Origin of the sequence: Rhodoplanes sp. SY1, assembly GCF_046000175.1 — a bacterium.
Taxonomy (GTDB): domain Bacteria; phylum Pseudomonadota; class Alphaproteobacteria; order Rhizobiales; family Xanthobacteraceae; genus Rhodoplanes.
In genome coordinates this window covers 56,376-98,318 of record NZ_JBEOMB010000053.1, presented here as the reverse complement: position 1 = coordinate 98,318, position 41,943 = coordinate 56,376, and the positions used below count along the sequence as shown (strand labels likewise).

Genomic DNA, 41,943 nt, shown 5'->3' with positions numbered 1-41,943 from the left:
CCCTCACCCGTCTCGCCGCTGCGCGGCGAGCCACCCTCTCCCCGCACGCGGGGAGAGGGAGAACTGGCGCCGTGCCCCATCATGATCCGTTCGTCCACCCTCGGTCAGTTCATCCGCTCAGTTCTTCGGCCGCAGGTCGATGCCGACCCGCTTGTTGACGAACTGCAGCGTGTAGGAGCGGCGGAAGTCGACGGTGGGCTTGGTGACGCCGGCCTTCACCATGGCGGCGAAGAAGCCCGCCATGCGGGCGTCCGTCATGGCGCCGATGCCGAGCGACAGCGCATCGCCCGAATCGACGATGCCGCGGTCGCGCAGCTGGCGGCGCGCGTAGTCGAGCAGGTCGTCGCTCATGTCCGGGTTCTGCTTGCGGATCAGCGCATTGCCGGCGCTCGGGTCGCCGTACAGATAGGTGTACCAGCCGACGATCGAGGCATCGACGAAGCGCTGCACCAGCCCGGGCTTGCCCTCGATCAGGTCGCGCCGCGTCTCGATCAGGGTCGAGTAGCTGGTGAAGCCCTGGTCGGCGAGCAGGAACACCAATGGGCGGATGCGGCTCTGCCTCTCGATCACGAACGGCTCGGAGGTGACGTAGCCCTGCATGGCACTGCGCGTGTCGGCCAGAAACGGCTGGGCGTTCGACGTGTAGGGCTTCACCTGCGCGTCGCTGAAGCCGTAGTCGGCCTTGAGCCACTGGAAGTAGCTCGCCATGCCCTCCTTGGAGACGAACAGGTTGAGCCGCTTGAGGTCGGCGAAGCGCTGGACCGCGCCCGGATGGGCGATCAGCACCTGGGGATCCTTCTGGAAGATCGCCGCGACCGCGACGGTCGGGATGCCCTGCTCGACCGCGTCGAACGACTGCAGCGTGTTGGCGCTCATGTAGAAGTCGAGCTTGCCGACCGGCAGCAGCATGCGGTTGTTGGCGTTGGGACCGCCCGGCACGATGGTGACGTCGAGCCCGTAGCGCCGATAGGTGCCGTCGGCGAGCGCCTGGTAGAAGCCGCCGTGCTCGGCCTGGGCGACCCAGTTGGTGCCGAACGCCACCTTGTCGAGCGCGCCGCCGGCGCCCTGGGCGTTCGCCGGCGCGGCGAGCGGGCCGGCGAGCAGCGCCAGCGCGGCGAGCGCCGCGACCAGCCGGGCGAGCGTGCCGGACCAGCGCCGGAATGGACTTGCGAACCGCATCGTTTCGTCCTCTGTAGGGGCGATCGTCTGCCCCCGTCACCACGGGCCGCCACCGTGACCGGCCGGCCGTCTCTGTCGCGCCGCACGTTGTCGCGCCGAAATCCTACCGTCACGTCGAGAGTTCTACGACAATGCTGCCGAAACGACACTGGGGCGACATGACCTGGGAGGATTTCGCCTCCGGGGACACGGCGCGCTGGATCGCCGTCCTGCCGGTCGCCGCCACAGAGCAGCACGGACCGCATCTGCCGGTAGCGACCGACACCCTGATCGCGCAAGCGCATCTCGATCGCGTCGCGGCCCTGGTCCCGGACGACCTGCCGGCGACCCTGCTGCCCGTCCAGGCGATCGGCCACTCGTCCGAGCACCTCGCCTTCCCGGGCACGCTGACGCTCTCCCCCGAGACGGCGATCCGGGCCTGGACCGAGATCGGCGAGAGCGTGTTTCGCGCCGGCGTGCGGAAGCTCGTGATCGTCACCAGCCACGGCGGCAACGTGCAGGCGATCGACATCGTCGCCCGCGAGCTGCGCGCGAGCCTCGGCATGCTGGTCGTCACCACCCACTGGCATCGCTTCGGCTATCCGGACGGGCTGTTCACGCCGCACGAGCAGCACCACGGCATCCACGCGGGCGACATCGAGACCTCGCTCGTGCTGGCGCACCGGCCGCAGGCGGTGCGGATGGAGAAGGCCGAGAACGCCGAGTCGGTCTCGGTCGCCATGGAGCGCGAGTTCCGCTGGCTGCACCCCTATACGCCGGCGCCGTTCGGCTGGATGACCCAGGACCTCCACGAGTCCGGCGCGGTCGGCGACCCCCGCCCCGCCTCGGCCGAGAAGGGCTCCGCCGCGCTCGACCACGCGGCCCGCGGCTTCGTCGCGCTCTTGCACGAGGTCGACCGGTTCGACGTGTCGCGGTTGAAGGACGGCCCACTGGGGTGATCGGCGGCACGGCCGCGCTACTTCCAGCCAGTAGGGTGGGCAAAGCCGCGCAGCGGCGTGCCCACGCCGTCCGGTCCCGATGAGCGCGCGACCGCGTGGGCACGGCGCGTTCCGCGCCTTTGCCCACCCTACGAATCCACTGCGCCATTCCACTGCGCCATGTCCAGGGCACGCGGAGCCGAGCGGCACTACCCCTCCATCCTGGCCATGAACCACTTCAAGAGCCGCACCCAGATCTCGTCCTTGCCGACCGCGTCCTCGATGCCGTGCTCGAGATTGGGGTTGTCGTTGACCTCCATGACGACGACACCGTCCGGCGTCTCCTTCAGATCCACCCCGTAGAAGCCGTCGCCGATCGGGCGGGCGGCGCGCACCGCCGTCTCGATGACGGCGGGTGGCGCCTGGTCGAGGTCGAAGGTCTTGAAGCCGCCCTCGCGCGACGTGCCGTCGGACTTGTACTTGACGATCTGCCAGTGGCCGCGCGCCATCCGGTACTGGCAGACGAACAAGGGCTCGCCGGCCAGCACGCCGACCCGCCAGTCGAACTCGGTCGGCATGAATTTTTGCGCGAGCAGCAGGTCGGTCTCTTCCAGCAGCTCGTCGGCGACGCGCTTGAACTCCTGCGCCGTCGTCACCTTGTGGACGCCGCGGGAGAACGAGCCGTCCGGGATCTTCACCACCAGCGGCAGGCCGAGCTCGTCGATCGCCCGCTCGAGGTCGGCCGGCTCGGAGACGATCCGGGTCGGCGGCATCGCCACCCGGTTCTGGCCGAGCAGCTCCATGAGAAAGACCTTGTTGGTGCAGCGGATCATCGAGATCGGGTCGTCGATGACCGGCATCCCCTCCTGCACGGCGCGGCGGGCGAACCGGTAGGTGTGATTGTCGATCGAGGTGGTCTCGCGGATGAACAGCCCGTCGTACTCGGCGAGCTCGGCGAGCTGGCGCCGGCCGATCGGCTCGACGTCGACCGAGTGGCGCTCGGCGATGCGGGCGAAGTGCCGGATCGTCGAGGCCGACGAGGGCGGCATCTTCTCGTTGGGATCGTACAGCACCGCGAGATCGAACTTCGCGGTGGTGCGCGCCTTCGGGCTGCGCCAATCGCGCCTGGTGTGCTGATGGAGGGCGTCGCGGAAGAACGCCGCCTCGCCATTGGCGAGCCGCGTCGCGTTGCGCATGCGGATGCGGTCGATCGACAGCCAGACGGCGCCGGTGTCGACCGTCACCTCGAGGGCCGGGCAGCGGAACCAGTCGAACAGCAGCCGGCCGAACGCCTCGAAGCGCGCGTCGCGCACGATGCCGTCCCGCACGGCGTTGCCGCGCACCAGCCCGAAGCAGACGAACAGCTTCAGCTCGCCCTCCGGCTGGAACTCGGCCTTTCGGGCACACCGGTTGAGGGAGTCCTCCAGCTCGGGGAGCGCGTGCTCGTAGAGCTTCGCCTCGCGCAGCTCCAGCATGGTCTCGACGGTCGGCACCACCCGGTGGCCGCGCGCCTCGGCGAGCAGCGAGGCGTAGTAGCCCTTCGACTGGTACGCATACGAGCGCGACAGGTTGATCAGCTTCGGTCGCGCCGCCGCGAACAGCCGCGGGCGCGCCAGGTACTCGCTCGTGGTGATCACCTTGTGCGGCGTGTCGGCATTGGGAAAGTCGCGGGGCTGGTCGACCAGGATGACCCAGCCGGTCATGTGAGAGGCCCTTTCCGAGCGATGATCGTGCGTCCCGAGAACGCCGCGCGCCGGCTTCGTACCGATCCGCTTCGTACCGATCCGCTCCGTGTCGATCCGCTCCGTGTCGATCCGCTTCGTGTCGATCCGCTTCGTGTCGTCCGGATGACGCCATCGAGCTTGTCGGGGCGAATCATGGTGACGCGAAAGCCCACCGTGGTCCGATCACGAAGTTGTCAGAGGAGAGCGCCCCGCTCTCTCGGGCCTCAGGCGCCCAGCGCCTTCTCGAAGCGCAGCGCGTCGCCCTGGTCCTCGTAATAGGCGACGTGGCGGCCGAACTGCGTGAAGCCGGCCCGGCGATACCTCTCGATCGCCCGCGCGTTGGTCTCGTGCACCTCGAGCCGGATCGCCCGGCAGCCACGGGCGCGGGCCTCCGCCTCGGCGGCGGCGAGCAGCGCCGGGCCGAGCCCGTGCCCGCGTGCCGCCGGATCGACGGCGAGCGAGTAGAGCCGGCCGACCGTGCATCTCCTGCGGGTCAGCACCACGGTGGCGCCGGCGACGCGGCCCTGGTGCTCGGCGATCAGAACGGCGGCGCTCGGCGAGGCGAGCAGGCTGCGGATGCTCCGCCGCGACATGCAGTCGGTGACGAACACGGCCTCCTCCAGCGCGGTCAGCGCATCGAGGTCGGCCGCGACGGCGCGGCGCACGCGCGGCGCCGTCGCCGCAGGATCACCCGCCGACGATGCGGTCGCGGATGGCGCGTTCGGCATCACGGACGCCTCGAACGGCGCGCGGGGCGGCGCCGCACGATTGCGGGAACCGGAATATGTCGCCATGGTGCTCGGGATGCAGGTGCTCGGGATGCAGGTGCTCGAGATGCAGGTGCTCGGGGGTACGGGGGTCCAGTGGCTCGCTCTTAGCCGGCTCGCGGAACTGACGCCTGCCGCACGTGTGCGGCGAAACTCGCACCGCAGGTCGCGCATGCGGGGCTCGCACGCAGACCTGCCCGCCGCGCCCGTGGCGTTGCCGGAACCGCCGGCCGTCGCCATCTTGGGCGAGAACAGGAACGCATGCTGATGTCACTGGCGCTCGAAAGCAAGACCTCGCCGACCACTCCGGCCGGTCCCGGTGCCGCACCGGGTATGGCACCCGGGGCCGCTCCCGTCCACGTCGTGCTCGACATCACCGGCATGACCTGCGCGGCCTGCGCCGGCCGCGTCGAGAACGCCTTGAAGCGCGTGCCCGGCGTCGCGAGCGCGACCGTCAACCTCGCGCTGGAGCGCGCCGACGTCGACGCCACGCAGGGTATCACCGCGGCGCAGCTCGCCGCCGCGGTGGAACGCACCGGCTTCGGCGCGCATCCGCGTCCGCCCTCCGCGGCCGAGCGCCGCCGCGAGGAGGATCTCCGCGAAGCGGAGCGGGTCGCGGCGGAGCGCCGTCAGCTTCTGCTGCTCGTCTTCTCGGCGGCGCTGACGCTGCCGCTGGTGCTGCCGATGGTGGCGGCGCCGTTCGGCTGGCATCTGCATCTCGATCCGTGGATCGAGCTCATGCTCGCGACGCCCGTGCAGGTGCTGGTCGGCGCGCGCTTCTACGTCGCCGCCTGGAAGGCGGTGCGGGCCTTCTCGGGCAACATGGATCTCCTGGTCGCGCTCGGCACCACGGCGGCCTATGCGTTCAGCCTCTACATGGTGCTCGACCGCGGCGCGGCCGCGAGCGGCCATCTCTATTTCGAGGGCGCCGCCGCCGTGATCACGCTCGTCGTCTTCGGCAAGTGGCTGGAGGCGCGCGCCAAGCGCGGCACGACGGCCGCCATCCGGGCCCTGATGACGCTGCGGCCCGAGCGCGCCCATGTGCTGCGCGACGGCGCCGAGATCGATATCGGCGTCGACGACCTGCGCCCCGGCGAGCACGTCGTGGTGCGACCCGGCGAGCGCATCCCGGTCGACGGCACCATCGTCGACGGCGAGAGCGAGGCCGACGAATCGCTGATCACGGGCGAGAGCGTGCCGGTGGTGAAGCGACAGGGCGACAAGGTGACGGCCGGCGCGCTCAACGGCGCCGGCCGGCTGATCGTGTCGGCGGTCGCGGTCGGCGAGGACACGACGCTCGCCCGCATCATCCGCATGGTGGAGAACGCCCAGTCCGGCAAGGCGCCGGTGCAGCGCCTCGTCGACCAGGTCTCGGCCGTGTTCGTGCCGACCGTGATCGTGATCGCGATTCTCGCCTTCGCCGGCTGGCTCGTCACCGGGCACGACGTCGAGGCGGCGCTGGTCGCCGCCGTGTCGGTGCTGGTGATCGCCTGCCCGTGCGCGCTCGGGCTCGCGACGCCGGCCGCCCTGGTCGCCGGCACGGGCGCCGCCGCGAAGGCGGGGATTCTGGTCAAGGACATCGAGGCGCTGGAGCGCGCCGCCGTGGTCGACACCGTGGTGTTCGACAAGACCGGGACGCTCACCGAAGGCCGCCCGGCCCTCACCGACGTGGTGCCGATCGCCGACTCCGGCCTCGACCGGGACGCGCTGCTGCGCCTGGCCGCCGCCGTGCAGGCCGGCAGCGAGCACCCGCTGGCGAAAGCGGTGATGGCGGCCGTGCCGGGCCTGACCTTGCCGCCCGTGGAGAAATTCAAGGCGCTGGTCGGGCGCGGCGTGATCGGCACGGTGGAGGGCCGGTCGATCGCGATCGGCAATCGCGATCTGATGACGGAGCTGGCGATCGATATCGGTCCGGCCGCCGCGGCTCTGGGCAAGATCGAGGGCGAGGCCCGCACCGCCGTCGTGGTGGCGGCGGACGGCCGCGCCGTCGGCGTGCTCGGCATTGCCGACCCGGTGCGGCGCGAGGCGGCCGAGGCGGTGGCGCTGCTCGCCGCCCGCGGCATCGCGTCCCAGATGCTGACCGGCGATTCGCAGGCCGTCGCGGCCAAGGTGGCCGGCGACCTGAAGCTCGCCGCCTTCAGGGCCGGCGTGAAGCCGGCCGACAAGTCGGCGGCGCTCGACGCCCTGAAGGCCGACGGCAAGCGCGCCGCCATGGTCGGCGACGGCATCAACGACGCCCCGGCGCTTGCCGCCGCGGAGGTCGGCATCGCGCTCGGCACCGGCACCGACGTCGCCGTGGAGGCGGCGCCCGTCACGCTGATGCGGCCGGACCCGCGGCTGGTGCCGGCCGCCCTCGACATCGCCCGCCGGACGGTCCGAAAAATCCGGCAGAACCTGTTCTGGGCGTTCGTCTACAACGTGATCGGCATCCCGCTCGCCGCGGCGGGCTTCCTCACCCCGGCGCTCGCCGGCGCCGCCATGGCGATGTCATCGGTCTCGGTGGTGACCAACTCGCTGTGGCTGAAACGCTGGCGACCGGAGTTTTCGCCGCCGGCCCGTCCCGACTGACGCAGCCGTCGATTCCCTCTCCCCGCGCGCGGGGAGAGGGAACAGACGCACCGGTTGGCACCGCGCCTGTGATACTATAACGGTATCGAACCTCCGAGGCGCCATGACGCATCATCACCACGATCCCGGCCACGCCCATCCCTCGCCCCGCCTGCCGCCGTCGCTGCTGCGCGTCTCGCTCGCGGCCCGGCTCGGCGTCGTCGCCGGGGTGGCGGTCGCCGTGTGGGGGCTGGTGCTGTGGGCGATGACGTGAGGCGGCCGACGACGCCATGATCCCGCAGCTCGCCTTCCGCGACCTCACCCTCGGCTACGAGCGGCACCCCGCGATCCACCATCTCGACGGAACGGTCGAGCGCGGCGCCCTGCTCGCTGTGGTCGGGCCGAACGGCGCCGGCAAGTCGACGCTGTTCAAGGGGATCGTCGGCCTGCTGCGGCCGCTCGCCGGCAAGGTCGACCTGTGCGGCCTCGATCGCCGCGAGGTCGCCTATCTGCCGCAGGTCGCCGACATCGACCGCACCTTCCCGATCAGTGTCTACGATCTCGTCGCCATGGGCCTGTGGCGGACCTCCGGGCTGTTCGCCGGCATCGGCGCCGCGGCCCGCCACCGCATCCATCACGCGCTGGAAGCCGTCGGGCTCACCGGCTTCGAGCGGCGGCCGATCGGCAACCTCTCCGGCGGCCAGCTCCAGCGCGTGCTGTTCGCGAGGCTGCTGCTGCAGGACGCGCGGCTGATCGTGCTCGACGAGCCGTTCAACGCCATCGATGCCAAGACGTCCGCCGACCTGTTCGGCCTGGTGCGGCGCTGGCACGGCGAGGGCCGCACCATCCTGGCCGCGCTGCACGACCTCGAGATGGTCCGCACGAGCTTCCCCGAGGTGCTGCTGCTGGCGCGCGAGAAGGTCGCCTGGGGCGCCGCCGACGACGTGCTCACGCCCGCCAACCTGACGAGGGCGCGCCGCATGTGCGAGGCCTTCGACGAGGACGCCGCCGAATGCCGGGTGGCCGCGGAGTGAGGCCATGGGCGTAAGCACTCTCGGCCCGACCGCTTTTCAGTGCGGGACTGACATTCGCCCCGAATCGCTGCTGCGTGCCCCGGACAAGGCGCGTCGGGCTGCAGGCCCGATGCGCCGCAGAGCCGGGGTCCAGGGGCGGCACGACGGGCGGAGCAGGCGCTTCGCCGGATCGCCCTGGGTCCCGGTTCGCGGCGCGTCGCGCCGCGCCCGGGACACGCGGCTGGAGCGCGCCCGAGCCACCGCGACTCTCACGAAGTCGAGCGCATGTACGACCTGCTGATCGGTCCCTTTCAAGAATTCGAGTTCATGCGCCGGGCGCTGGCCGGGACGGTGGCGCTGTCGTTCGGGGCCGGGCCGGTCGGCGTCATCCTGATGCTGCGGCGCATGAGCCTGGTCGGCGACACGATGGCGCACGCGATCCTGCCCGGCGCCGCGCTCGGCTTCATGGTGGCGGGGCTCGACCTGTTCGCCATGACGCTCGGCGGCCTCGTCGCCGGCCTCACGGTGGCGCTGCTCGCCGGTGCGGTCGCGCGGGCGACCGAGCTCAAGGAGGACGCCTCGCTCGCCGCCTTCTTCCTGATGTCGCTCGCGCTCGGCGTGATCATCGTGTCGGTGCGCGGCAACAACGTCGACTTGCTCAACTTCCTGTTCGGCAGCGTGCTGGCGCTCGACGACCCGACCTTGCTCCTGATGGCGTCGATCGCGACGCTGTCGCTCGTCGTGCTGGCGATCATCTGGCGGCCGCTGGTGCTCGACTGCGTCGACCCTGGCTTCCTGCGCTCGGTCAGCCGGGCCGGCACGCCGGCCTACATCGCGTTCCTGACGCTGCTGGTGCTAAATCTGGTCGGCGGCTTCCACGCGCTCGGCACGCTCCTGTCGGTCGGCATCGTGATCATTCCGGCGACGGTCGGTCGCTTCTGGGCGCGCGACATCACCGGCATGATCGCGGTCGCGGTCGCGACCGGCGTGATGTCGGGCTATGTCGGGCTCCTGGTGTCGTTCCACAGCGGCGCGCCTGCCGGCCCGTCCATCATCCTGGTGGCGGCGGCCGTCTACGTGGCCTCGGTGCTGTTCGGCCCGGTCGGCGGCGTGCTGACCCGCCTGCTGCCGCGCCGCCATCTCGAGGCCTGAGGGGACAGCTGCGGCGCCGGCGGCACGTCTTCGGCATGGTCAAGCCGCAGTCACTCCTATACCGTGCAGACCGTGGCCGATCCGGCCGGAATCCGCAGGAGGTCGCGCGATGCTGTCCCACGAGGAACTGCGGGTGCGCGCCGTCGCGACGCTCGCGACCGAGCGCGGCGGGGTCGAGGCCGACGTGCTCGACAGCTTCGTCGACGTCTATGTGGCCCGCGTCGTGCCGCGGTCGGGCGGCGCCCCGCTGCCGGCCGACGAGGCCGGGATCACCGAGGCGGCGCTCGGCGCCAAGGCGATGACGGCGATCCCGCGCGACGCCGAAGGGCCGCTGTTCGCCGACCGCTGGGAGGCGCTCGCCTTCGTCCTGACGATGCTGATGGAGCAGCGCGGCGTCTTCACCTGGCTCGATTGGGCGCAGGCGCTCGGCACCGAGATCCGCAGCACCCGCACGGCCGGGCGCACCGACGGCTATTTCGAGAGCTGGCTCGCCGCGCTGGAGCGGGTGATCGGTGACAAGGGCATCGCCGACCGCGGGACGCTCGACCAGTATCGGCAGGCCTGGAATCGCGCCGCGGCGCGCACGCCGGCCGGGACCGAGGTGTCGCTGCGGCCCGAGGACTTCGCCTGATGCGGATCGGCCTCGTCGCCCTGGTCGTCGCGGCCTGCGGCATCGGCACGGCCCTGGCGGAGGCGCCGGCGCGGCGAAGCGATGCGGGCTCGCCGGTGTGGCCGTGGTGTGCCGAGTACAGCATGGACGGCGCGGTGACGAACTGCGGCTTCGCCACCCGGGCGCAGTGCATGGCGGCCGTCTCGGGAAACGGCGGCGGATGCTATCGCAACCCGTTCGCGCCATCGCCGCGGACCGATACGCCGCCGCCGCGCAGCACCGTCAGATCATCCGCTCGGTGACCATGTAGCCGGCCAGCAGCGCGACCCCGAACAGCAGCACGCCACACGCCGCCGCCACCTCGACTCCACGCAGGAAAAGCGCGCCGCGGCCCTCGCGATGGGCGGCGAAGCGCGTCGCCAACGCCTTGGCGCCGACCGCGATCGTGGCGATCACGGCCACCGTGATGGCGGTGCCGAGGCCCATCGCGAAGGTGGCGCCGACGCCGGCCCAGAACAGGCCCTGGGCGAGCGCGAAGACCAGCACCAGGATGGCGCCCGAGCACGGCCGCAGCCCGACCGCGACGATGGCGGCGAGCCCGCGCGACCAGCCGCCCGGACCGGCGAGGTCCTTTGGATCGGGCCCGTGCGAGCAGCCACAGTCCGGCCCGTGCACGTGGTCGGCATGCGCGTGGTCGTGATGAGAATGGTCGTGCGCGTGATCCTGGTGCGCATGGTCGTGCGCCCCGGCGCTCTTCACCGCCGCGTCGTGACGATGCGCCGCCGCGGCCGGAGCACGGGCGTGATCATGGTCATGGCCATGGTGATGATGATCATGGTGATGATCGTGGCCGCAGCCGCAGGCCGCGCCATGCTCGTGATCATGTCCGTGAGGCACATGCTCGTGATCATGATGAGCATGGTCGTGACGCCCGCGCGCGTGGTCGTGATGCGCATGGCCGGCATGGACGAGGCCGGCCAGCGCCGGCTCGCGCGTCGAAGCCGTCGCCGGCACCGAACTGGCCGGGACCGGACCGGCCGGCGCCAGGGCCGGGCTCGCCACCGGCGCGACGGCTCGCTCGGCCCGCAGCGCGGCGAGCGCAGCCAGAAAACCGCGGCCCTTGACCCACACCAGCCGGGCGCCGACCAGCGCGATCAGCGCGTAGCTGACGATCTCGATCCAGCGCACCGCCTCGTTCATGGTCTTGGCCGTGGCGTTGAGGGCGATCGCGGCGATCGCCACCACGGCGACCGCGACCACGGCCTGCAGGAACGCCGAGGCGAAGGAGAGGATCACGCCGCGCGTCCAGGTCTCCTCGTTGGCGATCATGTAGGAGGAGATCACCGCCTTGCCGTGGCCGGGGCCGGCGGCATGGAAGATGCCGTAGAGGAACGATACGCCGAGGAGGCTCCAGACCGCGGTGCCGTCCTGCTTGGCGGCGCGCACCAGCCCGGAGAGCGAGCGGTAGAAGCGCGCCTGCTCGGCGAGGATCCAGCCGACGATGCCGTCGGCGGCCGGCGCCGGCGGCGGCGAGGGCGGCCGCGGCACGCCGAACGGCGAGGCGCCCTGCGCCAGCGCCGGATCGGCTCCGGCGGACAGCGCGATCATCAGTCCGGACAGGCCGGCGAGGACGAGCCCCGCGGTCAGCAGCGTGCGCGGGCGCATCGTCGACCTCGACATGAGCTTCGACACGATCATGGGCAGCGGACCGAGACCGTGTTGGCGAAGAGCTGGCCGAACTTGGCGTTCTCTTGGGTGAAGTCGGCCTCGCCGAGCCTCTTCAGCTTGGCCTCCGTCTCGGCGTCGTTCGGCTTCTTGATCGCCACCTTGCAGGTGCCGGGCGAGTTCTTCAGCACGAACGGGTCGGCGCCGTCGGCGAACGAGAAGTCGACGAAGTAGGCCGGGTCGTAGACCTCGAGATCGATGCCCTTGGCCTTCGCGGGCGCCTTCAGGGGCAGCGTGAAGTGCAGGGTCAGCATCTCGTTCTTGTATTCGAGCCAGTAGTCGGTCGGGTCGGTGAAGGGCGAGGTCTTGCCGTCGAGCTTGGCGTAGGTGAAGAAGTCGTACTCCTTCAGCGACGTGACGTTCACCTCGGCGAGGTCCTTCAGCTCCTCGCGGGTGAACACGCCCTTCTGCTTCGACTCGAGCCCCTGCACCGCATAGGTCGAGAACATGTCGTCGAACGTCCAGGCGTGCCGGATGCCCGTGATGGTGCCGTCCGGGGCGTAGACCAGCTCGCTCTTCATCACCACCCACACATGCGGGTGGGCGTGGGCGGCGCCGGGCACGATCAGGCAGACGGCCAGCGCGAGCAGCACGGCGAGGCCGCGCAGCCTTGCGGTCGAAAGATGGGTCATGCGGGGGCCCTCGGCGTCCGCGGCGACGGCGGAATCGTCGCGCGACGTGATGAGACCATAGTGGCGAGTGGGGCGGAAGGAAGGCTTAACGGGGCCTTACGGGGCGGCGTGCTTGCCCCGACCTCGTGCCCCGGACGGGCCGGCCCGGCTCGCCGGGGCGGTCCGAGCCGGGGCCCAGTGACGTTCGCTTCGGTTCCGAGCCCTGGGTCCCGGGTCACGACGCATCGCTGCGCGCTGCGCCGGCCCGGGACACGAGGCCGGCGACGCAGCCCGGCTCACACCCCGGCCGCGCCGCCGTCCGCGCGCGGGTCGTGGGCGCCCTCGATCGTGCCGTCGGGATGCATCACGACGGCGCCGGCATGGCCCATCGTCACCGAATATGGCTCGGGCACCAGCTCCACCTCGTGGCCGGCGGAGAGGAGCTGGTCGACCAGGCGATCGGGGAAGCGCGGCTCGAGCCGGAGGTTGTCGCGGGCCGCCCCCCAGGTGCGGCCGAGCAGCCAGCGCGGCGCGTCGAGCGCCTCGGCGAGGCCCTGGCGGAACAGCACGTGGCGGCTGAACACGGCGGCCTGGGTCTGCGGCTGGCCGTCGCCCCCCATGGTGCCGTAGGCCATCACCCGGCCGTCCTTCAGCACCGCCAGCGCGGGGTTGAGGGTGTGGAACGGCTTTCGCCCGGGCGCGAGGGCACGCAGGGCCTTAGGGTCGAGCGAGAAGCTGGCGCCGCGGTTCTGCATCAGCACGCCGGTCCGCGGCAGCACGCAGCCGGAGCCGAACTCCCAGTAGATCGACTGGATGTAGGAGACGACCAGGCCGCTGGCGTCCGCCGCGCCCATCCAGACGGTGTCGCCCTTGTCGCCCTTGTGCGGCCACGGCGCCGCGCGCCGCATGTCGATCTTCGCCGCCTCGGCGTCGAGCCGCTTCGGGTCGAGCAGCGTGTCGAGCGGCACCGGCAGCCGGTCGGGGTCGGTGACGACGCGGTCGCGGATGACGAAGGCCCGCTTGGTCGCCTCGACCAGGCCGTGGACGTGGTCGAAGCCTTCGGCCTCGGCCACCCGCAGCCGGTCGAACAGCGCCATGATGATCAGCGACGCCAAACCTTGCGTCGGCGGCGGCGCGTTGTGGACGGTGCCGACCGAGATCCTGGTCGACAGCGGCGCCGCCGCGTAGGCGCGCTGCGCCGCCAGATCGGCGCGCGTCACCGGGCTGCCGATGCGGTCGAGATCGGCGGCGATCTCGCGGCCGACGTCGCCGCGATAGAAGTCGTCGAGCCCGGCCTGGGCGAGATGGTCGAGCGTCGCGGCGAGCGCCGTCTGCCGCATCGTCGCGCCCGGCTCCGGCGGCTTGCCGTCGGCCAAAAACACCTCGGCGAAGCCGGGGGATTTTGTGAGGTCGGCCAGATGCGTCGTCGTAAGGGCGTGCTGGCTGGCGCTGACGACGTAGCCGTCGCGGGCCGCCTTGACGGCGGGGGCGAGCAGCACGGCGAGCGGCACCTTGCCGCCCAGCGGCGTGCGGCCGCCGAGCGCCTTGGCGGCCTCCAGCGCCAGCGCCCAGCCCGACACGGCACCCGGCACGGTCAGGGCCGCGAGTGGCCCGCGGGTCGGGATCGCCTCGTGCTCACGATAGAGTTCGATGCGGGCGTCGGCGCCGGCCGGCCCGGGCGCCATCAGGGCGCGAACCTTCCCGCCCGGCTCGTGGACGAGCCAGAACCCGTCGCCGCCCACATGGGTCATGTGCGGATAGACGGCGGCGATCATGGCCGCCATGGCGACCATGGCTTCGAGCGCGTTGCCGCCCTCGGCCAGCACGGCGCGTCCCGCCTCGGCGGCGGCATGATGGGGAGCGGCGGCGACGCCGCGGCGATGTCCGGCGGTGTGGAGGGTCATGAAGGCTCGGGCGAACGGTCGGCGCGGCACCGACGACGAGTGAGGACGGAGATCGAGATTAAGCACGGCATCCCGCGCCCGCTCGTCCCCGCGCAGGCGGGGACCCAGGGGCGACGAGGCAGAGCAATACTGGATTCCCGCTTTCGCGGGAATGAGCGGAGTCTTGGTCGGCGACTAAGCCGCCGCGACCAGCCCGCGCTTCTTCAGGAGGGCGTCGGCTTCGGGCAGGCGGCCCCGGAAGGCGACGTAGGCGTCGGCCGGGTCGCGGGCGCCGCCGGCGGCGTAGACGAAGTCCTTCAGCTTCTTCGCGACGGCGGGGTCGAACACGTCGCCGGTCTCCTCGAAGGCCGCGAAGGCGTCGGCGTCGAGCACCTCCGACCACATGTAGCTGTAATAGGCCGCCGCGTAGCCGCCGCCCGAGAACACATGGGTGAAATGCGGGGTGCGGTGCCGCATGACGATCTCGTCGGGCATGCCGATCCGCGCCAGCGCGTCGCGCTCGAAGGCCTTCGGGTCGACGTCGGCGGCCGCTTCCGGCGACAGCACGTGCAGGTCGAGATCGACCAGCGCCGAGGCCACGTACTCCACCGTGGCAAACCCCTGCCCGAACGTGCGGGCGCGGGCGAGCCGCGCGATCAACGCGTCCGGCATCGGCTCGCCCGTCACGGCGTGGCGGGCGAAGCGCTTCAGCACCGTCTCGTGCTGCATCCAGTGCTCGTAGAGCTGCGACGGCAGCTCGACGAAGTCGGTGGCGACGCTGGTGCCCGAGATGGTCGGATAGGTCACGTCGGAGAGCAGGCCGTGCAGGGCGTGGCCGAACTCGTGGAACAGCGTGCGGGCGTCGTCGAAGGAGAGGAGCGCCGGCTCGCCGGGGGCCGGCTTGGCGAAGTTCATCACGTTGACGATCAGCGGCAGCACCGCCCCGTCGAGCTTCTCCTGCTTGCGCAGCGACGTCATCCAGGCGCCCGACCGCTTGCTGCTGCGGGCGAAATAGTCGCCGAAGAACAGGCCGACCGTCGCCCCGCCCGGCCCCGTCACCTCCCACACCCGCACGTCGGGGTGCCACACCGGCACGTCCTTGCGCTCGGCGAAGCCGAGCCCGAACAGCCTGCCGGCGGTGTCGAAGGCGGCGGTGATCATCTGCTCCAGCGGCAGATAGGGGCGCACCTCCTCCTCGTCGATGCCGTAGCGCGCCTTGCGCAGCTTCTCCGCATAGAAGCGCCAGTCCCAGGCGGCGAGCGGGGCGTTGCCGCCCTCGGCCCGAATCATCTCCTGCATGGCGTCGCGGTCGGCGAGGGCGCGCGCCCGCGCCGGCGTCCACACGCGGTCGAGCAGCGCCCGCACCGCGTCCGGCGTCTTCGCCATCGCGTCCTCCAGGCGGAACGCCGCGAAGCTGTCGTAGCCGAGCAGCCGCGCGCGCTCGGCGCGCAGCCGCACCGTCTCGGCGATCACGGCGGAGTTGTCGGTCGGCCCGCCCGATTCGCCGCGCGCCGCCCAGGCCTTGAAGGCCTGCTCGCGCAAGTCCCGCCGCTCGGCCGACCGCAAAAAGCCCTCGACGCTGGAGCGGGCGAGCGTGATGGCGTACTTGCCCGGGTGGCCGCGCTCGGCCGCCGCCGCCTTCGCCTCCTCGCGGGCCGAGGCGGAGAGGCCGGCGAGATCCGCCTCGCTGTCCAGCACCATCACGAAGGACTGCTCGTCGGCCAGCACGTTCTGGCTGAACGTGGTGCCGAGCGTCGCCAGCCGCGTCGTGATCTCGGCGAGCCGTGCCTTGGCGGCGGCGTCGAGCCCGGCGCCCGAGCGGCGGAACGTGATGCGGTAGCGCTCCAGCACCCGGGCGTCCTCGGGCGCCAGGCCTGTGCCGTCGCCGAGCGCGACGATGCGGGCCCACAGCCGGCCGTCGGTGCGGATCGCGTTGGCATGGGCGGCGAGCCGCGGCGACAGGCTGCGCTCGAGCTTCAGAAGCGCGTCGTTGGTGTGCGCCCCGGCGAGCACGTGGAACACCGCCGAGACCTTGCTCAGCGCCCGGCCGCTGCGCTCCAGCGCCGCGATCGTGTTGGCGAAGGTCGGGGACGCGGGATCGGTCGCGACCGCCTCGATCTCGGCCCGGTGGGCGGCGAGCGCCGCGTCGAAGGCCGGCTCGAAATGCTCCGGCCGGATTGTCTCGAAGGGCGGCGTCTCGAACGGGGTGGTCCAGGCGGTGTCGAAGGGATTGCTGCCGGGGGCGCTCGCGGACGATTGAACAGCCATGGATTACCGCCTGGTTTAGGATTTGCGGACCGGGAGACGGTCGGCACGCGCCGGCCGCCGTGGAGGGCAGACCCGCCGACGGCGATCCCGACGCCGCGGCCGACCATCGAGGACCACATGCGCAATATAGTGCTGGGCAGCCTCGCCGCCATCGCTCTCGGATTGCTGATCGTCCCGTCCGCCACGGCGGCGCCCGCCGACGCGGCGGCCGTCCGGTCCGCCGCCAGGTCGGCCTCGATCGTGCACGAGGTGCCGTGCGCGATGCGCCGCGTCTGCAACCGGCGCGGTTGCTGGACCCGCCGCGTCTGCTGGTGACCTGCGGCCGGCGGCCGACTTGACCCGGGCAGGCTTTCGTGGAGAGTCCGCCCGGCCAAGCTCTCGAGGATCCGCCCGTGCTCGACACCGTCTCCAAGCCCGTCTCCCGCCGCATCGCCTGGTCGAACGTGACGACCGTGCTCGGCGCCGCGCTGCTGATCGGGGCCGAGGTGTTCGGCGCCGCCTTCGCGGGCGGCTGGGCGGTGGCAAACCTGCTCGGGCTCGGCGACTACGGCGCCTGGGGCCTTCAGGGCCTGCTGATGCTCGCCGGCGTCGCCGTGATGGTGCAGTTCGTGCGCAGCGCCGCCAAGGTCGAGCCGTTCACGACCCGCGGCTGAGCGCCGCGAAGCCGGCCGCACGTCGCGAAGCGGGCCGCCCGCCCCATCGAGACGGCGGCGAATCGGGCCTGTTGCGGCCCGGACACGCTTCGTTAAATCTCGACGAACTTTCCTGAAAAAATTGTCGGCCGAGAAGGCCTTCCGGGTGCGGATACGTCTTGCACCCCCGGGTCAAATCACTTAAGTGACCCTTGCCCAATTTCGCACGTGCCTGTGGCCGTGTGTCGATCGGTGGGCATCCGGACAAGAGGCCGGACAGCCGCCCGGAGCGAGATCGGTACGATCGCAAGATCGCCGGTTGTTGAAGCTCCGAACACTTGATCGACAGCCGGAGGCGAAACCGGCGCACCCCGTCCTCAGCGGGGGACGCGGCTTAAAGCAACGACGGAGCGGGCTTTTTTGGTCCTGTCGGCCTTCCACAGCCGATCAGGGCGCCGAAGAGGCTTGTTCATCATTGCCGGGCGTGCGGATCGGGGCCTCCCCTTTCCAATCCAAGGCAGCACGGACGGTCGAAGAGCCGTTCACGATTCACGCGTCCCCATCGCGCGTGGTCGTGGAGGCATCTCCGCCCGCACCCACCATAACGATGGCCTTCGCCGGCCGTCGCGTAGCCTGCTGGGGAGAGCGCCATGACCGAGCGCATCCGCGAGTTTCTGCGCCGTCGCCGCGAGGACGGTCCGTGCCTCGTCGTCGACCTCGACGTCGTGCGCGAGAACTATCTCGCCTTCGCCCATGCCCTTCCGGACACCCGGGTGTTCTACGCCGTGAAGGCGAACCCGGCCCCGGAGGTGCTGTCGCTCCTGGCCTCGCTCGGCTCGTGCTTCGACACCGCGTCGGTGCCGGAGATCGAGATGGCGCTCGCCGCCGGCGCGTCGCCGGACCGGGTGTCGTTCGGCAACACGATCAAGAAGGAGCGTGACATCGCGCGCGCCTATGCGCTCGGCGTCCGCATGTTCGCGGTCGACTGCAAGGCCGAGGTCGAGAAGATCGCCCGCGTCGCGCCCGGCGCCCGCGTCTACTGCCGGTTCCTGTACGACTGCGCCGGCGCCGAGTGGCCGCTGTCGCGGAAGTTCGGTTGCGATCCGGAGATGGCCGTGGACGTGCTCGAGCACGCCCACCGGCTCGGGCTCGAGGCCTATGGCGTGTCGTTCCATGTCGGCTCGCAGCAGCGCAACGTCCGCTCGTGGGACCGCGCGCTGAAGTCGGCCGGGGCGATCTTCCGGGGCTGCGCCGAGCGCGGCATCACGCTCTCGATGGTCAACATGGGCGGCGGCTTCCCCACCAAGTACCTGAAGAAGGTGCCCGTGGTGGAGAGCTACGGCCGGGCGATTTTCCGGGCGCTGTGCAAGCACTTCGGCAACGCGATTCCGGAGACGATCATCGAGCCGGGCCGCGGCATGGTCGGCAATGCCGGCGTGATCGAGGCCGAGGTCGTGCTGGTCTCGACCAAGAGCGAGAAGGACGAGCTGCGCTGGGTCTATCTGGACATCGGCAAGTTCGGCGGCCTCGCCGAGACCATGGACGAGGCGATCCGCTACCCGATCCGCACGCCGCGCGACGGCGACCGCGTGTCGGACTGCGTGCTCGCCGGCCCGACCTGCGATTCGGCCGACGTGATGTACGAGAAGAACCCGTACCCGCTGCCGGTGAGCCTGGAGATCGGCGACAAGCTGCTGATCGAAGGGACCGGGGCGTACACGTCGACCTACTCGGCGGTGGCGTTCAACGGCTTCGAGCCGCTGAAGACCTACCACATCTGAGGGCCCCACCCTCCGAGTCGTCATGCCCGGGCTCGTCCCGGGCATCCACGCGCAACGTCCGTCTCACCCGAAAACGTGGATGGCCGGGACAAGCCCGGCCATGACGGTCTGCGTTTTGCCGATCCCTGCCCGGAACCTTGGCCGGGCGCGCTTTCAGTGGCGGGGGATACTGCCATGATCACGATTCGTCCCGAGCGGCCGGCCGACGTGCCGGCCCGCGAGGCGCTGCTCGACCGGGCGATGGGCCCGTGCCGCTTCACCAAGGGCTCCGAGCGGCTGCGCGCCGGCAACGCGCCGGCCGCGGGCCTCGCCTTGGTCGCAGTCGACACCGGCGCGGATGGGCGCGAGCGGCTCGTCGGCACGGTGCGGCTGTGGCCCGTGGCGGCCGGTGGCCGCGACGCGCTGCTGCTCGGCCCGCTCGCCGTCGATCCGGCCCGCCAGAGCGAAGGCATCGGCGCCGCGCTGATGCGCCGGGCGCTCGCCGTCGCGGCGCAGCGCGGCCACGCCGCCGTGCTGCTGGTCGGCGACGCGCCGTATTACGCGCGCTTCGGCTTCTCGGCGGCGGCGACCGGCGGCCTGACCATGCCGAACGGTCGCGAGCCGCGGCTGCTCGCCCGCGAGCTCGCACACGGGGCGCTCGACGGCGCTGCCGGTCCGGTGACTCAGCGGCCGCTGTCCGGGGCCGCGAGGAGGGCGGTTCGCCGCCTCGGCATGACCCCGGCCCTGACCGGCCCGGCCGAGGCCGGTGCAGCCCTGCCCCGCGCGGCTTGATCTTTGCCGTCGTTTGTCGTTCACGAGGGCGCGTCATTTTGCGGCGCGCACCTCACCTCCCCCCGGTCGGGCGGGTGACGCCCGCGCCGCCGTCCCCTCTTCCATCCACGTCTGCTTCGGAGCACCCGCAATGAAAGATTGGCCCGTGCACGCCCGAATCGACGGACCGATCGTCATGATCGGGTTCGGCTCGATCGGGAAGGGAACCCTGCCGCTGATCGAGCGGCACTTCCAGTTCGACAAGTCGCGCTTCGTGGTGATCGACCCGAGCGACGCCGACCGCCGGCTGCTCGACGAGCGCGGCATCCGCTTCGTCCACGAGGCGATCACCAAGGACAACTATCGTGAGCTGCTGCCGCCGCTGCTGACCAAGGGCGAAGGCCGCGGCTTCTGCGTGAACCTGTCGGTCGACACCTCGTCGGTCGCCATCATGGAGCTGGCCCGCGAGCTCGGCTGCTTCTACATCGACACGGTCGCCGAGCCGTGGCCCGGCTTCTACTTCGACAAGTCGGCCAGCACCGCGGCGCGCTCCAACTACATGCTGCGCGAGGCCGTGCTGGAGGCGCGTCGCAAGAAGCCCGGCGGCATCACGGCGGTGTCGTGCTGCGGCGCCAATCCCGGCATGGTGTCGTGGTTCGTCAAGCAGGCGCTGCTCGACATCGCCCGCGACACCGGCGTCGAGACGGTCGAACCGAAATCGCGCGAGGCGTGGGGCAAGCTCGCCCAGAAGCTCGGCGTGAAGGGCATCCACATCGCCGAGCGCGACACGCAGCGCGCCAAGCATCCCAAGCCCCAGAACGTGTTCGTCAACACCTGGTCGGTCGAGGGCTTCCTGTCCGAGGGCATGCAGCCGGCCGAGCTGGGCTTCGGGACTCACGAGACGTGGATGCCGGCGAACGGCCGCACCCACGAGGTCGGCTGCGGCGCCGCCATCTATCTGCTGCAGCCCGGCGCCAACACCCGGGTGCGCTCGTGGACCCCGACCGCGCAGGCCCAGTACGGCTTCCTGGTGACGCACAACGAGGCGATCTCGATCGCCGACTATCTGACGGTGCGGGACGGCGGCACCGTCGTCTACCGGCCGACCTGCCACTACGCCTATCACCCGGCGAACGACGCCGTGCTGTCGCTGCACGAATTGTTCGGCGCCGCCGGCAAGCGCCAGGACAAGATCCACATTCTCGACGAGAACGAGATCGTCGACGGGATCGACGAGCTCGGCGTGCTGATCTACGGCCACGCCAAGAACGCCTACTGGTACGGCTCGCAGCTCTCGATCGACGAGACCCGCGAGCTGGCGCCCTATCAGAACGCCACCGGCCTGCAGGTGACGTCCGCCGTGCTCGCCGGCATGGTGTGGGCGCTGGAGAATCCGGAGGCCGGCATCGTCGAGGCCGACGACATGGACTTCCGCCGCTGCCTCGAGGTGCAGCGGCCCTATCTCGGCCCGGTGATCGGCACCTACACGGACTGGACGCCGCTGACCGGCCGCCCCGGCCTGTTCCCGGAGGACATCGACGAGTCCGATCCCTGGCAGTTCCGGAATGTGCTGGTGGGGTGAGGAACGGCGGCCTTTCCGTCGTCATGGCCGGGCTCGTCCCGGCCATCCACGGTGAGGCGGTTGTTTGATCCGCTCGTCCCCGCGAAGGCGGGGACCCAGGGGCGACACGGCGAGCGGCCCCTGGATTCCCGCCTTCGCGGGAATGAGCGGAGCAAGTGGCGGCGCCTTCGCGCCCCTCCGCCCCCTACCCCTGCAGCCCCTGGACGATCGGCATGCGGGCGGCACGGATCGCCGGCAGCAGGCCGCCGATCAGGCCGACGATCAGGGCGAGCGCGACGCCCTGCCCGATCAGCGCGGGCGTCAGCTGGAAGCTGAACACGATCTGGGTGAAGCTCGCGCCCAGCGTCGCCGCCGAGAAGCCGTCGAAGATCAGGAAGGTCGCGACCGCGCCGATCACGCCGCCCACGCCGGCGAGCAAGAGCGACTCGACCAGCGTGCCGACGAAGGCCGGGAAGCCGCCGAACCCGATGGCACGCAGCGTCGCGATCTCGACCGAGCGCGAGGCGACCGACGAGTACATGGTGTTGAGCGCGCCGGCGAGCGCCCCGAACGCCATCGCGATGGCGAGCGGCCAGCCGAGCTTCTGGATCAGATCGGAGGTCTGCGAGGACTGCTCCGAGAAGTAGTCCTTCTCGGACTTCACGTCGAGCTTCAGGCGCGGATCGCCGTCGTTATAAGCTTTCAGCGCCGCGAGCGCCCCAGGGTCGGTGAGCCGGGCGCGAAGAATCTGGAACGTGTTGGGGCGGTTGAACAGGCTCTGCACGACCGGCAGGTCGGCCCAGATCTCCGACTCGAAGACGCTGCCCTCGGCCTCGAACACGCCGACCACGGTCCACTGGCTGGTGCCGAACTTCACGGTGCGGCCGAGCTCGAAGCCGGAGAACTCGCGCAGCAGGCTCTTGCCCACCACGACCTCGTTGCGGCCGGGCTCGAACATCCGTCCCTCGACCAGGCGGATGCCTTTGCGGATCGCCGCGCCGCTCTCGCCGATGCCGCGCAGCGGCAGGTTCGCCTTGGTGCCGGTGGTGCGCTTGATGCCGTCGACGACGAGATACAGCTCGGCCGAGGTGAGCGGCTTGCCCTGCGGATCGCGGGCGATGCCGGGCGCGTCCTCGAGCAGCCGCACCTGATCGCGGGCGATCACGCTGTTCAGCTCGGCGCGGGCGCCGGCGCGCAGCACGATGGCGATGTCGTCGGCGCCGGAGCTGGCGAGCGTGCGGCGGAAGCCGGCCGACATGGCGAGGAACGACAAGAGCACCATCACGACCAGCGCGACCGCGACCACGGTCGACAGCGACAGCCAGAAGCGCTGCGGGATGCTCCTCAGATTGATGGCCGTGACGGCGGCGATCTGCTTCAGCATGTCAGCCGCGCCCCATCGCTTCGACGATCTTCAGCTTGAAGGCGTTGAGGGCCGGCACCAGGCCGGTGGCGAGCCCGAGCAGGATCATGAATCCGAAGGCGGTCAGCACGATGCCGGGACTCATCGAGAGGCCGGGCACGAACATGGCGAGCGTGTTGCGCATGAAGTAGGTGAAGACGGTGGCGAGCGCGAGGCCCAGCGTTCCGCCGATCAGCGCGAGCAGCAGCGTCTCGCCGAGCACCAGGCGCAGCACGCGGGCGCCGGAGAAGCCGAGCGTCTTGAGCACGGCGATCTCGCGGGTGCGCTCGCGCACCGCCATCACCATGGTGTTGCCGACGATCATCAGGATCGTCACGAAGGCGGCCCCGACGACGAGCGTGACGATCAGGGCGACGTTGCCGAGCTGCGCCACGAAGGCCTTGTTGAAGGCCTTCTCGGTGTCGGTCGCGGTCTCCCAGGAGGAGTTGGCGAACATCGCGTCGATGGTCTTGATCACCCGGTCGTTGATGGCCGACGACTCGGTCTTGAGGATCAGCCAGCCGATCGTGTCCTTGGCGAACGAGCGGGTCTCGTCGAAATACGGGTACTGGATGAACATCAGGTTGGTGTCGGCCTGCGGCTTCGCCTTGTCGAAGATGCCGACGATGGTGACGTCCCAGGTTTGCGAGCCGTTCTTCTGCGAGAAGATGCTGGACGAGATCGGGATGCGGTCGCCGACCTTCCAGCCCCACTTGTCGGCGAGGGCGCGGCCGACCAGCGCGCCGGTGCGGTTTCGCACGAAAGCCTGCGTCATCTCCGGCGTGATCACGAAGTCACTGGAGCTGATCCGCAGATAGCTCTCGGGCTCGACCGCCATCACGATCACGAAGTTCTTCGGATCCTGATAGTAGCCGCCGAACCAGTTGGCGAAGGTGACGTCCTTGACGCCCTCCACGGCGGCGATGCGGTTGAAGTAGGCGATCGGCAGCGGCTGGGTGAAGTTGATCTTGTTGACCACCACCAGCCGGTCGGCCTCGGAGACGTCCTCGCCGGCGTTGAAGGCCCGCTCGAACGCCGCCAGCACGCCGAAGATCGCGAAGGCGATCAGGATCGAGACGATCATCAGGATCGCCCGCAGTTTCTTGCGGAACAGGTTCTTGCGGATCAGCACGAGGTCGTTCACGCCGCCAGCTCCTTCTCCTCGAAATGCCCCTTGTCGAGGTGGAGGGTGCGCTTGGCGAAGCGCGCCGCGGCGGGATCGTGCGTCACCATCACGATGGTCTTGCCGAGATCGCGGTTGAGGATCTTCAGCATGTTCAGGATCTCGTCGGCCGAGCCGCGGTCGAGGTCGCCGGTGGGCTCGTCGCAGAGCAGGAGCTTGGGGTCCGACACGATGGCGCGGGCGATGGCGACGCGCTGCTGCTGGCCACCCGACATCTCGCGCGGGTAATGCTTGGCGCGATCGGCGAGGTTGACGATCGTCAGCGCCGTCTCGACGTGGGTCCTGCGCTCCGCCTTGCCCAGCTTGGTGAGCAGGAGCGGCAGCTCGACGTTCTGGGCGGCCGAGAGCATCGGCATCAGGTTGTAGAACTGGAACACGAAGCCGATCGTCGCGGCGCGCCAGCGCGAGAGCTGGCCTTCCGACAGCGTGTCGATGCGGGAGCCGGCGACGTTCACCTCGCCCGCGTCCGGCCGGTCGATGCCGCCGACCAGGTTGAGCAACGTCGACTTGCCGGAGCCCGACGGCCCCATCACGGCGACGAAGTCGCCCTCGGGGATCGTCAGGTCGAGCCGGTCGAAGATCGTGATCGCGTCACGGCCCTTGACGAATCCCTTGCTGACACCGGCGAGACGGACGAGAGGCATGTCGGACATCGACGCAGTCGCTCCGCTGGGGAATGGATGAGGGGTCACCGCGCCGCCGCGGCACGCTCCGGGGCGGCCGCGCCGCCGGTGGCGCCGCTCGCCGCCGTGTCGTCGAGGAACGTCACCTTGACGGCCATGTCGGGCAGGATCCGCGGATCCTTCTCGCGGAAGCCGACCCGCACCTTGACGGTCGCCTTCTCGCGGTTGGCGGTCGGCACGATGGCGATCACATAGGCCGGGATCATCCAGTCCGGATAGGCATCGAGCACGGCCTGCACCGGGCCGCCCTTGTGGACGCGGCCGATGAAGGCCTCGTTGACGTCGACCTCGACCTCGAGCGAGTCCATGTCGACGATGGTGCAGATGCCCGTGCGCGTGAAGCTGCCGCCGGCCGACATCGGCGAGATCATCTCGCCCGGCTGGGCGCTGCGATCGACGACGACGCCGCCGAACGGCGCCTTGATGGTGTGCTTGTCGAGCACCTCGCCGTAGCGCCGCGCCTCCAGCCGGGCGGCGTCGAGCTGGGCCTTCGACTGGGTGAGCTGGGCGCGCAGCACGTTGACGCGCGCCTCGGTGCGGGTGAGGTCGGCCTCGGTGGCGAAGTCGCGCTTCGACAGGCTCTGGACGCGGCCGAAGATGCGCTCGGCGTCGCGCAGGTCGGCCGTGATGGCGCCGACCGCCGCCTCGGCCGCCTCGACCTTGGAGCGGGCGAGCGCCAGGTCGGTCTCGGCCAGCGTCGAGTCGATGCGAGCGACCGGCTGGCCGGCCTCCACCACCATGCCCTCCTCGACCAGCGTCTCGGTCACCTTGCCGGTGATCTCGGCCGCCACGGTCGCCTTGCGGCGCGCCACCACGTAGCCGGAGGCGGCGAGGCCGCCGGCCCGCGGCCGCGCGGCGGGAGCCGTTGACGGCGCCTGGCCGACGGTCGCCGGAGCGCCCGGCGCGGGCGTGCCGGAGGCGGGCGAGGCGGTCGTGGACGGCGCGGCCGGAGGCGCCGCACCCGTGGCGGCGGGTGTGGCCGCGGTCGACATGGCGGGCGGGCGCGCCGGCGAAGCGTCGTGCCCGAGATAGGCCACGACGCCGGCCGCCGCCGCGAGGCCGACCACGACGCCGCCAACCAGCACGGGCCACAGCCGGCGCCGCGGCGCCTCGGCCGCCGGGCTGCGGTCGATCGACAGCGACTTCAGGAGCTTCGTGCGGTCGTCCATCACCCGCTCCGAGAACCGCGCGACGCGGTCCGGCAACATCGATTTGTCAGCGAATACGTCCGGCCGGCGGCGCCGGACCTCCGATCTTAACAGTGGCCCTGAGATACGGCCGCAACCGCCCTAGCGCAACATCGTGACCCGCGGATGGTCGACTTTCGCGCGACATCCTGAATGTCGCGGGCCAAGTTGGCGGACGCAACGCCGCCGCCTCGAACGAGGCCGGCGCGAACCCGTTGTCGGAGGCACGGCGCAACCATCGTCTGGAGACCGGAATGGCTTACGAGCTCTACTACTGGCCGACCATCCAGGGGCGCGGCGAGTTCGTCCGCCTCGCCCTGGAGGAGGCCGACGCCCCCTACGACGACGTCGCTCGCGCGCCCGAGCCCGACGGCGGCGTGCCGGCCATGCTGGCCCTCATCGACGGCGACAGCGTGCCGCATCCGCCCTTCGCCCCGCCGGTCCTGCGCGCCGGGCGGCTGCTGATCGGCCAGACCGCCGCCATTCTCCTGTTCCTCGGCGACCGTCACGGACTCGCCCCGAAGACCGAGTCCGGCCGGCTGTGGGTCCACCAGATCCAGCTCACGCTGGCCGATCTCGTCGTGGAGGCGCACGACAGCCACCATCCGATCGCCTCCAGCCTCTACTACGAGGACCAGAAGAAAGAGGCGGCGCGCCGCGCCGAGAGCTTTCGAACAGAACGGATCCCGAAGTTTCTGGGCTGGTGCGAGACCGTGCTGGAGCGCAGCGGCGGCCCGTGGCTGACGGGCCGCCGGCTCACCTATGCGGACCTGTCGCTGTTCCAGGTGGTCGAAGGCCTGCGTTTCGCCTTCCCGAGAACGATGAAGCGCCAGGAGCGCAAGGCTCCACACGTCGTCGCGCTGCGCGCCGCGGTCGCGGCGCGGCCCCGCATCGCCGCCTACCTCGCCTCCGAGCGCCGCATCCCGTTCAACCAGATGGGCATCTTCCGGCGCTACCCGGAGCTCGATCCTTAGCGGGCGTCCGACGCCCACGGCACCCGCGCCACGGCGCCGGGCATCGGCTCCAGCGCCGGCTCCAGGCTCGGCACCAGGCGGCGCTTCTCGCGGCGGACCGCGGCCGCGCGGTAGACCTGCTTGGTCGCCTCGACGATGTGGACGCCGGCGAACGGCAGCGCCAGCGTCGCGCCGGTGCGCTCCCAGGCGAGGGCCGAGCGCAGGAACCAGCGCTTGCCGATCGGCGGCATGTAGAGGGCCTCGCCCCACGAGGTCGGCGTGAACGAGGATTCACGCAGCAGATGGACAATCTGGGTGCGCGAATAAGGGCGGCCGTAGCCGAACGGCGTCGTGTCCATGCGGGCCCACAGGCCGCGCCGGTTGGGGATCACCACCAGGATGCGCCCGCTCGGCGCCAGCACGCGCCACACCTCGCGCAGGAGCGACAGGCCGTCCTCGGCCATCTCCAGCGCGTGGACGAGCAGCACCCGGTCGACCGCCGCGTCGGTCAGCGGCAGGTCGTACTCCTCGACCAGGGCCGCGAGCGTCGGCCGCGCCGACGGCCAGCGCACCACGCCCTGCTGGGCCGGCATGAAGGCGAGGCAGCGCTCGGCGTGCTCGCGGAACAGGCCGAGATAGGGGGTCGGATAGCCGATCCCCAGCACCCGCTGGCCGCGGGTGTCGGCCCAGCGCGACCGGATGCCCCGGCCGACGAACCGGCGCGCCACCGTCCCGAGATGCTGGGCGTAGAAGTTTCGCAGGTCGACGACGTCGAGCGACATGGGACGGGTGACTGACTCTCGGATGACCGACTCTCGGATGACCGACTCTCGGCGGCGGACGACCGGCTTTCGCCGCGGTCCGGCGATACCGGGCCGCAGCGGGGGCGATCAAAACGCGGCGCGGGCCCGAACGCAAATCGAGATCGCCGAAACGGTGACCGATTTGCGCCGGGCCCGCCCGGAGAAGACGGGAGCGGCGCGCCGCCCCCGAGGGGTCGTCAGGTGTCGCGCCTTTAGCGCTCGATGCACATGGCGATGCCCATGCCGCCGCCGATGCACAGCGTGGCGAGGCCCTTCTTGGCGTCGCGCTTGGCCATCTCGTGCAGCAGCGTCACCAGCACGCGGGTGCCCGACGCGCCGATCGGATGGCCGAGCGCGATGGCGCCGCCGTTGACGTTGACCTTCGAGGTGTCCCAGCCGAGCTCCTTGTTGACGGCGAGCGCCTGCGCCGCGAAGGCCTCGTTGGCCTCGACCAGATCGAGGTCCTCGTGCTTCCAGCCGGCCTTCGCCAGGGCCGCGCGGGTGGCCGGGATCGGGCCCGTGCCCATGATGGCCGGGTCGACGCCGGCATGCGCCCAGGAGGCGATGCGGCCGAGGATCTTGTGGCCGCCCTTCTCGGCGTCGCTGCGGCGCATCAGCACCACCATGGCGGCGCCGTCGTTGATGCCGGACGCGTTGGCCGCCGTCACCGAGCCTTCCTTGTCGAAGGCGGGGCGCACCTTGGCCATCTGGTCGATGGTGGCGCCGTGGCGCGGGAACTCGTCGGTGTCGACGACCGTGTCACCCTTCTTGGACTTGATCGTCACCGGGACGATCTCGTCCTTGAACTTGCCGGCCTTCTGGGCCGCCTCGGCCTTGTTCTGCGAGCCGACCGCGAACTCGTCCTGCTCGGCCTTGGTGATCTGCCACTTCTTGGCGACGTTCTCGGCCGTGACGCCCATGTGGTAGCCGTGGAAGGCGTCGAACAGGCCGTCGCGCAGCATGGTGTCGACGAGCTCGAGGCCGCCCATCTTCACGCCGTTCCGCAGATAGGCGAAGTGCGGCGACAGGGTCATCGACTCCTGGCCGCCCGCCACCACGATGCCGGAGCTGCCGTCGAGGAGCTGCTGGGCGCCGAGCGCCACCGAGCGCAGGCCCGAGCCGCAGAGCTGGTTGATGCCCCAGGCCGGCGCCTCGACCGGGATGCCGGCGCCGATCGACGCTTGGCGGGCCGGGTTCTGGCCCTGACCGGCGACCAGGATCTGGCCGATGATCACCTCGGAGACGTCCTTCGCCTCGACCCCGGCGCGCTCCAGCGCGGCCTTGATGGCGATCTTGCCCAGCTCGTGGGCCGGGAGGGTGCTGAACGCACCGTTGAAGTTGCCGACCGCCGTGCGCGCCGCACCGACGATGACGATGTCGTCTGCCATGTTCGAAAGCTCCCTGGTTTCCAGAAGGACGGCCGCAGCGGCGACTCCCCGCCGTGCGCGCCGCGTGGTCTCGCGGGCCCCGTTCTCTCGCGACCTCGATTATCGGTTGTCTGCGACAGCCTCCGGACACCCCGGTACGGCCGGCGGAGAGCTTGGCACAGCGGCGCTCACCTCGACAATCGTTGATACCACCCGAACGGGTGACACCCGAACGCCGCGGCGTCGCGGCTGTCCGACCGCCCGTCGGCGGACCCTCCCCGCCGCCTGGGACGCGGGCGCACGGCGGTGCGGTGGGGCGGAGCCGGCCTCCGAGCTTTTTGCGGATGCTCACACAAAACGGTAGCCGACGCCGAAGATTTCGCCTATTTTTTGGACCCCGAGCTCAAATTGGAGCACGCGCAGAAGATCTTCCGCACCGAGATCTACAGGACGATCCTACAGGACGCGCCTACAGACATCCCAGTTGCAGAGCGACAGCGCCATGGCCAAGTCGGAAGCCCCGGTTATCATCAAGAAATACGCCAATCGGCGCCTCTACAACACCGGTACGAGCACGTACGTCACGCTCGAGGATCTCGCCGCGATGTTGAAGTCGGGCGAGGACTTCGTCGTCTACGACGCCAAGACGGGCGAGGACATCACGCGCTCCGTGCTCACCCAGATCATCTTTGAGCAGGAGGGCAAGCAGGGCCAGAACCTGCTGCCGATCGCGTTCCTGCGGCAGCTCATCCGCTTCTACGGCGACAGCATGCAGATGCTGGTGCCGCGCTATCTCGAGTCCTCGCTCGACATGTTCTCACGCGAGCAGTCGAAGTTCCGCGACCAGATGACACAGACCTGGGGCGTCGGCGGTTTCGGCACCGTGGAGGAGCAGGTGCGGCGGAACATGGAGATGTTCCAGCGCGCCTTCACGATGTTCACGCCCTTCGCGCGGCGCAGCGAGGGCGGCGAGGCGGAGCCGGCGACCGAGCGGAGCGACAAGGCCGAGGCGCAGCCCGGTGAGATCGAGGCACTGCGCCGTCAGCTCGAGGACATGCAGAAGCGGCTCGAGCGCCTCAGCGAGTCCGAGAAGGACAAGGGCGCGACGAGCTGACGCGGCCGGCGGGTCACCACTTCGCGGCCACTCTCGAACAGATCGTAGGATGGGCAAAGCTGCGCCGAAGGCGCGCCGTGCCCACGCGGTCGACTCCGGCGACAACGAGCGGAGTCCCGCGGCGTCGGTCGCATCGTCGAGCCGACACGGCGAACCGCGTGGGCACGGCGCGTTCCGCGCCTTTGCCCACCCTACTGTCCATTCTACTCGCCACTCGCTATTCGCCACTCGCTCGTCGCGACGTGATCAGCTCGCGGCGGCGCCGCAGTCCGTCACGCTCGGCCACGGCGGCTCGGCCGTGGCGAGTCCGGTCAGGCGGCCCTGCAGATACTCGCAGCCCCACGACGCGAGCAGCGCCGCCGACTCCTCGTCCTGCACCCATTCGGCGACCGTCTCCAGGCCGAGCCGGTGGGCCAGATCCAGGAACGTCTGCACGAAGGCGCGGTCGTCCTCCGAGCGCGTGATGTGCTGCACGAAGGCGCCGTCGATCTTGACGATGTCGACCCCGAGCTTGCGCAGGTTGCGGAACGACGTGTAGCCGGCGCCGAAGTCGTCGATCGCCACCCGGCAGCCGAGATCCTTCGCGCGCGCGACGAAGCCGCGGGTCTCGTCGAGATCGTGGATCGCCGCCGTCTCGGTGATCTCGATGATCAGCCGCCGCGCGAGGGCGGGCCGGCCGCGCAGGCCGGCGGCGAGCGCCTCCCACCAGTCGGGATCGCTGGTCGAGGCCGGCGACACGTTGACGCTGGCGACGAGCTGCGGCATCCGGCGCAGCGCATCGAGCACCAGCTCGAGCACGCGATGGTCGAGCAGCCGCATCAGGCCGAGCCGCTCGGCGATCGGCACGATCTCGCCGGCCGGGATCAGCGCGCCGTCGGAGCGGCGGATGCGCATCAGGCACTCGTGGAAGGCCGGCACCCGCGCCCCGGTGTGCACCACCGGCTCGAAGGCGATGTCGATGCGGCGGTCGTTGAGCGCCGTGATGATCTCGTCGGAGGTGCGCACGCTGGCGCGGCGCAGCGCGTCGCGCTCGACGTTCGGCTGGTAGCCGTGGAACGAGCCGCTGCGCTTCGCCTGGGCGGCCTCCAGCGCCTCCTTGGCGCGGGCCAGCACGTCGCGCACCGAGCGGGCGTGGCGCGGCACCGTGACGCCGCCCACCGAGGCCGTGACGGCGACCGGCCCGGCCTTGGTCTGGACGACGCCGTCGCGCACCCCGGCGAGCAGGCGCTCGGCCGCGACCTTGATGTCGTCGGGCGTGCATTGCTTGAGGATGATGCCGAACTTGTTGCCGGAGAAGCGGCCGAGATGGTCGCCGCCCCGCATGCGGGCGCGAAGCCGCTTGGCGACGGCGGCGACCACCTCGTCGGCGACCTCGTAGCCATAGGCCTCGTTGATGCGGCCGACATTGTCGATGGCGAGCAGCAGGAAGCCGCAGGAGGCGCGATACCGCACCGTCTCCTCGACGGTCGCGGCCAGCACCTCGGTCATGTGCCAACGGTTCATCTCGCCGGTGAGGTCGTCGAAGCGCGACAGATAGGCGAGCCGCTCCTCGCGGGCGCGCCGCTCGGTGATCACCCGGACGATGCCGTGGACGCGCGCCGGCTCGCCGCGCGAGCCGGCGAACCAGCGGCCGACATCCTCGACCCACAGGGGCTCGTCCGGCCGGCCGGGCAGCACCAGCGCGTACTGCACCGAGAACGGGACGCCGGGGCCGCCGTCGGCCGCGCCGGAGCGCATCACCGCGTCGAACCGGGTCTCGGCGTTGTCGGGCGCCAGCAGCCGCGCGAAGTCGCGGCCGGTCGCGATCGTGGCCGCATCGGTGAGGCCGAGCACGTCGGCGGCGTTGCCGCCCCAGCGCAGCCGGTCGGTAGCGAGGTCCCACACATATGGCACGTCGCCGATCGACATCAGGATACCGCAGGCGTCGAGGGCGCGCGGACAGTCCATCGGCGCGGTGGCGGGCAGCGACACCGGTTCGTCCGCAGTCGGATGTCCCGGTTGCGGGCAGGCGAGCGTCTCGTTTCGGGTCACGTCGGAATCGCTTCTCGGAGTGTCACTGGCCAAAAGACGGACGAGCGGCGTGGGCGTCAGCCTATCGGGAAATGGTTAAGCAAGTGCTAACATGAGCTCCGGCCGGTGAACGGGGGCGGAGGCCGTCACCGCGGTCGCGGCGCCGAACCCGCCGCCGGCACGGGCGTTGCGCTGTCGAAGGGAGCGACAGTCCCCTGTCCCGTTTCGCGACAGGACCGTTTCGCGGCAGGACCGTTTCGCAACAGGACCATGACGATGCGGCCGATCGAGAGCGTCTCGCATTTCTCCGCCGTGCTGCGCGACAACCGCCGGCGCGACGGCGACGCGCCGGCCGCGACGCCGGAGCTGCCGAGCCGCGCCCTCGTCCCGGTGACGCGCGATCCGCCGCCCCGGCCGGCCGGCCGCAGCCTCGCCGGCTTCGTCGCCCAGCTCATCGCCACCAATCGCGGCCTGCCGCAGACCCGCGAGCTGCGCCGTGCCGCCCCCGACGAGGCGCAGGCCGCCTACGGGGCGACCGGCCGCGCCGCCGTGCCCGCGTCGCCGCGCCGCCTCGCCGTCACGGCCTGACCACGGGCGCCCCCGGCCCGTCTGCCGGCGGCCTGCTTCGACCGAGTCGGAAACGGAAAAGGCCCGCCGGCGGGGGCACCGGGCGGGCCTTCGAGATCGGCCGGACACGCGGGGGCGTGGGCGGCACGCGCAAATCCCTGGCCGATCCCACCAGTCTGTCGCGGGCCGCCACCGGTCCCGGTGCGGTCCCGGGGGCGGCCGACGACGTATCTGATCACCAGCAGACCCGCTTCGAGCCGACGAACTGGCCGTAGTAGTTGTGCACCGGCACCCAGCGGCAGCCGCCCGGGCCGTAATAGCCGTAGGCGCCGTAGGGGCGGGCATAGGCCGACGAGGCGGCGGCGAGGCCGATCGCCGTGCCGGCGACGAGGCCGAGCCCGATCGCCGGGCCGAGCTTCGGCTTGGCGGCGGCTTCGCCGGTCGAGGCGGCGACGGCGCCGGCGAGCGTGACGGCGGCGAGGGCGACGGCGGCGAGCTTGGTCTTGAACGACATCGTGGTCTCTCCTTCGGCTGGGACGCGGCGGCCGCCGCGATTGTCCATGTGTCGTCGCCCCGAATTGCCGCGTTCAGGTCGACCCGGAGGCTGTGTGAGGGACCTCACACCGGCTCTGGTCAGGCCGGCCGAACCATGTAAGCTCGCCCTCGGGGGACGCGGCCCGCGAGACAAGACGACCAACACGCCGCGTGCGCCGGGGAGTCCGGGACGTCGCCGTCCCAGAACGCATCAACCGAGGAAGACACAGAATGTCGGCGAGCAGCGCGGCCAGTGGCGCGACCACTCCGAAGAGCACCGCACCGAAGAACAAGGTGATCATCTCCTGCGCCATCACGGGCGCCATCCACACGCCGTCGATGTCGCCCCACCTGCCGGTGACGCCGGACGAGATCGCGCAATCGGCGATCGGCGCCGCCAAGGCCGGCGCCGCCATCGTCCACCTGCACGCCCGCAATCCGGAGACCGGCCGGCCCGACCAGTCGCCCGAGGCCTTCGCCAAGTTCCTGCCGACCATCAAGGCGGGCTGCGACGCGATCGTGAACATCACGACGGGCGGCGCGCCGACCATGCTGGTGTCGGAGCGGGTGCGGCCGGCGGCGGTCCACAGCCCCGAGCTCGCCAGCCTCAACATGGGATCGTTCAACTTCGCCCTCTATCCCATGCTGAACCGCTTCAAGACGTTCAAGCACGACTGGGAGGCGGCCTATCTCGAGGGCACGCGGGATCTGATCTTCCGCAACACCTTCAAGGATATCGAGTTCGTGCTGGCGACCTGCCGCGACAACGGCACCCGCTTCGAGTTCGAGTGCTACGACATCGGCCACCTCTACAATCTCGCCCACTTCCTGGAGCGCGGCCTGGTTCAGCCGCCGCTGTTCGTGCAGTCGGTGTTCGGCATTCTCGGCGGCATGGGCACGCATCCGGAGGACATCGCCATGATGCGGCGGACCGCCGACCGGCTGCTCGGCCGCGACACCTATCGCTGGTCGGTGCTCGGCGCCGGCCGGGCCCAGATGCCGACCGCCGCGATTGCCGCGGCGCAGGGCGGCAACGTCCGGGTCGGCCTCGAGGACTCGCTGTGGATCGGCCCCGGCCAGCTGGCCGAGAGCAACGCCCAGCAGGTGACCAAGGTGCGCCAGATCGTCGAGGGCCTCGGCCTCGAGATCGCGACGCCCGACGAGGCCCGGCAGATCCTCGCGCTGAAAGGCGGCGACAAGGTCGGGTTCTGAGGATTCGTCCACCCACGGCCGTCATTCCGGGGCGTGCGCCGCGAGACGCACGAACCCGAAATCCAGCGACGGGCTCGGAGGTCGTGGGTGGATTCCGGGTTCGCGGCTTCGCCGCGCCCCGGAATGACCGCGCGGCACGGCAGCGGCCGTGCCGGCCATCTCGCGCTGGCCCCGCGGCGCGAACGCCCGTATCGTGACGCCTCGCCCTTTCCGACCGCAGGACGTGCGCGCGCGCAAGAATGGATTCACTCGACACCGTCAGTCTCTCCATCCTGCTCGGCGCTGTTCTGGTCCTGGCCGGCATCCTGTCGAGCCTCGTGGCGCTGCGCTTCGGCGCGCCGCTGCTGCTCGTCTTCCTCCTGGTCGGCATGGCGGCGGGCGAATCCGGCCCCGGCGGCCTGCGCTTCGACGACGTCCACCTCGCCTACACGGTCGGCTCGGTGGCGCTCGCCTTGATCCTGTTCGACGGCGGCCTGCGCACCCGCTTCGCGACCTTCCGCAGCGTGCTGGCGCCGTCCCTCACGCTCGCCTCGATCGGCGTGTTCCTGACCGCCGCCCTGACGGCGCCGGTCGTCGTCTGGGTGCTCGGGCTCAACTGGCTGGAGGCACTGCTGGTCGGCGCCGTGGTCGCCTCGACCGACGCGGCCGCCGTGTTCTTCCTGCTGCACGGGCGGGGCCTGCGGTTGCGGCCGCGCGTCGCCGCGACCATCGAGATCGAGTCCGGCACCAACGACCCGCTGGCGATCTTCCTCACCGTGCTGCTGGTCGAGCTCCTGGTGATGGGCGACCGGCCGTGGCCGGCCGTGCTCGCGAGCCTGCTCGGCCAGGGCCTCGGCGGCACCCTGTTCGGCCTCGTCGGCGGCCGCGCCACCGTGCTGGCGCTGAACCGGCTGGCGCTGCCGCAGGGCCTGCACGCCCCGTTCGTCACCACGGCGGCCCTCACGGTGTTCGGACTCGCCCAGTCCGCCCACGCCTCCGGCTTCCTCGCCGTCTACCTGGCCGGCCTGATCATCGGCAACCGGCCGACCCGTGCCCACAACACCATCATCGCCTTCCTGGACGCCGCGACCTGGCTCGCCCAGATCGCCATGTTCGTGCTGCTCGGCCTGCTCGCCTGGCCCGAACGGCTGATGTCGCACGGCCTGCAGGCGCTCGCCATCGCGGCCACGCTGATGTTCGTCGCGAGGCCCGTCGCCGTGTTCCTGTGCCTGACGCCGTTCCGCTTCTCGTGGCGCGAGCGCGCCTTCATCTCGTGGGTGGGCCTGCGCGGCGCGGTCGGCATCTTCCTCGCCTCGATCCCGCTCCTGGTGGGGCTCCCGCGCGCCGAGCTCTACTTCAACATCGGCTTCGTCGTCGTGCTGGTGTCGCTGCTGGTGCAGGGCTGGACGCTGGCGCCGGCCGCGAAGCTCCTGCGCATCGCGTTGCCGCGCGCCGAGCCGGCGCCGCGCCGGGTCGAGCTCGACCTGCCGGGCCAGCTGGAGCAGGAGCTGGTCGGCTATCACGTCGGCGCCAGCAATCCCTATCTGCGCCGCAAGATCGTGCCGTCCTGGGCGAAGCCCGTGCTGGTGGTGCGCGAGCAGCGCGTTCTGTCGGCTGTCGAGGCCGGCGCCATCAAGCCCGGCGACCACATCTACCTGCTCGCCCCGCCCGAGAAGGCGCAGGCGCTCGACCGCTTCTTCGTCGACATGCCGCCGCCGCCGGCGCCCGATCCGCGCCTGCTCGGCGACTTCTTCGTCGCCGCCGACGTGCCGCTCGGGGCGCTCGCCGAGATCTACGGGCTGGAGATCGCGGTCGCCGATCGCGACATCACGCTCGCCGACCACATCGCCGAGGCGCTCGGCCATCCGCCGCATCCGGGCGACGTGGTGCCGCTCGGCGCCATCGCCCTGGTGGTCAGCGCCGAGGCGGGCGGGCGCGTCACCCGGGTCGGCCTGCGGCTCGCCGAGCCCGACCCGGAGCCGCGCGGCCGGCGGCCGCGACTCGCCCGCTGGGTCGCCCGAGCCCGCGCGCTCGCGCGCAGCGTGCTGGAGCCGTGACGCGCGGCATCGCATCGTTCGACGCGGCGCCGCGGCATGCCGTCGCGTCGCCACGGCCGGCGTTGCGGAACGTCGCGGAGACGGCGACGTTGGCGTCTTCGTAACTCCGGGTGCTCATAACAACCCTTCGGTCGTCGCGTTCAGTCACGGAGAACCCCCGATGAACCTTCCTTTCGAGACCCTCGTGATGGTCGCCCTGATCGGCGCCGCCGTGGGATGGCTCGCCAGCCAGGTCGCCTCCTCCGAAACCGGCTTCGGCCTTCCGGCCGACGTCGTCGCCGGCCTGGTCGGCGCCTTCGCGGGCGCCTTCGCGGCGCCGCGTCTCGGCCTCGGGCCGGACGGCTCCGAGCTCGCCCTGCTCGCCGTGGCCCTGGTCGGTGCGGCGATCGTGGTCGCCGGCGCCCGTTATCTGGCCGACGTGTGGGCCTCGCAGGTGGAGCCGCGCGCCGACGCCGAAGGCCGCCCGCTGCCGCCCGGCGAGCGACCCGCGCGCCGCGCGTCGCTGCTGCCGGTCCGGGCGCCGCGGATCAGCGAGGAAGAGCGCTCGCGCCTGTGGATGCGCGACACCTGATCGTCATCCCGGCTCGCAAGACCGGCGGGCGGAACGTCAGCGGCCGCGCGTCTCCAGGCTGAGCACGGTCGCGGCGACGTCGCGGCCGGGCGTCGCGCCCGCCGCCGAGGCCGACGGCTGGGCGAGCAGCGCGCGCCGCAGCGCCGAGAGATACTCGCGCTCGGTCTGCCGCGTCGGCAGCGCGCGCGGGAACAGCGGCGTCGTCGAGGCGATGGCGATGATCATCTCGCGGCCGAACGGGGCGCTCACGGTCGCCCGCGCCCGCCCGTCTGAGCCGTCGCCGAACACCAGCGTGCGGCTCGCCTCGGCGGGCGCGGGATTGCCGTCGCGCGGCTGCACCAGATGGACGAGGGAGCCGTCGACCTGGACGTAGCTGACATAGAGATAGCGCGGCCGGCTCGGCGTGCGCACCGCGATGCGCAGCGGATCGCCGTCGCGCAGCACGGCGCGGCCGCCGATGTCGACGGTCGGACGGTCGGCGACGTCGAGCGCGTCGTCGAGCGTCTGCAGCGCCTCGCATTGCGGCCACGGCGCCACCATCACGTCGCCGACCGTCATGCCCGGACGTGACGCGGCGGCGCGCCGCACGACGGCGAGATCGTCGGCCGAGGCGACGAAGCCGGACAGCACGGTACGGCCGGCGTCGCGCCGTGCCGTCACCTTGGCGCAGGCGAGCCGCCGCAGCTCCGGCAGATCCGCCGAGACGACCTGCCCGGCGGGCGGCACCGGCGGCGGCAGCGGCTGGACCACCGGAGCGGGCGTCGGGACGGGCGTCACGGGCGGTGACGGCACGGGCGCGACCGGCGGCGGCGGGGGCGGGCGCACCGACCGCTCCACATCGAGGATGCCGGCCTCGCGGACCCTCTGGCGGAACGTGTCGTAGCCGATCCACGCATAACCGCGGTCGCCCCAGCCGGTCCCCCACGAGTTGATCAGCCGGAACGCCTGGCGGCGGTCGTCGTAGCCGGTCAGCGTCATGGCGTGCCAGCCGCGCGGGCCGGTGAAGTCGGGCTCGGCGAACACGCCGTCGCCGCGATGCCTCTGGAAGGCGACGCTGTCGGCGAACGAGATCAGCACCGGGTTGGACAGCGCGAGCTGGCCCTTCACGTCGTCGATGCGGGCGAGGTCGATGCGGCGATAGCCGCGCACCTGGAACTCGCCGGGGCGTCCGGTCACGCCCGGCCCGGGCGGGGCCGTGCACTGGTCGGCATAGGGATAGGACGCCAAGGACGGCGCGCCGCGGCGCAGGACGTCGATGTTGCGGACGAAGCTCGTGCCGGTGCAATCCGGCGTGGCGCGGGCGAGGTGATAGACATAGGCCGGGCTCGGCACGTTCGCGGCCTGGCGCACGTCGCGCCCCTCGGCGGTCGCGACGTAATAGCTGCGCGCCGCATAGGCGACCGCCCAGGCCGTGCAGGAGGGCAGCTTTCCCTGCCGCCCGGGCAGCGGCATGCTGCCGGAGAGATCGACCGACAGCGGCAGGAACGCCCGGAACATCTCGGTGGTGGCGAGGCTGCGCTTGGTCGCCTCGTCGATCGGGGCATCGCCGTTGGCGTAGACGGTGTCGAGCGGGTCCGGCGGCGGGACCGGCTGGGCGGCCGCCCCGCCGAGGCCGAGCACGACCGGCACGACCGCGGCGAGCAGGGCCGCGGTCACGGGCCACGGGCAAACAAGGGTCGGGATTCGGTGCGAGAGGCGAGGCATGCGGACCGCCGAGGTGGGACGCCGGACCGCGACCATCCGGCCCGTCACTCTATCCCGACGGTAAGGTGTGGCGGAAGCCGGCCCTGGTTCGGTCGGGCCGGCGTGGCCTCACGCCGCGTCCTCCTCGCCTTCGTCGCGCCCGGTCAGCCGCTCGATCCAGTGGATCACCACCAGGACGAACAGGGCGATCGCCAACGCGATCGCGGCCGTCCTCCAGCCGCCGAGCCCGCAGGCGATGCCGAGCGCGGCGCTCATCCACACGGTCGCCGCGGTGGTCAGCCCTTTGATCCGACCGGCCTCCGAATCGCGCAGGATGACGCCGGCGCCGACGAAGCTGATGCCGGTCATGATGCCCTGGACGACGCCCTGGACGACCCGGCTCGCCGCGTCCGGATGGCCGAGCATGCCCTCGACCTGCAGGGCGCCGACCGCAACGGTCGCGGCGCCGAGCGAGACCAGCGCGAGGGTGCGCATGCCGACCGGCTTGTTGCGGATGCCGCGATTGAAGCCGATGACCAGCCCGGCGAGCGTCGCGGCGCCGAGCCGCAGCACCACGTCGAGCGTGCCGAGCGGGTCGAACGTGAATCCGTAGGATGCGAGAGCGCCGTCCAGGTCAGAGCCTCCGGGCCGCGCGTGGGATCGCCGGCCTCCCGGGACGAAGGCCGGGCCGCAGGCCGCCGCGACCCTGCGGGCCGTGGAGGTAACGAGGCTCGGGACCGCCGCGTTCCCGACCCGCCGGCTCCGGCGGGCCGCACACCTCACTGCGGCACGCGGTGCTCCCACAAAGCGAGCAGGCGGCGACGGAAGCTCCGCGGCGAATCGGCGAACAGCCGGCCGGCGAGCCGCGCCGCCACGGCGACGTGCTCGGCCCGGCGCGCCGCGATCAGCGGCACGAGGCGCGAGCGCCACGGCGCCAGCGGGCCGTGCGGCTCGGTGAAGCCGGCCAGGATGATCAGGTCCTGGTGGTGGCCGAGCCGGTCGCGCAGGCGCTGCGATTCGCCGATCCAGAACTCGCCGAAGCGCGGCCACAGCGGCGCGACGATCTCCATCTGATAGCGGTGGATCACCACCTTCTGGCGCATCTCGTGCAGGGTCTCGGGATGGCTGGTCTGCCAGTCGACGGGAATCGCCTTGCGGGCGCGGGCGTAGTGGCCGGCGAGCTCGGTCGCCACGTCGCGGAACGTCAGATGGCCGATCGGCCAGTACTTCACCCCCTCGGTCGCGGCGAGCAGGATCTCGTCGATCTGCCGGCGGGTGTCGGGCGTGAGCGAGACCCCCTCGGCCTGCGTCCGCACCGCGTCGAGCCGCGCCGTGACGGTCGCGAGGCTGCGATCCGAGAGCAGCGGCGTCGTCTCGCGCGCCGAGTCGTCGAGCTTGCCGAGGTCCTCCAGCGCGTCGCGCGCCGTCTGGGCGTCGCGGGCGCCGGCGAGCAGCCGGGCGAGGTCGCGCGCCTCGGTGCGCAGCCGCTTGCCCTCGTCGCCGAGGAACGGCTCGACCAGGCGCAGATGCGCCCGCCAGCGCTTCATCCCTTTGCGGAAATCGTGGATCGCCTCGGCTTCCGGGAGGCTCGGATCGGTGATCGCCGTGCGCGCCTCGGTCAGCGCCCCGCGGGCGATTTCACGCAGAACATCCGGGACATGCAGCCCGCCGGACGACGGGTCCTTGTGGTCGGAGCCGGTCGGCATCCGAGCCATGCTCGAAAGTACCAAATTCTGTCCCACTTGGGCTTCCCATTCCCCGACGAGGTTGCTACATAAGCCCCGCGCCGGCGACGACGTCGTCCGGTCCTTGGCGCGGGGTGGAGCAGCCCGGTAGCTCGTCAGGCTCATAACCTGAAGGTCGCAGGTTCAAATCCTGCCCCCGCAACCAACCTTCCGACGCATCTTACAGCGCAGGACATCCGCCCGCCACTCGTCCGAGTCGGCGGGTTTTTCATGCGCGGGGTCCCGGCGCCGGAGCGGCCGACCGCCGCCCCTGAATCGACAGGCTAAACGCCCGAGATGACAGTTTTTTAGCGCCCTGCGCGGGCGCAGGCAGGCCGCGTGCCGCGGCGGGCTTCGACGCGCGGCGCGACTTCCTGTAGGTATCGGCCGCCGTAGTCGCATCAGGGTTCCGGAATGCCGCCCTCCCAGCACCTCGCGCCGAAGTCCGACATCGAGATCTCGCAAGACGCCCCCAAGCGGCCCATCGTCGCGCTGGCACGCGAAAAGCTCGGGATCGCGGCCGACGAGCTCGAGCCCTACGGCCGCTACAAGGCCAAGGTGTCGCTCGACTTCGTCGAGACGCTCGAAGATCGCCCCTCCGGCAAGCTGATCCTGGTCTCCGCCATCACCCCGACGCCGGCCGGCGAGGGCAAGACGACGACGACGGTCGGCCTCACCGATGCGCTCGTTCATATCGGCAAGAAGGCGATGCTGTGCCTGCGCGAGCCGAGCCTCGGCCCCTCCTTCGGCCAGAAGGGCGGCGCGGCCGGCGGCGGCTACGCCCAGGTCGTGCCGATGGAGGACATCAACCTCCATTTCACCGGCGACTTCCACGCGATCGGGGCGGCCCACAACCTGCTCGCCGCCATGATCGACAACCACATCTACTGGGGCAACGGGCTCGGCATCGATTCGCGCCGGGTGACCTGGCGGCGCGTGCTCGACATGAACGACCGGGCGCTGCGCGACATCGTCTGCTCGCTCGGCGGCGCCGTGAACGGGTTTCCGCGCGAGGCCGGCTTCGACATCACGGTCGCCTCCGAGGTGATGGCGATCTTCTGCCTGGCCGAGAACCTCGCCGAGCTGAAGGCGCGGCTCGGCGACATCGTGGTGGCGCAGACGCGCGACAAGACGCCGATCCGGGCGCGCGACCTGAAGGCGCACGGCGCCATGACGGCGCTGTTGAAAGAGGCCTTGGCGCCGAATCTCGTGCAGACGCTGGAGGGCACGCCCGCCTTCGTGCACGGCGGCCCGTTCGCCAACATCGCGCACGGCTGCAATTCGGTGATCGCCACCAAGACGGCGCTCAAGCTCGCCGACTGGGTGGTGACCGAGGCCGGCTTCGGGGCCGATCTCGGCGCCGAGAAGTTCCTCGACATCAAGTGCCGTAAAACGGGGCTCGCGCCCGACTGCGTCGTGCTGGTCGCGACCGTGCGGGCGCTGAAGATGCACGGCGGCGTGCGCAAGGAGGATCTGCGCGAGGAGAACCTCGACGCGCTGGAGGAAGGCCTCTCCAATCTCCGCCGCCACGTCGAGAACGTGAAGAAGTTCGGGCTGGTGCCGGTGGTGTCGATCAATCGCTTCTCGGCCGACACGCCGGCCGAGATCGCGCTGGTGCGCGACGCCTGCGCGGCGCTCGGCGTCGAGGCCTACGTGGCCGACCACTGGGCGGAGGGCGGCAAGGGCGCCGTCGACGTCGCCCGCGCCGTGGTGCGGGCGGCGGAGAGCGGGCGCAGCCGGCTGAAGCTGCTCTATCCCGACGACATGCCGCTGGTGGAGAAGATCCGCACGGTG

At 71.2% G+C, this 41,943-nt stretch carries 38 protein-coding genes and 1 tRNA gene (1 of these 39 cut by a window edge); 21 read left to right on the top strand and 18 right to left on the bottom strand.

Annotation, left to right across the window (positions count from 1 at the left end; translation table 11 throughout):
• Positions 1–117 precede the first annotated feature (117 nt).
• Positions 118–1,179: an ABC transporter substrate-binding protein gene (locus ABTU92_RS15320; protein ID WP_408092083.1), complete on the bottom strand. Its 1,062-nt coding sequence runs from the start codon at positions 1,177–1,179 to the stop codon at positions 118–120.
• A 131-nt stretch (positions 1,180–1,310) separates the two neighbouring features.
• On the opposite strand from ABTU92_RS15320, the gene ABTU92_RS15315 reads away from it, so the two are divergent.
• Positions 1,311–2,117, top strand: coding sequence for a creatininase family protein (locus tag ABTU92_RS15315; protein WP_408092081.1), 807 nt, complete (start codon positions 1,311–1,313; stop codon positions 2,115–2,117).
• A gap of 188 nt (positions 2,118–2,305) precedes the next feature.
• Here ABTU92_RS15315 and ABTU92_RS15310 read toward each other — a convergent pair whose 3' ends face one another.
• Positions 2,306–3,799, bottom strand: coding sequence for a RimK family protein (locus ABTU92_RS15310; RefSeq protein WP_408092079.1), 1,494 nt, complete (start codon positions 3,797–3,799; stop codon positions 2,306–2,308).
• Between the two features lie 245 nt (positions 3,800–4,044).
• Positions 4,045–4,431: a GNAT family N-acetyltransferase gene (locus ABTU92_RS15305; protein ID WP_408092077.1), complete on the bottom strand. Its 387-nt coding sequence runs from the start codon at positions 4,429–4,431 to the stop codon at positions 4,045–4,047.
• On the opposite strand from ABTU92_RS15305, the gene ABTU92_RS15300 reads away from it, so the two are divergent.
• The 7 genes from ABTU92_RS15300 (at position 4,412) to ABTU92_RS15270 (ending at position 10,211) form a co-directional block, all read left to right on the top strand.
• A complete protein-coding gene (locus tag ABTU92_RS15300; protein ID WP_408092075.1) occupies positions 4,412–4,855 on the top strand; it encodes a hypothetical protein in 444 nt (147 codons plus the stop codon). The genes ABTU92_RS15305 and ABTU92_RS15300 overlap by 20 nt on opposite strands.
• Positions 4,849–7,155: a heavy metal translocating P-type ATPase gene (locus ABTU92_RS15295; protein ID WP_408092073.1), complete on the top strand. Its 2,307-nt coding sequence runs from the start codon at positions 4,849–4,851 to the stop codon at positions 7,153–7,155. Before ABTU92_RS15300 ends, ABTU92_RS15295 begins: the two co-directional genes overlap by 7 nt.
• Before the next feature lie 103 nt (positions 7,156–7,258).
• Positions 7,259–7,408 (top strand): hypothetical protein, encoded by a 150-nt coding sequence (locus ABTU92_RS15290; RefSeq protein ID WP_408092071.1) that lies wholly within the window; start codon positions 7,259–7,261, stop codon positions 7,406–7,408.
• 16 nt (positions 7,409–7,424) lie between these two features.
• Positions 7,425–8,168, top strand: coding sequence for a metal ABC transporter ATP-binding protein (locus ABTU92_RS15285; protein ID WP_408092069.1), 744 nt, complete (start codon positions 7,425–7,427; stop codon positions 8,166–8,168).
• Positions 8,169–8,432: 264 nt separating this feature from the next.
• Positions 8,433–9,299: a metal ABC transporter permease gene (locus tag ABTU92_RS15280; RefSeq protein ID WP_408092067.1), complete on the top strand. Its 867-nt coding sequence runs from the start codon at positions 8,433–8,435 to the stop codon at positions 9,297–9,299.
• 109 nt (positions 9,300–9,408) lie between these two features.
• Entirely contained in the window at positions 9,409–9,930 is a 522-nt protein-coding gene (locus tag ABTU92_RS15275) for a nitrile hydratase accessory protein (protein WP_408092065.1), read from the top strand.
• Positions 9,930–10,211: a DUF3551 domain-containing protein gene (locus ABTU92_RS15270; protein WP_408092063.1), complete on the top strand. Its 282-nt coding sequence runs from the start codon at positions 9,930–9,932 to the stop codon at positions 10,209–10,211. Before ABTU92_RS15275 ends, ABTU92_RS15270 begins: the two co-directional genes overlap by 1 nt.
• Here ABTU92_RS15270 and ABTU92_RS15265 read toward each other — a convergent pair.
• The 4 genes from ABTU92_RS15265 to ABTU92_RS15250 all read right to left on the bottom strand — a co-directional run bounded on the left by ABTU92_RS15265 (position 10,192) and on the right by ABTU92_RS15250 (position 16,396).
• Positions 10,192–11,574, bottom strand: coding sequence for a nickel/cobalt transporter (locus tag ABTU92_RS15265; protein WP_408092061.1), 1,383 nt, complete (start codon positions 11,572–11,574; stop codon positions 10,192–10,194). The two genes, ABTU92_RS15270 and ABTU92_RS15265, sit on opposite strands and share 20 nt — an antisense overlap.
• Positions 11,575–11,603: 29 nt before the next feature.
• A complete protein-coding gene (locus ABTU92_RS15260; protein WP_408092059.1) occupies positions 11,604–12,266 on the bottom strand; it encodes a DUF1007 family protein in 663 nt (220 codons plus the stop codon).
• A 275-nt stretch (positions 12,267–12,541) separates the two neighbouring features.
• Entirely contained in the window at positions 12,542–14,149 is a 1,608-nt protein-coding gene (locus ABTU92_RS15255; protein ID WP_408092057.1) for a gamma-glutamyltransferase family protein, read from the bottom strand.
• Positions 14,150–14,323: 174 nt separating this feature from the next.
• Entirely contained in the window at positions 14,324–16,396 is a 2,073-nt protein-coding gene (locus ABTU92_RS15250; protein ID WP_408092055.1) for a M3 family metallopeptidase, read from the bottom strand.
• Positions 16,397–16,513: 117 nt separating this feature from the next.
• Here ABTU92_RS15250 and ABTU92_RS15245 point away from each other — a divergent pair, with 117 nt between their 5' ends.
• The 5 genes from ABTU92_RS15245 to ABTU92_RS15225 all read left to right on the top strand — a co-directional run bounded on the left by ABTU92_RS15245 (position 16,514) and on the right by ABTU92_RS15225 (position 21,141).
• A complete protein-coding gene (locus ABTU92_RS15245) occupies positions 16,514–16,711 on the top strand; it encodes a hypothetical protein (RefSeq protein WP_146618852.1) in 198 nt (65 codons plus the stop codon).
• 77 nt (positions 16,712–16,788) lie between these two features.
• On the top strand, positions 16,789–17,049 hold the full coding sequence (locus ABTU92_RS15240) for a hypothetical protein (protein WP_408092053.1): 261 nt from the start codon (positions 16,789–16,791) through the stop codon (positions 17,047–17,049).
• Between the two features lie 629 nt (positions 17,050–17,678).
• Positions 17,679–18,809 carry a type III PLP-dependent enzyme gene (locus tag ABTU92_RS15235; RefSeq protein WP_408092051.1) on the top strand — a complete coding sequence of 377 codons (1,131 nt, stop codon included), beginning with the start codon at positions 17,679–17,681 and terminating at the stop codon, positions 18,807–18,809.
• A 174-nt stretch (positions 18,810–18,983) separates the two neighbouring features.
• On the top strand, positions 18,984–19,580 hold the full coding sequence (locus ABTU92_RS15230) for a GNAT family N-acetyltransferase (RefSeq protein WP_408092049.1): 597 nt from the start codon (positions 18,984–18,986) through the stop codon (positions 19,578–19,580).
• Between the two features lie 130 nt (positions 19,581–19,710).
• On the top strand, positions 19,711–21,141 hold the full coding sequence (locus tag ABTU92_RS15225) for a homospermidine synthase (RefSeq protein ID WP_408092047.1): 1,431 nt from the start codon (positions 19,711–19,713) through the stop codon (positions 21,139–21,141).
• Between the two features lie 184 nt (positions 21,142–21,325).
• On the opposite strand, the gene ABTU92_RS15220 is transcribed toward ABTU92_RS15225, so the two are convergent.
• Genes ABTU92_RS15220 through ABTU92_RS15205 form a run of 4 tightly spaced genes read right to left on the bottom strand, consistent with a single transcriptional unit; the run spans position 21,326 to position 25,557 of the window.
• On the bottom strand, positions 21,326–22,504 hold the full coding sequence (locus tag ABTU92_RS15220) for an ABC transporter permease (protein ID WP_408092045.1): 1,179 nt from the start codon (positions 22,502–22,504) through the stop codon (positions 21,326–21,328).
• A gap of 1 nt (position 22,505) precedes the next feature.
• Entirely contained in the window at positions 22,506–23,666 is a 1,161-nt protein-coding gene (locus ABTU92_RS15215) for an ABC transporter permease (RefSeq protein ID WP_408092043.1), read from the bottom strand.
• Positions 23,663–24,358 (bottom strand): ABC transporter ATP-binding protein, encoded by a 696-nt coding sequence (locus tag ABTU92_RS15210; RefSeq protein WP_408092041.1) that lies wholly within the window; start codon positions 24,356–24,358, stop codon positions 23,663–23,665. The genes ABTU92_RS15215 and ABTU92_RS15210 overlap by 4 nt, the downstream gene beginning before the upstream one ends.
• A 35-nt stretch (positions 24,359–24,393) precedes the next feature.
• Positions 24,394–25,557 carry an efflux RND transporter periplasmic adaptor subunit gene (locus ABTU92_RS15205; RefSeq protein WP_408092039.1) on the bottom strand — a complete coding sequence of 388 codons (1,164 nt, stop codon included), beginning with the start codon at positions 25,555–25,557 and terminating at the stop codon, positions 24,394–24,396.
• A 272-nt stretch (positions 25,558–25,829) separates the two neighbouring features.
• Here ABTU92_RS15205 and ABTU92_RS15200 point away from each other — a divergent pair, with 272 nt between their 5' ends.
• Entirely contained in the window at positions 25,830–26,549 is a 720-nt protein-coding gene (locus ABTU92_RS15200) for a glutathione S-transferase (protein WP_408092037.1), read from the top strand.
• Here ABTU92_RS15200 and ABTU92_RS15195 read toward each other — a convergent pair.
• A complete protein-coding gene (locus ABTU92_RS15195; RefSeq protein WP_408092035.1) occupies positions 26,546–27,310 on the bottom strand; it encodes a class I SAM-dependent methyltransferase in 765 nt (254 codons plus the stop codon). The genes ABTU92_RS15200 and ABTU92_RS15195 overlap by 4 nt on opposite strands.
• Before the next feature lie 233 nt (positions 27,311–27,543).
• Positions 27,544–28,719 (bottom strand): acetyl-CoA C-acetyltransferase, encoded by a 1,176-nt coding sequence (locus ABTU92_RS15190; protein WP_408092033.1) that lies wholly within the window; start codon positions 28,717–28,719, stop codon positions 27,544–27,546.
• A 481-nt stretch (positions 28,720–29,200) separates the two neighbouring features.
• Between ABTU92_RS15190 and phaR the strand changes: the two genes are divergently transcribed.
• The gene (gene phaR, locus ABTU92_RS15185) at positions 29,201–29,812 is read left to right on the top strand and encodes a polyhydroxyalkanoate synthesis repressor PhaR (RefSeq protein ID WP_408092031.1); all 612 of its coding nucleotides are present in this window, start codon (positions 29,201–29,203) and stop codon (positions 29,810–29,812) included.
• Between the two features lie 246 nt (positions 29,813–30,058).
• On the opposite strand, the gene ABTU92_RS15180 is transcribed toward phaR, so the two are convergent.
• Entirely contained in the window at positions 30,059–31,783 is a 1,725-nt protein-coding gene (locus tag ABTU92_RS15180; RefSeq protein ID WP_408092029.1) for an EAL domain-containing protein, read from the bottom strand.
• 315 nt (positions 31,784–32,098) lie between these two features.
• On the opposite strand from ABTU92_RS15180, the gene ABTU92_RS15175 reads away from it, so the two are divergent.
• A complete protein-coding gene (locus ABTU92_RS15175; RefSeq protein ID WP_408092027.1) occupies positions 32,099–32,410 on the top strand; it encodes a hypothetical protein in 312 nt (103 codons plus the stop codon).
• A gap of 214 nt (positions 32,411–32,624) precedes the next feature.
• Here the strand turns inward: ABTU92_RS15175 and ABTU92_RS15170 are convergent, their stop codons facing one another.
• Entirely contained in the window at positions 32,625–32,903 is a 279-nt protein-coding gene (locus ABTU92_RS15170) for a hypothetical protein (protein WP_408092025.1), read from the bottom strand.
• A gap of 251 nt (positions 32,904–33,154) precedes the next feature.
• Between ABTU92_RS15170 and ABTU92_RS15165 the strand changes: the two genes are divergently transcribed.
• From ABTU92_RS15165 to ABTU92_RS15155, 3 genes are all read left to right on the top strand, one after another.
• Positions 33,155–34,135, top strand: coding sequence for a 3-keto-5-aminohexanoate cleavage protein (locus ABTU92_RS15165; RefSeq protein ID WP_408092023.1), 981 nt, complete (start codon positions 33,155–33,157; stop codon positions 34,133–34,135).
• Positions 34,136–34,374: 239 nt separating this feature from the next.
• Entirely contained in the window at positions 34,375–36,171 is a 1,797-nt protein-coding gene (locus ABTU92_RS15160) for a potassium/proton antiporter (RefSeq protein WP_408092021.1), read from the top strand.
• A gap of 160 nt (positions 36,172–36,331) precedes the next feature.
• Positions 36,332–36,742: a GlsB/YeaQ/YmgE family stress response membrane protein gene (locus ABTU92_RS15155; protein WP_408092019.1), complete on the top strand. Its 411-nt coding sequence runs from the start codon at positions 36,332–36,334 to the stop codon at positions 36,740–36,742.
• Between the two features lie 36 nt (positions 36,743–36,778).
• Here the strand turns inward: ABTU92_RS15155 and ABTU92_RS15150 are convergent, their stop codons facing one another.
• From ABTU92_RS15150 to ABTU92_RS15140, 3 genes are all read right to left on the bottom strand, one after another.
• Complete coding sequence (locus tag ABTU92_RS15150; RefSeq protein WP_408092017.1) at positions 36,779–38,398, bottom strand: C1 family peptidase; 1,620 nt, start codon at positions 38,396–38,398, stop codon at positions 36,779–36,781.
• Positions 38,399–38,554: 156 nt separating this feature from the next.
• The gene (locus tag ABTU92_RS15145) at positions 38,555–39,001 is read right to left on the bottom strand and encodes an MgtC/SapB family protein (RefSeq protein WP_408092016.1); all 447 of its coding nucleotides are present in this window, start codon (positions 38,999–39,001) and stop codon (positions 38,555–38,557) included.
• Between the two features lie 203 nt (positions 39,002–39,204).
• The gene (locus ABTU92_RS15140; RefSeq protein WP_408092014.1) at positions 39,205–40,131 is read right to left on the bottom strand and encodes a CHAD domain-containing protein; all 927 of its coding nucleotides are present in this window, start codon (positions 40,129–40,131) and stop codon (positions 39,205–39,207) included.
• Positions 40,132–40,238: 107 nt separating this feature from the next.
• Here ABTU92_RS15140 and ABTU92_RS15135 point away from each other — a divergent pair.
• Both ABTU92_RS15135 and ABTU92_RS15130 read left to right on the top strand, forming a co-directional pair.
• Positions 40,239–40,315: transfer RNA gene (locus ABTU92_RS15135), tRNA-Met, on the top strand.
• A 248-nt stretch (positions 40,316–40,563) separates the two neighbouring features.
• Positions 40,564–41,943, top strand: the 5' portion of a protein-coding gene (locus tag ABTU92_RS15130; RefSeq protein WP_408092012.1) for a formate--tetrahydrofolate ligase. It continues 318 nt past the right edge of the window; only the first 1,380 of its 1,698 coding nucleotides appear in the window; the start codon lies at positions 40,564–40,566; its stop codon lies beyond the right edge, outside the window.

Bases quoted from the DNA above. Each gene is read 5' to 3' on its own strand.
- phaR (WP_408092031.1), top strand. From the start codon at position 29,201: ATGGCCAAGTCGGAAGCCCCGGTTATCATCAAGAAATACGCCAATCGG.
- ABTU92_RS15165 (WP_408092023.1), top strand. From the start codon at position 33,155: ATGTCGGCGAGCAGCGCGGCCAGTGGCGCGACCACTCCGAAGAGCACC.
- ABTU92_RS15265 (WP_408092061.1), bottom strand. From the start codon at position 11,574: ATGCGCCCGCGCACGCTGCTGACCGCGGGGCTCGTCCTCGCCGGCCTG.
- ABTU92_RS15140 (WP_408092014.1), bottom strand. From the start codon at position 40,131: ATGCCGACCGGCTCCGACCACAAGGACCCGTCGTCCGGCGGGCTGCAT.
- ABTU92_RS15280 (WP_408092067.1), top strand. From the start codon at position 8,433: ATGTACGACCTGCTGATCGGTCCCTTTCAAGAATTCGAGTTCATGCGC.
- ABTU92_RS15315 (WP_408092081.1), top strand. From the start codon at position 1,311: ATGCTGCCGAAACGACACTGGGGCGACATGACCTGGGAGGATTTCGCC.
- ABTU92_RS15160 (WP_408092021.1), top strand. From the start codon at position 34,375: ATGGATTCACTCGACACCGTCAGTCTCTCCATCCTGCTCGGCGCTGTT.
- ABTU92_RS15290 (WP_408092071.1), top strand. From the start codon at position 7,259: ATGACGCATCATCACCACGATCCCGGCCACGCCCATCCCTCGCCCCGC.
- ABTU92_RS15275 (WP_408092065.1), top strand. From the start codon at position 9,409: ATGCTGTCCCACGAGGAACTGCGGGTGCGCGCCGTCGCGACGCTCGCG.
- ABTU92_RS15295 (WP_408092073.1), top strand. From the start codon at position 4,849: ATGCTGATGTCACTGGCGCTCGAAAGCAAGACCTCGCCGACCACTCCG.
- ABTU92_RS15300 (WP_408092075.1), top strand. From the start codon at position 4,412: ATGCAGTCGGTGACGAACACGGCCTCCTCCAGCGCGGTCAGCGCATCG.
- ABTU92_RS15285 (WP_408092069.1), top strand. From the start codon at position 7,425: ATGATCCCGCAGCTCGCCTTCCGCGACCTCACCCTCGGCTACGAGCGG.
- ABTU92_RS15200 (WP_408092037.1), top strand. From the start codon at position 25,830: ATGGCTTACGAGCTCTACTACTGGCCGACCATCCAGGGGCGCGGCGAG.
- ABTU92_RS15190 (WP_408092033.1), bottom strand. From the start codon at position 28,719: ATGGCAGACGACATCGTCATCGTCGGTGCGGCGCGCACGGCGGTCGGC.
- ABTU92_RS15155 (WP_408092019.1), top strand. From the start codon at position 36,332: ATGAACCTTCCTTTCGAGACCCTCGTGATGGTCGCCCTGATCGGCGCC.
- ABTU92_RS15170 (WP_408092025.1), bottom strand. From the start codon at position 32,903: ATGTCGTTCAAGACCAAGCTCGCCGCCGTCGCCCTCGCCGCCGTCACG.
- ABTU92_RS15225 (WP_408092047.1), top strand. From the start codon at position 19,711: ATGAAAGATTGGCCCGTGCACGCCCGAATCGACGGACCGATCGTCATG.
- ABTU92_RS15210 (WP_408092041.1), bottom strand. From the start codon at position 24,358: ATGTCCGACATGCCTCTCGTCCGTCTCGCCGGTGTCAGCAAGGGATTC.
- ABTU92_RS15245 (WP_146618852.1), top strand. From the start codon at position 16,514: ATGCGCAATATAGTGCTGGGCAGCCTCGCCGCCATCGCTCTCGGATTG.
- ABTU92_RS15195 (WP_408092035.1), bottom strand. From the start codon at position 27,310: ATGTCGCTCGACGTCGTCGACCTGCGAAACTTCTACGCCCAGCATCTC.
- ABTU92_RS15260 (WP_408092059.1), bottom strand. From the start codon at position 12,266: ATGACCCATCTTTCGACCGCAAGGCTGCGCGGCCTCGCCGTGCTGCTC.
- ABTU92_RS15310 (WP_408092079.1), bottom strand. From the start codon at position 3,799: ATGACCGGCTGGGTCATCCTGGTCGACCAGCCCCGCGACTTTCCCAAT.
- ABTU92_RS15230 (WP_408092049.1), top strand. From the start codon at position 18,984: ATGATCACGATTCGTCCCGAGCGGCCGGCCGACGTGCCGGCCCGCGAG.
- ABTU92_RS15270 (WP_408092063.1), top strand. From the start codon at position 9,930: ATGCGGATCGGCCTCGTCGCCCTGGTCGTCGCGGCCTGCGGCATCGGC.
- ABTU92_RS15220 (WP_408092045.1), bottom strand. From the start codon at position 22,504: ATGCTGAAGCAGATCGCCGCCGTCACGGCCATCAATCTGAGGAGCATC.
- ABTU92_RS15255 (WP_408092057.1), bottom strand. From the start codon at position 14,149: ATGACCCTCCACACCGCCGGACATCGCCGCGGCGTCGCCGCCGCTCCC.
- ABTU92_RS15250 (WP_408092055.1), bottom strand. From the start codon at position 16,396: ATGGCTGTTCAATCGTCCGCGAGCGCCCCCGGCAGCAATCCCTTCGAC.
- ABTU92_RS15175 (WP_408092027.1), top strand. From the start codon at position 32,099: ATGCGGCCGATCGAGAGCGTCTCGCATTTCTCCGCCGTGCTGCGCGAC.
- ABTU92_RS15235 (WP_408092051.1), top strand. From the start codon at position 17,679: ATGACCGAGCGCATCCGCGAGTTTCTGCGCCGTCGCCGCGAGGACGGT.
- ABTU92_RS15205 (WP_408092039.1), bottom strand. From the start codon at position 25,557: ATGGACGACCGCACGAAGCTCCTGAAGTCGCTGTCGATCGACCGCAGC.
- ABTU92_RS15320 (WP_408092083.1), bottom strand. From the start codon at position 1,179: ATGCGGTTCGCAAGTCCATTCCGGCGCTGGTCCGGCACGCTCGCCCGG.